Genomic DNA, 49,718 nt, shown 5'->3' with positions numbered 1-49,718 from the left:
CCCCGGGGGGGAACCCGCCATGCCCGCACCCGCACCGAACGGATCCGCAGCAGACGAGCGGCGGGAGCGCCGCGTCGACGAGGCGCTCGCCCGGCTCGACCTGGAGGGCAAGGTGCGCCTGCTCTCCGGTGCCACGGCGTGGGCGCTCGCCCCCGCCCCCGAGATCGGTCTGGGACGGCTGGTCATGTCCGACGGCCCGGTCGGCGTCCGCGGGGAGCGCTGGACGCCGGACGACCCGTCCGTCCAGCTGCCCAGCCCGACCGCGCTCGCCGCCACCTGGGACCCGGAACTGATCCGGCGCGCAGGCCGGCTGCTCGCCCAAGAGGCCCGCCGCAAGGGGGTGCACGTGCTCCTCGCCCCCACCGTCAACATGCACCGCAGCCCGCTCGGCGGCCGCCACTTCGAGTGCTATTCCGAGGACCCCCGCCTGACCGGGGTGATCGGCGCGGCCTACGTGCGCGGCGTTCAGGAAGGCGGCGTGGGGACCACCGTCAAGCACTTCGTCGCCAACGACGCCGAGACCGACCGCTTCACGGTCGACAACCGCGTCGGCGAGCGCGCGCTGCGCGAGATCTACCTGGCGCCCTTCGAGCACATCGTCGCCGAGGCCCGCCCCTGGGGTGTGATGGCCGCCTACAACAAGGTCAACGGCGCCACCATGACCGAGCACACGGAGCTCAACTCCGTCCTGCGCGACGAGTTCGGCTTCGACGGGTTCATCGTCTCGGACTGGACGGCCGCCCGGGACACGGTGCGCGATGCGCTCGCCGGTATGGACGCGGCGATGCCCGGCCCCCGCACCGTCTACGGTGAGCACCTGGTGGCCGCCGTCCGCGACGGCCGTGTGCCCGAATCCGCCGTAGACGCCATGGCGCGCCGCATGCTCACGCTCGCCGCGCGCGTGGGCCTGCTGGAGGGCGCCGACCCGGTCGTTCCGCGGTCCGAACTGCCCGAGCCTCTGGACGGCCGGTCCGTCGCCCGGGAGGTCGCCGCGCGCTCCTTCGTCCTTCTCCGCAATGAAGACCGCACCCTCCCGCTCGATGTCCGGGGCGGCGTCCGCAAGGTGGCACTGATCGGGCTCGCGGCCTCGGAGGCGCGCACGAGCGGGGGCGGAAGCGCAACCGTGTTCTCCGAGCGCACCATCACGCCCCTTGAAGGGCTGCGCGATGCCCTGCCCGACGGTGTGGAGCTCACCTACAGCGTGGGTGCCGACCCTCGCGAGCACCATCCGCCGATGCCCGGCCCCCTGACGGCCTCCTTCTACGATGCCGAGGACAGGTGTGTGGCGTCCGAAGCCCTCACCGACGGCACGGCGCGCTGGATCGGCGAGCTTCCGGAAGGCGCGGTCCCCGGGACCCTGGCGAAGGTCGTCGCCTCGGGGACCTTCACCCCGGGCACCTCAGGGGCGCACACCTTCGCCGTTGCGGGGGTCGGTCGGTTCGTCCTGAAGGTCGGTGGCGCCACGCTCTTTGACGGCACGATCGACCCCGAGGGCGGCGACCCCGCAACCGCCTTCCTCCACCCGCCCCGGAGGGAGGTCACCGTGGACCTCTCTGAAGGCGAGCAGGTCGAGGTCGAACTCTCCCATGCCACCACGGGCGCGCCGATGGGCGACTTCGCCTTCGTCGGGTTCAGCCTCGAACACGGCGACCCGATGGCGGACGGCGACACGCTGATCAACGAGGCGGTCGCCGCCGCGGCCGACGCCGACGTGGCGGTGGTCATCGCCGCCACCACCGAGGACGTGGAGTCCGAAGGGTTCGACCGCACCACGCTCGCGCTGCCCGGCCGCCAGGACGAGCTGGTGGCGCGCGTGGCCGAGGCCGCCCCGCGCACGGTCGCGGTGGTCAACGCGGGCTCGCCGGTGCTCATGCCCTGGCGCGACCGGGTCGACGCGGCGCTGCTCACCTGGTTCGGCGGGCAGGAGCTGGGGGCGGCCCTGGCCGACGTGCTGCTGGGGGAGCAGGAGCCCGGCGGTCGCCTGCCCACCACCTGGCCGGCCGAGGAGAAGGACGTGCCGGTCTGGGACGTCGCGCCGACCGACGGGATCCTGGACTACGACGAGGGCGTGTTCATCGGCTACCGCGCCTGGGAGCGCGCCGAGGCGGGCCCGGCGTTCTGGTTCGGCCACGGCCTGACCTACACCGACTGGTCCTACGACGGTGTCGAGGCCGAGCCCGATGCCGATCCCGAGGTCGCCCCCGAGGCCACGGGCGGCGGTGCCGGTCTGGCCCGGGTCCGTGTGAGCGTCACCAACACCGGGGAGCGCACCGGCCGCGAGGTCGTCCAGGTCTATCTGGCCCCGAAGGACCCCGGGGACCGCCCGGTCCGCTGGCTGGCCGGGTTCGCGACGGTCCAAGCGGGCCCGGGGGAGACCGCCGAGGCCCTGCTGGACATCCCCCGGCGCGCCGCGGAGACGTGGGACGAGCAGGCCCGCGCGTGGACCCTGGTCCCCGGCGCCTACGACGTCCTCGTCGGGCGCTCCTACGCGGACCTGAGGCTGTCGTCGGAAATCACGGTCGAAACGGTCGAAGGGAAGGGGAAGCGGTAACGCGGGGCCGGCCCGTGATCGCTGTTTCAGGACGGGCGGGGCGACCGGGACGACTGGGACTGGGACGACTGCGACGACGAGGACGACTCGCGGATGCGCAGCTCCGGCGTCCACAGGTTGAGGTCCTGTTCGGCCCTGTCCGCCCCCGCTATGAGGGAGACGAGGCGCTCAGCGGCCTCGGCGGGGGCGCATTCGGCCTTCAGAGCCACCGAGGTCAGCCGCGGCCTGAGCATCCCGCACAGGGGAAGGTCGTCGCCCCCTATCAGCCGGAGCCGGCCGGGCACGTCCACACCGGTGTCGATCAGCGCCGAGAGCAAGAGCCCCGCATGCTCGTCGTTGTAGCCGAACACCCCGTCGGGCAGGCCGTCCCGGAACCACTCCTGCACGATGCGGGAGGCGTCCTCGGGCGTCTCCCGCATCTCCGCGCGGCGCAGGGCCACTCCGGAGCCGGTCACGGCCGCCGCAACGCCCTCGGCACGCGCCTCGCCCATCTCCTTGAGGGCGGGCTCGGCAGGCACCACGGCCACGACGTCGCGGCACCCCTGCTCCGCCAGATGCCGACCGGCCACCGTTCCCATCCCCCGATGGTCCAGGACCAGCGTGGGAAGGTCGGGGTCGGCCTTCCCCCCGGAGGCCACCAGCACCGTCCCCGAGCGCCGCATCAGGTCCTTGGCCGCCCGCGTGAGGCGGTGTCCCTCGGCGATCACGGCCGCGGGGCGGAGCCGCGCCCACCGGCGGGCGGCGTTCACCCCTCGCGAGGCCCCGTCGCCGTGCAGGACCAGCGTGAAACCGCGGTCCTGCAGCTCGTCGGCCAGCCCGGCCAGGAAGCGCGCCGCCAGGGGGCCGAGCGTGACCGCCGGCATCGCATAGACGACCAGGTCGCTCCGGCCCGTGCGCAGCGAGCGCGCGCTTGCGTGCGGTACGTACCCCATCTCCTCGGCGGCCTCGGAGACCCGGCGGCGGGTGGCCTCGGGGATCCGCGCTCCCGGGGTGTCGTTGAGGACGTACGACACCGTGGCCGTGGACACCCCGGCGTGCCGGGCGATGTCGGTGATGGTCGGTGGTCGGGGGCGGGTCGCGCTCATCGCGTCCATTCTGCCGTGCCGAACCGCGCCCGGAGTGCGGACGGCCGTTCGACGGGCGCGCGGTCGGCTCGCGGTCGGCGTGCGGGGGCGAGCGAGAAGGGCATGCGGGGCGAACAACAATCCGCCGAACACCCGTTGACGCCCGGGCTGCGCTCGCCTAGGTTAAACGTGTAATCAGCGCACGACCTGGGGGGATGTGCCGATCCATCGCCGTGTCCGCCGTGCGAAGGAGACCCCCTGTGTCCCTGCCCAGCCCCTCCAGCACCCCGGCCCCCGCACGCCGCCCCTGGGGCCGCCGCGGCCTCTCCCGGTTCCTCGCCCTCTACGCCACCGCCAACCTGGCCCTGTACGCCATGTACCTCGGCGTGGTCGGCATCCTGCTGCCGGTCCAGGTGGAGGCCTTCGACCCGGCCGCCAAAGAGGTCAACCTCGCCGTGGTCACCGGGGTCAGCGCCGTCTTCGCCACCCTGTTCAACCCCATCGGGGGCATGCTCTCGGACCGCACCCGCACCCGCTGGGGGCGCCGCAACCCCTGGCTGATCGGGGGCTCCCTCGGCGCCGTGGCCTTCCTCGCCGTCATGGGGCTGTCCCCGGCGCTGTGGCTCCTGGCGGTGGGCTGGTGCGCCGCCCAGGCCATGGGCAACGTCTACCAGGCCGCCATCACCGCGACCGTCCCCGACCGGGTCCCGGCCGAGCGGCGCGGCAGCGCCTCGGCCGTCATGGGCATCGCCCAGTCGGTGGGCATGGTCGCCGGCAGCGTGGTCGCCGCCCGCTTCGTCGGCCGGCTCGAACTGGGCTACATCCTGCTGGGCGCGGCCATCGTGGTGGTCGCGGTGCTGTTCACCGCCCTGACCCACGACCCGCGCGGCGCCGAGCTCCCGCCCCGCGCGGCCGCCGGCCCCAACCCGCTGCTCGCCCAGGTCAGAGGCTTCGGCACCGCCCTGCGCAGTCCCGACTTCACCTGGGCGTTCACCAGCCGCGCGCTCATGATGATGGGCTTCTTCGCGATCCTGGGCTACCAGGTCTACATCCTGTCCGACTACATCGAGCTGCCCGGCGGTCTGGCCCCCACCGACGCGGTCCCCCTGCTCACCCTGGCCAACACCGCGCTGACCGTGGCCTGCACGGCGGTCATCGGCCCGCTGTCGGACCGGATGGGCCGGCGCAAGCCGTTCGTGCTCATCGCCGGCCTGATCGCGGCGGCGGGCACCCTGGTGCCGGTCTTCGTCCCCACCTTCGCGGGGATCCTCGTCTGGGCGACCATCGCCGGGGCCGCGTTCGGGGTCTTCATGGCCGCCGACCACGCCATCGTCACCCTGGTGCTGCCCGCCGGCTCCGACGCCGCCCGCGACCTGGGCGTGCTCAACATCGCCAACGCCGGCCCCCAGATCATCGCCCCGTTCGTGGCGGGCGGGATCGTCGTGCTCTTCGGCGGCTACCTGTACCTGTTCATCGTCGGCGCGGTCCTGTCCCTGCTCGGGGCGCTGGCCATCACCCGCGTCAAGACCGTCGCCTGACCGGCGGCGCCGCCCACCACCGGAAGGGGGCCACCACCATGCGGCTCAACGTGCACACCAGCGGCGGGGGCGACCGGACCGCGCTCCTCGTCCACGGCGCCATGTCCGACCACCGGACCTGGCACGCGGTCGAGGACGCGCTCCTGGCCCGCGGGTACCGCGTCGTCGCCCCCGACATGCGCGGGCACGGCCGGAGCCCGCGCGGTGCCTACACCCCCGAGCTGCTCGCCCGGGACCTGGCCGAGAACCTGCCCCAGGGTGCCGAGGTGGCGATCGGCCACTCGATGGGCGGGCTGGCACTGTCGCTGGCCGTGGAGCGCCTGGGGCCGCGGCGCGCCGTCTACTACGACCCGGGGTGGCTGTTCACCGCGGTCCGCGACGGCGACATCGCGGCGATGCGGAAGATGGTCGCCACCGCCGACGCCGAGGCGATCGCCGCGGCCAACCCCCGTTGGAGCCCGGACGACGTGAAGGCCGAGGCGGCGGGCTTCGCCCTCTTCGACCCCGACTTCTTCACCATGATCACCGACTGCGCGGGGCAGGACCTCCTCCCCGCCCGTCCGGTGGTGCCCTCGCTGGTGCAGCTGGCCGACCCCAGCTTCACCATCTCCCCTGAGGCGGCCGAGGAGCTGAAGGAACGGGGCTTCGAGGTGCGCGTGGTCGCGGGGACCGGGCACTGCAGTCACCGCGATGATTTCGACGCCTACATGGCGAGCCTCGACGGCTGGATCTGACCCCCTGAGAGCCGATTCCACCGGGCCGCCGTCGACACCGTCACCCGCACTCGTCGATGGCGGCCCGCCACGCCTGGGCGCTGCGCCACAGCCCCTCAGGGGCGGGCGTGGGGGCGAACAGCCACATCCCGCCGCGTTTGGAGGCGCCGCTCTCAGAGATCGACGGCCGCGGTTCGTAGGGAGGTCTGCCGGAGATCCGGTACCAGTGGTAGTCCAGCGGCTCCAGGAGGGCCGTGAGGCGGTGGCCGATACCGTGCCCGGGGCGCACCTCGCACAGCACCCAGGGGCGGAAGCGCCGCAGGACCTCCAGCCCGCCGGAGATGACGTCGGGCTCGGACGCGCACGCGGAGATCTTCACGACCGACGGCAGGACCCCGGCCTCCTCCCGCCAGTGCGACAGCGGCCGCACCGGCACGACCACCCTGCCTCTCGCATGGCCCGCGGCGGGCAGCAGCGAGTTGGACGCGTCGTCGGGGGAGAGGCGCAGCAGGCCGGTTCCGCTGTGGTTGCTCAGCGCCAGGTCCACGACCTCCACGCCCAGCCCGTTGTCGGCGGCGATGGCGCGCGCCGCGCGCGCGGCCCGCGGGGCGGGTTCGAAGGCGATCACCCTGCGCCGGGTGCGGGCCGCTGCCAGGGCCGCGTACACGCCCACGTTGGCGCCCACATCGAGCACGGCGCCTGGGCGGGCATGCTCCAGGACCGCGAGGAAGCAGGCCAGGGCCTCGGGCCGGTAGCCGGGCAACCCGCGCGCATGCAGGCGCCCGGGGGTCCACAGGTCGCCCGGCGCGCGCACCGACAGGGCGTCGGGGCCGGTGCGGGGTGCCCCGGCGCGTCGCGGCAGCCGCAGCTCGAACCGGCGCACCCGGGGCGGGACGTGCTCGGGATCGATGCCGCCGAGGCTGACCGGGAGCCGGATCCGGATCCTGCGGGTGGCGTGGCGCACCACGGGATGGCGTTGAACGAACGCTCGAACCTGTCCGGCAACCATGGTCGATCCCCCCAGTCGATGTGGTCGGCGCACAGCGCGCAGCCGAGACGCACCCCTGCCCAGGATGCGTGCGGCTGAACACGAACGTACTGCGCGGCGTTCCTGCGCGCAGGGCATTTCATCCGAAGATCGGTGTCCTGTAACCGAAAAGTCCCCCATCGCCGCCAGAGGGCGCGGCGGGACCCGGAGGGGGCGTTCCGGGTGGTCGAACGGCGAGTCCACGCTCCCGGCGCAACTAGACTCGGTGTCCGTGAGTCTGTCTATCGGGATCGTCGGGCTGCCCAACGTCGGCAAGTCCACCCTCTTCAACGCGCTGACCAAGAACGATGCTCTGGCCGCGAACTACCCGTTCGCGACCATCGAGCCCAACGTCGGTGTCGTGGGTGTGCCCGACCCACGGCTCGTCAAGCTCGCCGAGATCTTCGACTCCGCGAAGACGATCCCGGCCACGGTCGACTTCGTCGACATCGCCGGCATCGTGCGCGGGGCCTCGGAGGGGGAGGGGCTGGGCAACCAGTTCCTCGCCAACATCCGGGAGAGCGACGCCATCTGCCAGGTGATCCGTGCCTTCGACGACCCGGACGTCACCCATGTCGACGGCGGCATCGAACCCTCGCGGGACATCGAGACGATCAACACCGAGCTGATCCTCGCCGACATGCAGACGCTGGAGAAGGCGCTGCCGCGCTTGGAGAAGGACGCCAAGCGCAACGCCAAGGACAAGGGCGCCCAGGCGGCCCTGGAGGCGGCGCGTGCGGCGCAGGCGGTGCTCGACTCGGGCAAGGGCCTGTCGGTGGGCGCCGCCGAGGGCGGCGTGGACCTGGCGGCCATCCGCGAGCTGAACCTGCTGACGGTCAAGCCGTTCCTCTACGTGTTCAACCTCGACAGCGACGAGCTCGCCGACGAGACCCTGCGCGCCAAGCTCTCGGAGCTGGTCGCCCCGGCCGAGGCCATCTTCCTCGACGCCAAGATCGAGGCGGAGCTGGCCGAGCTCGACGACGACGAGGCCGCCGAACTGCTGGAGTCCATGGGCCAGTCCGAGGCCGGCCTCTCCCAGCTGGCGCGGGTGGGCTTCTCCACCCTCGGCCTGCAGACCTACCTGACCGCGGGCCCGAAGGAGGCCCGCGCCTGGACCATCAAGAAGGGCGCCACGGCCCCTGAGGCGGCCGGTGTCATCCACACCGACTTCCAGCGCGGCTTCATCAAGGCCGAGGTGGTCTCCTACGACGACCTCGTCGAGGCCGGCACCATGCAGGCCGCCCGCTCGGCCGGCAAGGTCCGCATGGAGGGCAAGGACTACGTGATGTCCGACGGAGACGTCGTGGAGTTCCGCTTCAACGTGTAGCCGGTTCCGCTTGAGCGCCGTTTGTCCGCTCAGGACGACGGCCGCCCGCTCGAAGGGGGCGCGCTGCTGGGATGCGTGCGCGCCCCCTTAATTCATGCCCTAGTCCCGGGGCCGGTCGGCGAATCGGGCCCGGGCCTCCTCGCCGGTCGGTGTGAAGAAGTTGACCAGGTTGCCGTCCGGGTCCCGGACGAGGAGCGAACGGTTCCCCCACGGCATGTCCGTCGGCTCCTTGACGATCACGTCGACGACGCTCCTCAGCGCCTCGTAGGTCCCGTCGACGTCATCGACCAGGAAGTCCAGGACGACGCTGCGGTTGGCATGCGCCTCGGCGACGTCGTCCCCGAGCAGCGGCACCGTCGCGGAGTCGGCGATCGCGAGGGCGCCGGACGGGGTGCGCAGTTCGGCGAACATCGGGTGCAGGCGCGCGGCGCTGATCCCCGTGGCCTTCTCATAGAACGTGACCAGCGTGTCCACGTCGTCGGTGATGATCCGGGTGGCTGCCAGCTGCATTGCTGATGCTCCATTTCTCCTCGTGGTGAGTGGGCCGGGGTGTGCGCGCGGCTCGCGGCCGCGGATCGGACCGGCGGATCGGACCGTACGCGCCCTACCGGGCGGAAACCGCCCGGTTTCAAAGAAAGGATGGTCGTCGTGGCTGATCCGACCGCGCGTACATTGCAGCTGCTGGAGTTGCTGCAGTCCTCATACCAGCGCACCGTCGCCGAGCTGGCCGAGCGCCTCGCCGTCGACGAACGGACGGTTCGCCGGGACGTGGCGCGACTGATCGAGGCCGGGGTGCACGTCGAGTCCCTGCGGGGCAGGTACGGCGGCTACCGGCTCGCGCCCGGCCGGCGCGTCCTTCCGGTCGTGTTCAGCGGTGAGGAAGCGGTGGCGGTCTTCCTCGGGCTCGCTCACGCGCAGGCGGCGTCAGGGGAGCCGGAGCTCGCCGTGCAGACCGCTCTGTCCAAGGTCAAGCGAGCGATGCGGCCCGATGATGCGGAGCGGATCGACGCCGTACTCGGGACGGTCACGCGCGGTGCACGGCACGGGGACGTCGTCCCCGACCCCGCCGTGATGCTCGCCCTCGCTGAGGCCGTGCGCCTTCGGAGCGTCGTGGACCTGCGGTATCGCAACCGTGAGGGCGTTCCGTCGCGGCGGAGGGTCCACCCCTACGGCTTGCTCGCGTACGCGGGCCGCTGGTACCTCGTCGCGCTCGACGCGGAGAAGTCGGAGGAGCGCGCGTTCCGTGTCGACCGGGTCCGTGCCGCTCGCCCGCTCTCGGAGACCTTCGATGCACCACGGCGCCCTGACGCGGCGGCCTGGCTCGTCGAGCACTTCGCCGATGCGGACTACCGCTGGCGGATCCTGCTTCGCATCCGAGCGACCGAGGAGCACATCCGCGCGCATCTCCCGCCCAGCGTCGCTCGGATCGAGCGACTTGACCGTACGGCGGAAGAGGCGGGCGAATCCGGCCCGCCCCTGCATCGGGCCGAGATCCATGCCGAGAGCCTCGACTGGATCCCCGCCGTCATTGCGGCCCTTGATTGCGAGGTGGTGATCGACCGCCCCGACGAGCTTCGCGACCGGGTGAAAGGCGCAGCGGCGAGGATGCTTCGTGCGGCATCCGTTGAAGAACGGTGACCGACCCGGGCATGAGTCGGAGAGCGCCCTGACCGTCGTGTTGTGCGGTCCTTGAGTGCGTGGCCCGCGCGCCCGTGGCGCTCACCTGGAGAGCGCGCCGAAGCCCGGCAGCGCGGCCGGACCGCTAACCGGCCCCCGTTGCGGGGCGGGGGGCGTCCGGGGTGAGTCCGCACTGCCGGGCGAGGGCCGTGGCCGGGGCGGTATCGTCCACGCCGCACGTGGCCAGGAACGCCTCAAGGGAAGCGGGGGTGAGAGCGCCGGTGGCCGCCGCCCCCAAGACCTCTGCGACCGACTCCGGCGACGGGGCGCCGATGCACCCGTACCGAAGCAGGCCTTCGGGCGTGCCCATGCTCCCCACGACGCACAGCCCGTCGTCGATGTCCCCGGGGTACTCGGTGCGCCCCCACGAGCCATCGATCCACCAGTAGAGGAACGACGGCTCCCAATGGCCCCCCTCAGTGCGGTCGAGAAGGTCGCGCAGCCGAGTGAGCGGGAGCCGGTCCGGTGCGCCGGCCAGCTTGTCGACCAGGCCTTGGTACTGCTGGCAGCGGTATCCGAGCGGCTCGTTTCCGGTGAGCACCGCCGTGTGCTCGTCGATCCAGGCCAGACGCCACCACGTCCCGTCCTCAGGGTCCATCATCACCCCCTCGGCATCCAGGACGAAGAGGGAGGGGCCGGCCCGTTCGGGGGCCGCCGCGGCGATCGCCGCCCCCAGGACCCCGTGGGCCCACAGCATCGGTGCCGAAGGCAGGTCCTCCGGCTGCGCGGGGTGGTGGATCGGGGCCGTCATGGCGCTCTCCTCATCGTTGGCCGTCCGGCCTCCGATGCCCCGGAGGGGGATCCGGTTCCACCCGTGTCTGCGGTGCCACGGCCCCGGGGCGCCAGTCGGGCGCGGCGCGGGCAAGACCGCCGAACGTCACATTCCTGTTGCCGAACAGGCACCTCGCCGTTTCCGGTCGGACCGCAATTACCCCATTGACCTCGGCATCCTTCGTGGTTCGATGTGATTCGACCAGGTACGGGGGTATTGGCGGTTCGACATGCCGGGTACATCGTGCGGTTGGTGAAGAAACACGGACGGGTAATGGCGACCGAGATCCTGAACAATGCATCACCATAGGTATGGGGTAGACAGGGCTCGGCAGGAGCCGGGGTGCCGCTGTGCCCGGGGACGGTCCGTGTCCGGTGGAGCGGAGTCCGCCGAAGGAGAGTTGGGGGAGGCGTGATGGCTCGCAGGTCGACCGCACGGAGCGGCGGTGCCCCCGAAGCCGCCGATGCGGCCGACGACGTGCGCGGGGGCGCGGGGCGCCTGAGGCGGCCCAGGGCCGGCTCGGGCGGCCGCTGGTGGGTCTGGGTCGGCCGCGCCGTCCTGTGGGCCTTCATCATCGTCGTGCTCTTCAACGGCGTCTGGCACCCCCTGCGGGAGGGCATCGCCACGCCTTCCTCCGAGGACGCCGAACCGCAGCCGGAGGAGCCCGAGTACCCCGAGGCCGCCGCCGCCGCCTTCGCCGCCCGCTTCGCCGAGCACTACCTGAACGCCGCCGATGACGGCGGCGAGACCGCGCGCGCCGAGGCGATCGCCGAGTTCGTCCCCGAAGGCGACGCCGACTCCTTCAACGTCCCCGCCGGATCGCTCTCCGGCTCCGAGATCCAGGTCGTCACCGTCACCCCGGAGGACGACGCCAACGCGGTCGTCACCCTCAGCGCCCGGGTCAACGGCGCTCCCATGAGCCTCGACGTCCCCGTCTACGCCGAAGACCCCTCCTCGCTCGTGGTCTCCGGCCCCCCGGCCCTGCTGGCCGCCCCCGACAAGGCCGAACTGCCCGAGGCGTCCGGAAGCGAGTCCGACCCCCGGGCCGAGGAAGAGCTGCAGCCGGTGCTGACCTCCTTCTTCGAGGCCTATGCCGAGACCCCGGAGCACCTGTCGCGCTACCTGGAGGACGGCGCGTCCGTGGCCCAGCTCCCGCAGGGATCCCTGGAGTTCGGGCAACTCGAGGACGTGGCGGTACCCGTCCGCTCCGAGGTGGGGGAGGATGATGTACGCCAGGCCACGGCGACCGTGGAGTGGCGGATCCCCGGAGCGGGCGACGAGTCCGCGTCCCTCACGCAGAGCTACCGGATCACCGTCGTCCGCTCGGACGGCGAGTGGTACGTGCGCGACATCCAGGGGGCTCCCCAGTCCTTCGGCCGCTGAGGCGGCACCACGGGGTTCCGAGACAAGGAGATCGAAGGCCATGCAGTTCAGACGTGAGGCACGGGAGGACGGCGACTGACATGCTCCCCCTGTTTTCCAGTGTCGTGCACGCGGTGTCGGACACGGCCGGGGCGATCGTGCTCGCGGCGGCCGACGCCCCGCCCGAGGACTCCCTGGACACCCAGGGCCTCGCGGAATGGCTCCGGGGATTCTTCGGGCCGCTGTTCCTGGTGATCGTGTCGGTCGTCGCGATCTTCTTCCTCTTCACGCGAGAGATTACCCGATTTGTCCAATTTGTTCTACTTGCGATCTTTATTGGGATCGTTTTCTACGTCCCCCAGATCATCGAGGTGACGGCGACCGCCCTTGCGCGCGCCGTGGGCGTTCCCGTCGAGTAGGAGGCCCAGCGGATGGACCTGCCCACGTACACCAACATCTGGCGCATCGAGAAGCGGCTGTACAAGCTGTACGACTTCCGGCTCCCGCAGCCGCTCTCGGTCGTCACACTCGGTGTGTTCCTGGGCGTCCTGGCCTTCTGGATCCTTCTGCTGCGCCTCGTCCAGATGCCGTGGGACACCCCCTGGCATGTGGTGTGGATCGTCCCGCCCGGAGTCATCACCTTCCTGGCCACGCGGCCGGTCATCGAGGGCAAGCGGCTGACCGAGCTGCTGCTGTCGCAGATCCGGTTCCTGGCCGAGGCGCGTGTGTACACGCGGCTGGCCCCCGAGCACGAGCCCGCCGAGGTCCGGGTCGAGGTGCGGGTGTGGCACCGCGACCCGGACCTCCCGCTGCCGAGCGTGAGCAAGGCCCGCTCTAAGAGCCTCGCCAAGCGCGAGTCCAAGAGGTCCACGAGCGCGGTGGCCGGCAAGGCCGCACCGGAGCCGCTGGGCCTGGCCCCCGCTTCTGAGGGCGCCGGGGTTCCCGCCCAAGGCGAACTCGTCTCCGAGTCGGTCGCTCTCCTTCCGGAAGGGGAGGAGACGGCGGGGCGGCCGAACGATAACGAGGAGAAGGCGGCCGCGGGATCCGTCCGTGCAAAGCGCGGGCCGGAGCCGCTCAAGCTCGGTCGCGGCAAGCCCGCCGCCGAACCCCCCGAGCCCGAAAGACAGCCCTTCGAGGAGCCTGAAGAGGCCGAAGAGACCTACGAGGAGGCTCGCGACGAGAGCGGAGCGTTCGCAGAAGCATCGGTCGACGCGGCGCCGAAGCCCGAAGCGCCCGCCGTTCCCGTCGCAGGCGATGCCGCCGAGCCGACCGTCGACAGCGGCGTAGGGCGCGTCGTTGAGCGCGTCGAGCGAATTGAGCCAGTCGAGCGAAGCATCTCCCAGGACGCCCCCGAGCCCGAGCCGCTCCCCGAGGAGCCGGAGCCCCTGCCGGTCGAGCGGGTGCGCGCCGAGGCCCCGAAGGCCGCGGCGCCCGAACCGCTCTTCGACAAGCCTGCCCGAGGGACGGCGGACGCTGCGAACGCAGTAGGGACTGGCAAGGCGAGGGAAGCCCGGTCGGCCCCGAGCGCCCCCAAGCGCGGCCTCGGCATCAAGGTCCTCAACTACTTCGGTTTCGCGCTCGACAAGGCCCAGCCCCGGACGCCTGAGGCCTCTGCAGGGGGCAAGGGGAGTGCGGCCTCCTCCGACGACACCGTCGGCGTCAACGGGGTCAACGGTGGGAACGGCACCGAAGGCTTCGACGGGGTCGACGGTTTCGACGAGTCGGTGTCGGTCACCCGCCCGACGTCCCTGGAGCGTGCGCAGAGCACCGACCGTGCACGCGAACGGGATCGACTTCGGCGGGAGAACGAGGAGTGGCTCAAGGCGTACCGCTCCTCCGACGAGGGCGCTTCGGCTTCGGAACTCGAAGACGACGCCGAGTCGGGCGTCGTAGAGGCCGCCTCGTTCGCTGAAGAGGACACTCGCAGGCCCGACCCTGAGGCCCGCCGTCGCGCCGAGGAGATGATGGCGGCCCCGGCCCCTGCGGAACCGCATGCGGGCTCTGACTCCCTTCTCGAGGCCGCCGACGATGGCGAGGGCGATCACGAGGTCGCCGAGGCCGTCGCGACGGCAGGGGAGCCTGAGCGGGACGAGAGCGCCCACCGCCGCCTGCGGGGCCGTATCCAGGGCAAGCAGGTGGAGCGCCGCTTGGCGCGGGAGCGGGAGCGCGTGGCGCCCCCGCCCGCCCGGGAACAGGGGCAGGCGACCGGCGCGCCGGCGACCCCGGAGGAGGCCGCCGAACAGGCGGTGGACACGAACGCCCGGCGCCCGCACGCCGCTCCGTGGGAGCTTCCCGAACACGGCGGCGCACAGCAGCGCACCGAACCCGTCGAGCACACCGAGAACGCCGAGCAAACTGAGCAAACAGAGCACGTCGATCGCGCTGCTCGGACCGAACGCGACGCTGCCGAGTCGGGAGATGCTCCCCGCAAGAGCGCGCAGGCAGAGCAGATCGAGGTCCTCGATCGCCACCTGGAGCGCCTGGAGGAGCAGGAGCGGTCCGCCGACCCCGTCCCGCCGCAGCCGGCGTTCGCCGAGTCCGAAGCGGCCGAGGGCCGTCGGCGCCGCCGCGAGGGCTGGTTCTCCGAAGACCTAGAGGCCTCCAGGGATACTCAGGACGCCACGGCTCGGGCGCAGGGCGCGGCCCTCGGCGCCGGCGTCGACGTCGGCACCGATGCCGAAGCCTGGACCGAGCCGGTCCCCGCTGAGCCCGCTCCGTCGAAGGACGCCAAGCCGGGCCTTCAGTTGGACCACGGCACGGGCGATCACGAGAGCTTCGCCGCGACGGCCGGTGCGTCCTCCGCTAAGGCGGGCCGCCCGGACGGCTCGGGCAGCTCTGACAGCCCCGACAGCTTCGACAGCGCTGACAGCTCGGACGACGCGCCCTGGGCGGACAAGGGCACGGAAACCGCGACGTCCAAGGAGCCGTCCAGCGCACACCCTCGAAGCCAGAGCGTCTCCCCCAAGCCTGCGACCGAGCTGGACCACGGGACCGGCGACCACGAGAGCTTCGCCGCCACCGTTGCGCCCGCCGGGACGGAGAACGAGGCGAAGGAGGCCGGGAAGGCGGAGAAGACCTCTCCGGCTGCCGAGGCGGACGTGAACGAGGCGGCCGCGTCGGCGCCCGTGACGGAGCAGGGCGGACCTGCCGCCCCTGCCGCGGCCTCCACCCCGGCTGCCGGCGCCGCCAAGCCGGCCACCGAGCTGGACCACGGCACAGGCGATCACGAAAGCTTCGCTGCCACGACCGCTTCAGGCGGGGCCAGCGAAGGCGTCGAGCGGTCCGCCGCCCCCGGCTCCGGTGGGGCCACCGAGAAGGCGGCGCGAGGCACAGGGGAAGCCGAGCCGGTTCGCGCGTCCCAGGAGGCCCGGCCCGAGCAGGCCGAGGAGCCCGCCCCGGCTCGGCCCGCCCCCGCCAAGCCGGTGTCGGAGCTGGACCACGGGACCGGTGACCATGAGAGCTTCGCCGCCACCGTTGCCCCTGCTGAAGAGACGTCCTCGCAGGAGCGTTCGGAAGAGGCTGCCGGTCGAGCAGCGGCGTCCGGTCAGAGCGCTTCTGTGAAGGACGGGTCCGGCTCGCAAGCGGCCGACCGCACCGCGTACAACGAAGTCGCCGCCGGGAAGCGCACTGCTGTTTCTGAGGAAACGGCCGACCCGGACGCCGCGTCGGACAGTGTTCCGTCTCAAAAGGACGGTGGCCGCCGCGCAGAGCAGCCTCTCGCTGAGGAGGCACCGCAGGGCGTCGCTGACCGTTCCGCCACCGGAAAGCCGGTCGGTCCTGCGCGCACGGACACGCCCGGTGACGCCGGCCGGGCCCGGCCGGAGACCCCGGAGACCGAGGCGTCGAGGACTCCGGCGCGAACCGAAGCCGAGACGCCCACGCCCGCACCGGTCAAGCCCGTCACCGAGCTGGACCACGGTACCGGCGAGCACGAGAGCTTCTCCGCCACCGTCCCCGGGGGAGAGGGCCACCGCGCCACCGAGGACGAGCTGAGCGCCGCGGAATCGGCCGCGCTGCGCACGCGCCAGGCCGGCGCCACCACCGGCCGCGCCGTGCCCTCTGAGCGTCCGGTGCGCCCGGTGCGGCGCACAGAGCAGCGGCCGGAGCGCCCGACACAGCCCGACCAGGCAGACCAGACCGACGAGCCCCTGGCCTCTGAGTCCCCGGAGCGGTCGAAGCGGCTGTCCCGGTCGATGAGGAGCAACCCGACGGACGCCCAGCGCGCGCTGCGCCGTCCACCGAAGCACTCCACCCCGCACGACCCCGCCGCGAACGGCACCGACAAGGCCGGGAAGAGCGACAAGCCCGAGAAAGCCGAGGGCGTCGGCGCGCCCGAGAAGGGCCCGGAGGAGGCCGCGAGCCCTAAGGCCGCCGAGGCTGCGCAGTCCGGGACCGGCAGCTCCGGCAACACGTCCGACAACACATCCGGCAAGACCACCGCCACCCGCAGCGCACTGTCCGAGCGCCCCTCGGAACAGCGGCCCGAAAACCAGCCCGCCGGCTCCGGCGCCGCGCCGTCCGACGACAACGGGGTCTTCAGTAAAGTCGCGGAGAACGCCCGGCGCCTCAACAGCCTCTTCGGCCAGGAGGGACGCCAGGGCGGGACGTCCTCCTCGCGGTCCGACGGCGAGGTCGTCGAGCTCACGCCCGACGGGTCCGGGGCCGCGAACGGTTCCGCCGGCTCCGGGGACGACCCCGAGGACAAGCCCGAGCTCCAGCTCGACCACGGCACCGGCGAGCAGCGGCGCCTGACCGCGGCGGACCGCGCCCGTGCCGCCGCAGAGGCGTCCGGGCCCGACACCGGCGCCACCCGCGGCTGGCGCCGGCTGGCCCGGGTCGTCACCGGCGGCTCCAACGCCCCCAAGCACGAACTGCCCGCGGGGGACGTCGCCCGCCTGCGCATGGACCTCGGCGGGCCGCGCAGCGTGGTCGTCCTCGGCTGCACCGGCGGCGCGGGGCAGACCATCACCGCGCTCATGCTCGGCCACACCCTGGCCTCCTACCGGGACGGGCGGATCGTCGCCGTCGACGTCAACCCGGGCGTCAACGGCATGTCCCGAAGAATCCGCAGCCGGACACCGGAGACGCTCACCTCCCTGCTCGCCAACGCCGAATCGGTCGACGGGTACACGGCCATGCGCCGCTACACCTCCCAGACCGACACCGGCCTGGAGGTGGTCTCCACCCTCGACGACCCCTACGTCCAGACGCTCGACGACCGCGACTACGCCGGTCTGACCGAGCTCCTGGCCTCCCACTACGAGGTGGCGCTCCTGGACCCGGCGGCCACGGGCGTCGCACGCGCGCTGCCCACCGCCGACGGTCTGGTCCTCGTGGCGCCGGCCAGCGCCGACGCCGCGCGCTCGGTCGCCATGACCTTCGAGTGGCTGGACGGCCACGGGTACGCCGCCCTGCGTTCCCGCTCGGTCGTGGTCATCAACGGCGTCAGCAAGCGCAGCCTCAGCGACGTCGACGAGGCCGAGCAGGTGGCCCGCGGGCGCTGCCGCGCCATCGTCCGCGTGCCCTGGGACGACCACGTGGCCCAGGGGAAGCTCGGGGACACCGGCAGCCTCCGCTCCAGCACCCGCCGCGCCCACTCCGCGCTCGGCGGCGTGCTCATGCACGCCATGTCCCCGGCGGGGCAGCAGCCGTCGAACCGCGCCCCTTCGGAGGCGCGCCGATGACCCGCCTCCCCGCAATCGCCGCCCCCCTCCTCGTTGATCTCGGGAAAAACGACCCTAAAACCGCGCTCGTAGGGTCTAATTTCCCGAGATCAACGAGGGGGTGGTTGGTAGGTGTAGGGGAGTCGGCGCTGCGGGGGATGATGCGACGGGGAGTCGCGTTCGGCCGCCTCTCGAGCGAGGCGCAAGCGTTCGGCCGTCTCGCGCTGTACGCGTGCCGCCTGTCGCGGGTGGTAGTCGCCTACCACGACTCCCTGTCGCCGCAGGCGCGCCTTCACATCGGCCATCGCCGAAGGCAGGACGGTGTCGCGGGTCTTCGAGGTCACGACGTAGAGCCGGACGCCTTGGTCCCGGATGAGCTGCCAGCGTTCAACGTCCTCATGCCTGCGGTCCTTGTGTACCTCGCCGTCGTATTCGATGGCGACGAGTGTCTCCCCCCGGTCGAACACATAGCACAGGTCGAGCCGTGCGCGCCGTCTCCTGCCCGTGCCGATGCCGATCTCGTACTGCAGCTCCGGCACGGGGAGCCCGGCTCCGACCAGATCCATCAGCAGGCGCGACTCTTCGGGCGATTCCGCCTCTGGGTGAGCGAACTCGGCGACGGCGGCCGCCCTCCTGACGCCACGCCAGCGGTAGAAACGTTCGCGGGCGACATAGGACCGAAACTGCACGGGGGTGAACAGGGGACCATGGGCCTGTGCCTGGTCCCGCCCGACCGAGAGCAGGGCGTTCAGTGCCGCCACGTTCTCGCGCAGGTCTCCGGAGCTGGGCGTCCTCCGGGCGGGGGCGGTCGACCGCGTCAGGTCGAAGGCGGTCCGCAATGGAGCGGTGACCGGGATGCCGAACATCCTGGTCACGTCCTCTGTGAGCAGTTCGGCGTGGGTGACCTTGACAGGAAGGTTGCGGATCCGGATCGGGTGTACCTCGATGTCGCGCGGGACGATGACGGGTACGGGATCGGTGTCGCGCCGATAGTCGGCGCCGTGCAGCAGTGCGGCTGCGGATCCTCCGACCACAGCGCCGGAAGGCAGCACAAGCGTGAGCGCGTGCAGCAGCGTGTGGAGGGAATCCGGTCGAGTGGACACGTGGGTGTAAACACCGCTTCCCAGCCACATCCAGGATGTGCCGCGAAGCTGACGTGGGGTGAGGAGCCCTCGGCCGACTGCTTCCCGACCGAGGAACGGGCCGTTGAGCAGCGACGGAGGTACGTCCGGGTGTCTGGGCATGAGGACACTGTCCGCCGTCCACACTCCGAACGGGCGCTTTCCACAGCCCTCTGCCCACCCCTCCGTGTTGATCTCGGGAAAAGTGACCCTACAAGCACGGATTTAGGGGCGTTTTTCCCGAGATCAACACGGGAGGAAGCACGCGCAACGACCACCACCCGGGAGGGGCACCGATGAACGGCAGCAGGGGCGGCAGCCGCCTCGCGGTCCGCTACTTCGACGACCGCGTCCTGCTCAGCGACTCCGAGGCATGGGCGTACTTCAGGCTGCCGACCGTCTCCTACGAGTTCTCCACCCCGGAGGAGCGCGAGGCGCTCGCCAACAACATCACCATCGCGCTGGCGGCCATCCGGATGGACGACGCGGAGGTCCACCTGCGCATCGCCCACCGCACCTACCCGGCGGCCCAGTGGGCGACCCGCCTGGACGACACCTCCGACTCGGGGCCGGGCTGGTACGACTACCTCGACGAGATGTACCGGCACGTGTGGGCCAAGGACTTCTGGACCAAGGAGGTCTACCTGGGCGTGCGCCTGGGCATGCGGGGCGGCGTCCGCGGCCAGTTCACCCAGGGGGTGTTCGCCCAGCTGCTCGGCGCCTACCAGCGCTCGGAGCAGGCGCTGGGCATCGAGGACGCGGCCATCGACGCCAAGGAGATCGCGCGCTGGACCGACCAGTCCGAGCGCCTCGGCCGCGCGCTGGCGGCCAGCTCCCTGCACGCCAAGCACGCCACCGCCAACCAGATCGCCTGGCTCCTCAGGCACGCGGTCACCGGCACGGTAGAGGAGCCCCGGCCCTCGGCCGCGGGGCGGCGCACGTGGGGGCGCGGCGAGATCGAGCAGCTGGTGGAGGGCGTCATCCACAACGGGCGCTCCATGCTGCGCCTGGAGCAGCCCATGGGCGACACCTATGTCGCCTACCTGTCCTTCTCCCGTTTCCCCGACCTGATGCCTTTCCCGGAGGGCGAACCGTGGATGCACTATTCGGACGCCCTCCCGTTCCCGGTGGAGATCAGCGCCCGGATGAAGCTGATCCCGCCCGCCAAGGCGAGCAAGGACGTCAGCCGCAAGCTCGCCCACGCGCGCGACATGGACGCCCACATCCGCGAGGCGGGGGCGGACATGCCGATCGCCCTGGCCGAGCAGATCGACGCCGCCCGGATGCTGGNCAAGGGGGGGCCTGCCGTTCGTCTACGGGTGGCACCGGCTGATGGTGTCGGCGCCGACCGAGGAGCTGCTGGCGCAGCGGGTCGAGGCGGTCGTCGAGCACTACCGGGACATCGGCATCGACATCGTGAACTCCACCGGCGACCAGCTGTCGCTGTTCAACGAGTCGCTGCCGGGCGACCGGATCCGGCTCAGCGCCTACGCCCAGCGGCAGCCGCTGCGCACCATCGCCGGCGGGATGCCGACCGCCACCGTCGACCTGGGGGACCGGCGCGACCCGAGCCAGGGCGGCGGCGGGTGGACCGGGCCCTACATCGGGGAGACCCTCGGGCGCGCGCGCTCCATCGTGCACTTCGACCCGTTGGTGGCGGCGGCCCGCAACCGGCCCACCGCCATCGCCATCACCGGTGAGCCCGGCGGCGGCAAGACGACGCTGGCGCTACTGCTCATCTACCAGCTGGCGCTGCGCGGCGTTACGGTCGCGGCCATCGACCCCAAGGGCGACGCCGAGTCGCTGGTGCGGCTGCTCCAGCGGCGGGGGCGCAAGGCCCGCATCATGTCCCTGGAGTCGGCGCAGCCCGGCCTGCTCGACCCGTTCGCGTTCGGGGACGACCTGCCGTCCAAGAAGACCATGGCCACGGAGACGCTGCGGCTCCTGCTGCCCCGCATGAGCGAGGAGCGCGAGTCGGCGATGATCCAGGCCGTGGCGGCGGTCGCCAACCAGCCCGAGCCCAGCCTGGCCAAGGTCGTGCAGTACCTGGACAGGTCCCACGACCCGGCGTCGCGGAACCTGGGGGCGGTGCTGCAGTCCATGTCGGAGATGCGCCTGGCGAACCTGTGCTTCTCTCCCCAAGGCGACGCACAGGTGGACTCCGAGGGGTGGACGACGGTCTTCACCCTGGGAGGCCTGACGCTCCCGGACTCGACCATCCAGCGCGAGGACTACTCCTACGAACAGCGACTCAGCGTCGCCCTGCTGTACCTGGTGAGCCAGTTCGCCCGTGAGCTGATGAACGGGCTGGACCGGCACCTCCCCAAGGCGATCTTCCTGGACGAGGCGTGGGCGGTGACCTCCACCCCGGAGGGCGCGAAGCTGGTGCCCGAAGTGAGCCGCATGGGCCGCTCGCGCAACACGGCGCTCATCCTCGTCAGCCAGAACGCCGGCGACCTCCTCAATGAACAGGTGACCAACTGTCTGTCCAGTGTGTTCGCGTTCCGCTCCAGTGAGCGGTTCGAGGTGGAGAGCGTCATGTCGCTCCTAGGGGTGGAAACCGAGGAGGACCATATGGCGATGCTCAGGAACCTCGGCAACGGCGAATGCATCTTCCGCGATCTGGACGGACGGGCGGGGCGGATCTCCGTCGATCTGGTGTCGGAGGAGCTGCTGAGGTGGCTCGACACCAACCCGACACGGCATCACCCGGATGAGGAGGACACCGAGGTCTTCGAGGGTGCGGAGGCCTTGGTGAGCACCGGCAGGGGCAACGGGCAGGAACGGTGATCATGCGGCTGGGGCGCGGACGAGTGGGTGCGGGACGGCGCAAGCGGCGAGCTGCGGTGGCGGGCCCGGAGGCGAGCCTGTCACCGATGGCGGGCGAGGGCGGAGCCGAGCCGCCTCCGGAGAGGGCGACGGGGCAGGGGGCGCAGAGACCGCAGAGGCCGGGGCTCCGCCGGTCGCTGTCGATGGCGCTCTTGGTGATGGCGTTCCTGCTGGTGCCATTGGGGTCGGCACAGGCGAACCCGCTATGCCCAGGAGAGCCGGCGCCGCAGCCGGAGACTGCGGGGAGTGGTTCGGACGGCCTTCTCGTACCGCCGCAGTCCCAGTCGTCGATCGTCGGCTCCGAGGACGGGCTGCCGCCGGACGCGAGCATCTATGGCCAGTACGGGACGGCGGGCCAGCAGTGGCACGTCATCCGCGAGTCCTGCGTCGACAAGATGTCGTCCAGTGCGACCGCGACGCTCACCAACTCGGCGTGGGACCTGTCGAAGACCATCAACCAGTCCACGATCACCGTCTACCAGGCGGCGACCTCGGACGGTCTGCTGAATGACTTCAACTCGATGGTCGAGAGCGTCATCACCCAGCTCCGCGAGGGGATCTGGCGGCCCCTGCTTCCGACCGTCATCATTCTCGGCGCGATCTGGCTCGGTTGGTACGGGCTCATCCGCAAGCGCGTGACGCTGACGATCGAGAGCACGATCTGGATGGTCCTTGCGACCGCGCTGGGCATCTGGATCCTGGTGCAGCCCGGACAGATCCTGAACATGGCCAGTGGGTTGGTGAACTCGGGGACCCAACTGGTGAACTCGGCTGTTTCAAGGGTGTCCGTCAGTACCGGGACGACCTCCTGCCCTGCCGGGGCGGAGCCGGTACAGCAGGCCGGATGGGAATCGGACAGCGACTTCGCGGTCCGTCAGAACGCGAACATGCTGTGGAGCAGCCTGGTCTGTCAGCCCTGGGTGGCAGGGACCTTCGGAAACGGCGATGTGGCGGAGAGCGCTACGTCCCGTTACGCCGTCGACCTCCTAGAGGCACAGGGCATCAACAGGATCGAACAACAGCAGATTGCCGACGGAGAGGTCGACGCAGCCGAGCTCATCGCAGATAAGCAAGAGCAGTACGAGGATATTGCCTCCGAGATCGAGGAAACCTACCCTGGCGTGCATCCGCTGTTCGCGGGTGACCAGCAAGGGGACCGACTCGGCGTGGCGGTACTCGCGCTCTTCGCTGCGGTGTTCGCCGGTGGACTGATCCTTGCGGGCTCGGTGGCTCTCATCGTCCTGAAGATCGGGTTCCTGCTGTTGCTCCTGTTGGCTCCGGTGTTTCTGTTGATCGGAGTCCATCCAGGCTACGGCCGGACCGTTCTTCTGAGGTGGCTGGAGATGCTCTTCGGCCTCCTCCTCAAGCAGATCTTCATAGTGATGCTGATCGCGCTGCTCGTGATGTGCTACGGCATCATCATGGGATCCGGACTCGGGTGGGGTCTGCAGATGATCCTGCTGGCGCTCTTCACCCTGGCCCTCTTCATCTATCGCAAGCCGTTCGCCCACCTGTTCGCATCGGTGAATGCGAACACCTTCACATCGCGCATGGTCAATGACGCCATGCAGAGCCGCACGTTGAGCCAGAGCGCGAACGTCCTTCCGCCGGTCGCCTACATGCGAGCGCAGAAGTGGGGACTCAGGCGTGCTCCCCAGTTGGCCGGCGCCGCAGGTGCGGTGCCTGCCGGAGCCGCAGGGGGCGGGGACCAGCAGGACGCCGGGCGTGCGGCCGCACAAGGAGCTCCCGACCAGTCCGAATCCGAAGGCGGTGCTGTGCGCGGTGAGGGGCGGAGGGTGCGCGGCTCCGCCGGCTACGGCCATGCTCATGGCAAGTCGGGGCCGCCGCCGCTCAAGCTCGGCTCCACCGGCGGAAAGGAGGCTCCCGGTACGGCATCCTCTGCTCCTCCCCCGAAGTCCGCCGACCAGGCCCCCAGCCTGGGCGGGGCCGCAGCGCACAGTGGGGGAGCTGGCCCGAGTCCCGGAGGCCAAGGAGGCGGATCCGGTTCGATCCCGCCGCGCCCCGCCGGCGGCTACCGCGGCACCGGGGACACGGGGTGGGCGTCCGTGTTCGGTACCGGGAGTGGAAGCGGCCAGCGCTCAGGCGCAGGCGGTGACTCCCGGGCGGCCGAGGCACCGTCGAGGAACGACCCGTCGCCGACGAGCGGCGCGGGGATCTTCCAGGGACGGGAGGCCACTCCTCCGCAGGGCAATGTGAGCAAGGGGTCTCGTTGGGGCGGCCCCCGGTCGCGGCGGGAGCGGCCTGCACCTCCGCGGCAACCGGCACCGCCCGCCGCGAGTGGCTCAAAGGAGGGGGGGAACTGGTTCAAGTCCGGTGACAAGGACAAGGACCGCCCGATCAGCCCCTTCTGGACGGGGACCGGCGCCCAGCGGCGCCCCGACAAGGATGTGCCCTTCTGGTTGAAGGACGGCGACTGATGAGCCGGCAGGGCCGAAAAGCACCCCTACCGAACGGTGAGCAGAGAAAGCATCAGCCATGCCCCGGACACTGAGCGATCGTCAGCAACGGTTCGTCTTCGGTGCGCTCGTGGTCGTCCTCGTCGCCTTCGGCATCTATCTGAGCGTCGGGGGTTTCGGGGGCGACGAAGACCAGGCGCAGGGTGGCCAGGAACAGCGGGCGGGCGGTAGTGATACCGACCGTGCCGATCCGGGCGGGCCTGCGACGGCCATGCCCAGCCCTATCCCGACCACCGCTGTAGAGGACATGCAGGTGCTCGACTGGCTGCCCTTCGAGGAGGAAGAACTCAAGGCGGCTGCGGCGACGGCGCAGGGGTTCGCCGAGGCGTACGGGACCATCGACTACTCCGCACCTCGTGAAGATTACTTCGCGTCGTTGGAGGAACTCGCCGCCTCCGAATACGCGGAATCGCTCGCCCAGAGTTCAGGAGCCGGAGCGCTCTGGGAGGAGAAGGCAGAGCAGGAGACCGTGGCGCAGGGCCGGGCCGATGTCCGGTCGATCCGGAGCTTCAGTGATGGGTCGATCGTGTTCGTGGTGAGGGCGCAGTCCATCGTCCAGAACGACGACGGGGCGGACGAGGATCTCGGCGACTACGCCGTGACCGTGCAGAAGGATGGCGGGCAGTGGGTGGTCTACGACTTTCAGCCTGCCGACGCGGGAAACCTGGGCGGGGGATGACCTCGCCCGGAACGATCTTGTCGTATGAGCTGACCCCCTATCGGCAGGTGCCCGAATGATCTCCCTCTACATCTATCCGTCACGGAAGGACGCCGGTTCCTGCGCAACGCGGCTGGCGATCGGCGCCGGACTCCTGATCACCGGAGTCCTCGTAGTGGTCATCGTCGTGCTCCCGCTCGCAGTCCTACAACCGGCGGGGTACATAGCGATGAGCGGCCTTCAGTGCTCTTCCGACCCCGCAGCGCAGCAGGCTCAGAGCAGCGGATATGCGGAGGACTCCATCCCGCAGAACTACCTGGAGCTGTACAAGGAGTGGGGAGACGAGAAGGGGGTCCCCTGGAACATCCTCGCCGGTGTGGGACAGGTGGAGAGCAAGCACGGGCGCTGGGACGGCCCGGGGATCACCGAAGGGCACAACGACTGGGGTGCTGCGGGGCCGATGCAGTTCGGAGCCCTGGACGGGTCCGCAGCCGGTAATAGCTGGGGCGGCGAGCCGATCATGGACGTCGAGGATCGGCCGGAGGAGGGGTACGGCCAGGACGGCAACGACGACGGCATCGTCAACGTGTACGACCCCGAGGACGCGATTCCGGCGGCCGCCGATTACCTGATCGCACACGGGATCAAGCAGGACGTCCGTTCGGCGATCTTCGCCTACAACCACGCCGACTGGTACGTGGACGACGTTCTGGAATGGGCTGAGCAGTACGCGGACGGCGACTTCAACCCCAGTGGCTCGATCGCGACAGCGGTTGAGTGCACGGTGAACGCCCAAGGGGCCCCGATCGGTGAGGCGCCGGACGAGTATTCTCAGGCCGTCGTCGATTGGGCCCTGGCGCAGCGTGGCAAGCCGTACGTGTACGGGGCGACCGGTCCGGACACGTTCGACTGCTCCGGGTTGACGATGAAGGCCTATGCGAGCATCGGCGCCTCGATCCCGAGGATCTCCCAGAACCAGTGGACGTTCGGGCCGGAGATTCAGCAGGGTGAGGAACAGCCGGGGGACCTGGTGTTCTTCGATGTGAGCACTCCGGGGGAACCTGATGGTCCGGGGCATGTCGGAATGGTCATCGGTGACGGTCTGATGGTGGAGGCATGGTGCACCGACTGCGGCCCGGTCGCGACGCGTGAGTATGATGACCCGAGCCGTGCGGACATCATCGGCTTCACCAGGCCGTTGGAGCACCCGGACGTGAAGGCGCAGTTGGAGCAGCAGAACCCCTAGGTGAGGTTCAGAGAGAGCATGGCCGAGGAGACAGCGAACAGCCGCTCGCAGAAGAAGGGGCTGCACGGTTGGAAGGCGTTCCTCGTCGTCTTCGTTTCGGGAACCGCGGCCGCTTTCATCGTGATGGGCGTGATCGTCGGTGTTCTCCGCCTTTTTGTCTCCACGGTCACTGGAGGGGAAGAGGAGACGCCGCCGGTCGCCGGAGGAGGGGCGGTCAGTGACGAGACAGGTGAGCCGGTCGCGGATCTAGAGCCCGGTGAGTTGGACCTCTGCGTCAAGTCGATCCCCACGATCTCCGGGCTCAGTGTTGAGCGTACCGACACGGACGACGATTTCGTGGATACTGCCCAAGATGGTGATGGGGGTAGGCGTACCGTCTCGGACAACTGTCAGTGGATGCTGAACCCTGACTTCAATTCGATTGAACGGTGGGACTTCTCTTTCTCTTACAATGCCATCATCGATGGTGAGGGTGGCGACTCTCCGGATGACGTGGCCTCCGGGGACCTTAGGGAGCAGAGAAGCGGGCTTGAAGAAGGTCTGGAAGAGATCGAGGTGGCGGAGCCCGCTGACTACTCGGATGAGTCGTACCACGTCTATGGTTCTCCCAGCCCAGGAGAGACCGCGTACAGGGCATTGGTGAGGACTCGTGGCGCGGTGTACGAGATCCAGCTCACGGCGAAGAACAATGGGGAAGAACTGGTCCCGCGGAAGGCCTTCGAGCATGAGGTCGATAAAATCGTGAGCCGTCTCGATATCGACCTTGGGCTCTGGATTCCGGAATACTGACTATTTGAGGGACTCAGTGAAAGCGATCCAGGCGTGTTTCGGGAAGCACAGGATCGTCGCTGAGGGGGCCTTGGAGTCTCGGACTCGGATGAGTTCGGTCGGTTGATCGCTGGGTCTCCAAGGGCCTGTGACTTCGACGCACTCTTGTCCTTCGGGGCTGCTGTAGGAGCTCTTGTGCCATTCGGGTGTGAAGTAAGTGTGCACCTCATCCCCCTCTGAGATCGTCCACGATCCGGGCCAAGTGACCATTCGTCTCCTCGGGCGTCAAGGCGAGCGATGACAGGCCATCGAACTTCGCTTCGTAACGCCCGATCTCTTCTGGTTCCTCCATGAATATACCGTCTCGCGAAATATCGATGAAGACGACGGTGGACTGTTGGGCAGCGACGAAGTCGAGGATCGCGAATTGACCGGTCACACCAGGGTGACCTCCGGCGCTGTCGGGGATGATGCGTACTTCCGCCGTACCCTGCTCGTTGAAGAGCATGAGGTGGAGGAGCTGCTCGCGCATCGTGAGCGCACCACCGACGAGCTTGCGCAGGGCCGCTTCGTCGATGATGGCCTGGACGACGGGACCGTCTGAACGCTCCAGCAGCTCCTGTCTTGCCATGCGCGCTTCCACGCGGCGTTTGATCTCGGATGGTTCCGAGAACCCACCGGCGCGGATCAGAGCGCGTGCGTACGCCGGCGTCTGCAGCAGTCCGGGGATGACGAGGGCGCCGAAGAAGCGGATGGCGGATGCCTGTGATTCGAGGCTCACGTAGGAGCCTGGGCCCAGGACGTCGTGGTACCGGACCCACCAGCCCTGCTCCTTGGCCTGCTTGGACATGGCGATGAGAGCGGCGATCCGACCTCCGTCGGTGAGTCCGTACAACGCGCACAAACTTCGGATATCCGCCTCTTTCAGGCGCTTCCACTGGCTGCGCTCGATGCGGTTCACCTTCGACCGGTCCCAGTTCAGCGACCGGGCCACGTCGAGAGTGTCGAGGCCGGCCGCCTCCCGGAGCCGCCTCAACTCGTTCGACAAGCGGCGGTGCCGCACCGTCGGGCCGTGCTCTTCGATCACACCCACCTCCAGTCGCTGCCGTGACGTGATCATACGGGGGCAGGGCGCTGTGAAAATCTACCTCTGAGTTGGCAGAACCGCTTGCAAAATACCTCGGAGGTAAATCACACTCACAGTGAGAGGTCGACCAACCACGGAGCGGTCGACCCTGCACCTCAGGTGGTGACCTCATGCCCGTTTCCGTCTACACCGGCTCGCCCCTCCACCCGCTCTTCGCTCTGGCCAAGGAGATCGAAGCCCGCGGCCTCGGGGCGGCCGTCGACACCTCCGTCTCCGTCGTCGATGCCTACATCCTCGACCCCGACGGCGGCGACTCCGCACGCATCCGCAACTGCCCCTTCGGCTTCCAGCGGGCCGTCCTCCGCCCGGACGCCGTCTCAGCCCGCCCCTGGTGGTGGCTCCTCTGGCCCGGTCAGCGCTTCGAGCGCGAGATCGCCGAGCCCGAGATGACCCGCCTCCTCCCGGTCGAGGAGTACGCCGACCTCGCCCGGCGGATCGAGTCCATCCTGGCGGCTTCCCCGGACCGGCCCACACGAGCCGCGAAGTAGCCGCCCCCGAGACGCGCTCCGCCCGGAAGGAGGGGGCCGGGCGGAGCGCCCCCAGAGTCGCACGAACCCCCAGGGCCCACGCCCCTCGGTGACGACACCTCTCCCCGCCGGGACCTGTTCCCTCCCGGAAATGGGGACGACCGCCGTCACGCGCGGGTCCCTCCCCGACCGCCCAGCTCGGAGACCCCCATGAGCAACAGCCACCCGGCGATACCCGCCGGCTCCAGCCCACTCGCACAACGGACTTCCACCAGCCCGACAACGCCGACCGCCAGCCGCGTCCGCCTGGTCCTCTCCCGGGACCACGGCCGGCGCTTCAACCGTGCCCCAGCGCCCACCCGACAGGACGGGGCGAGCCCCACACTGCCGCGCCCACCATCGACGCCTCCGGCCACCACGCCCCGCCCGGCGTCTACCGGAGACGGGCCGCCGCTCCTCCGCTCCCCGCACGCCCGCGCGAGCCATGACATCCCGGAGGCCGACCTCCCGCCCTGGCTCCTGGAAACGACCCGTCAGCTCAACCCGGCGGCCCGAGCCGCGACGCCGACCACCGGCGACGTCCGCACGACCCACGCCGACCGGCGAGCCCGCAGGATCGACACCGGCGCACTGGACCTGCGTGACCTCCCGCCCACAGGGCCGGCGACCCATCTGGAGGCCACCCCCAGACGGCCCCGCCACAGAACACGCCGCCTCCAGCTCCTCCCGCCAGGCCGAACCCACGGCGAATGGATGCTCTTCACAGCAGGCGAGGCCCTTCCCTACTCCTGCACGGTCACCGTCGTCGTCCTCCTGGCCCACCTGCTCGGCCTCTTCGGCTGAGCACCCCTTTGAGCCTGAATAGGGCGACCTCGTTCTCCGTCTCCGTTCGCCCTGCTACACACGCTGCTACACAGGGGGAGGCGACGGCAGAGCTGATCCGCGTCTGCGTCATGTGGCCCTGCTGTCCTCCCGGCAGGGGCGACCGGGCCCTGAATTGGGCCGTCGTGTGCATCGGTAACGCGGCCGGCGGCCCGATCAGAGGATCATAGTGATCATCTACTCTCGACGTGTGGACCCGAAATTACTCCTTGATGGCGAGGAAATGGAGGGCTGAGGCAGCGTAATATACGGGTAAACTTGAATCCGTCAGGCGAGGTGGCTTCCCGCCAATGGACCCGATTCTGTAAATGATTATGGGATATTGTGAAATCGGTAGTGGGAGCTAAGAAGTTCTTTGTCTAATGAGCAAGGCGACGCCTGTTGCCCCGATCAGCGACGCGGGGAAAATCGCAATCACTGCCCATGCGATTCTCTCGCCTCGTTTGACTTCGCAGTACGAGTGGACTGAATTTGGGTTGTCGGAATAGCCGAGGTTCTCGTCCCAGAGTTCAAGGTTCCTTCCTCCTGTACCAGACCACGCCGCAGCAGAGCATGAGACTGCCGGTTCACCGGTCTCTCTGTTTTTTAATGGCTCTGGCGGAGAGACCAGAAAGAACAGCGAGATCCCCCATATGCAAACTGCAGCAAGAATCATCACGAAGGGGAGCTTGCTTTGATTCAAAAGTATGCCCTTTCGGGTGAAGTATTATGTTTCTAATGAGATTAATCAGCTTGAGTACTGTTCCTTGTACTCATCGGCGGTTCGGGCTCGTTCCATCTCGATCTCCTTGTAGGCGTCGTCGTACTCCTGGAAATAGTCGTCGGCAAGTTCTCCATGTCCGGAATCTTCCAGGTTGCCATTTGCTTTCCCTACCATGTCGTCCCGGATTGCTGCCGGAAAATCCTTCGCCGATGAAGCAGGCCCGCCGTCAGGGCCGGGAAATCTGATCCCGAGGTGGTCCATCGTCTGTAGTTGGATGTTGAGGCGAACTGATTCCCTTGATTTAACACTGTAGTCTTCGTATGATTGGACCTCTTCATTGAATATTGGCTGCGAAGGATCGCCGTTCCAGAGACCTTTGATGAATTTGTTTCCTTTGTCTGAAATTTCGCCACCGACGAGTGGCAGCTTGCTGGCATACTGGTCGACCACTTGGCCGACAGTCATATCGTAGAGCTTATTTGCACCTCCCTCGTTCATGTCCTTTGCGCGCTTCGCGGCTTCACTTTCCATGTTGTATCTGTCCAACCCATCGTGGAAGAGCGCGGTATCAAACATGCCTCTGAACCTTCCCGTATTCACCGCAACAGCCTCAGGGCGTGCGTTGCCAGAAAGATAGGAATCGAGAGCAAGCGTCTCGTTCGCGTTGATACTCGCGTACATGTCTGCGGCTGCCTCATCACTGCTGGCGACCAGCTGCAGAAACTTAATTCTGTCTTTCAATGGCATGCTCAATGTGTCATCATTAATTCCCTCCACTCCTTCAAGAAATGCATATTCACCGCCGGGGCGCCCGAAATCGTACATGTGCACCTGGACGACATCGCCCATAGCAAGTGAAATTTCTGGGTTTACGCGTCCGATTGACTTCTCCCCCTTTTCTCCGTTTGTGAACTTGGAGAACGCATCATCATCAGTGGTCGCCTCCACTAGACCCAAGGTCGCCTTTCCGGCCATCTTTTGCAGCTCAACGTCATCTGAAGTCGCAGCATCGGGAATCCAATTTATCAACTTGGCTGCAGCCCTTCCGTCATCGGCCCAGTTTGTATCGAAGAGTCCTTCCAAAACATCTGACGGGGTCTTTCCATCGTAATTGGGATGGCCGTATTCACCTGTCAAAATCGAGTAGTTGGCATCATCATTCCGAGTGGTTACACCCAAGATCTCCTGTAGGAGGCCAGGGGCAAGGGATTTAGGAGCGGAGGTGTCGTACCTGAGGACCATGCTCTCGTCGAGTGTACTAAGGAGGTGGCCATCCTTAAGCTCTAGGGCAATTGCTGTTGTAAGTCCGGCAGAGAACTCACGCCCGCCCTCGATCTGCTCATCAGTTCCGTGGATCAGGGAGTTGAGTTTAAAGAGGTCCCTCTCCCAACCTAGATGGTTGTATTCCTTGGACTTTGGCCCATCAACCACGTTGACGACAGACTCTGGAAGGTAGTCCAACCCACCTCCCAGTTCTTCGTGCGAAAGAGTGAGCAGTCCACCTCCAATCGTCGAAAGCATTTTGTTCACTTCTTCGTTCGTGAACTCTCCTGAAGAAACAATATCTTCAGTGATCCCAAGAAGCCCGTCTTCCAGATGTGAATCGAGCTCTGAATAGAAGCTCTTGAGATATTCGAGTTCCTCTTCGCGAAGGTTGCCTCCGTTGGCCCGATGCTCGACGCCAACCGTATTCAAATATGTGAGGCCAGCGATGATTTCTTCAGGGACTTCGTCTCCATTCTGGATCGCTTCAGCTGCTTTCTTGCCATCTTTCTTCCCAAGCGATCCGTCAAACGCGATTGGTACAGGTTGGCCGGTCCCTAGGATGTTGTAGGCTGACCAACCGATCATTCCATCCTCGACTAGTTTTTTGACGACGATGTCTTTGGCTCCGCTTTCGATGTCACCATTGATCTCTGCAGTTCTATCCTCAAGAACGTCGAGGGCCTTCTCAGCTCGTCGCTCTAGATCTCTGAGCTTCTCCTGACGTCTGTCATAGTAATCAAGGAGATTGGGGGATAGGTCTCCGGTATTCCGGACTGCGCCGTCGGATCCGGTTTCAGTTTTTATTTCACTGGGAGGAGGAGGGAAGCTGTCCCACTCTTCTTGGAGCTCGTCTAGGGTCTTACGGAATTCTCGAACATGGCCAATAAATGCCGAAGTGCAACCCGCGCCAACCACGCAGTTCATTGCTGCCTGTTGCCACAAGTCCTCATCATATGAGGCTTGTGATTTGATACTGTCTTGGATCATTTCAGTGAAATTGTTGGCCCCTTGCGTCAGCGCCTGTTTTATGTCTCCACCATGTCCGGTCATCTCTCCGATCAGCGCAAAAAATCTTTTGACATCTCCCTCGAGCGAGCCGATTTTGATGGATTTGTCGTCCCAGTCGTCACGATTGAAGCCCACTATGACTCTCCTATTGTCTATTGTTTTTCAGATGCTGATGTGCCTAATAAGTCGGAGCCCATGGCCCGTGTCCAGGGGGCACGTCATTTCCGGGAACATTGACGGCTGAACGTTCAAATTCGCTCATGCTTTCACGGTCCGTTGCTTCTGTCGACTCAGCTCCGGAGACCATGTTGCCGCCCATCTGAGTTCCATGTTCTTGGACGTCGTCCATGCTTGATTTGCATTCTTGGCCAAATGCGTCAAAGCCGGTCAACTTCAATTTTCCAGTCCCTGAATCCTCTTCTACGTCGAGGCACACATCAAGGAAGCGCCCGGATATACCAGAGAAATTCTCGGCGATTGATATTGTTTTTGTGCCATACCCTTTTGCCTCTCCCGGGTTCGCGCCTGCTTCATTTGTATTGGTCATGAATCCTCGTACGGCGTAGAAGTGAATAAAAGGTTAAAGTTGGGACTGATGAACGGCCATGGCTTGCATGCAGGAGCTGACCTGCTTCGGTCCTTGAAGTTACACCCTGTGGGTAGGTGCTCACCCTGACAGGGCCTAGTAGCGGCGGAGCCGGATATGACCGGAGTCGGACATGTGGACCTTGAGCAGCGAATCTCGGCCCCTACATGGGCCCAGTTCGGCCCCATGTAGGGGCTGGGTCACACCGCCTTGAGCGTGCCCTGGAAGCGCTCGACTGTGCCGTCTAAGGCCCGGGATGACCACGAGAGAGGCAGAGGGGGGAAACAGCCGCTCCCTGACCATAGGGGAACCGCCCCACACCGCATAGTTCTGCCCACGATGTGCGGTGCTTCGTCACGTGTCACATGAATCCGGCCGGGTCCGTCAAGGGAGTGGATCCGAGCGGGGCACGCCGGAGTCATTGCGTGGTCGCCCCACCGGTTCCTGCCTTACGGTGCGTCGACCGACACGTCGGCTGACGAACGGGACGACCCTGAGGAGCGAACCATGTCCTTTCCCGCACATGACTACCCCGAGGTCCTCTACGTCGGCGAGGAGAGAGAGGCCAGCGCGACCTTCCGTCCGGCGAGTACCCCGCCCGATCTGACCACTCCCGGGGCGGGCACTTCCACTACCTCTCCACGCGGTTGAGCAGCGACGGGTTGTTCGGCCTGTATCAGAGCCGGCTGGGGGGCAGCGGTCGGTGGGACCAGCCCGCACTTTCACAAGACGATGTCGGAGGCGTTCTACGTCCTCTCCGGTGAGATCCATGTCTTCGACGGCGAGCGCTGGATGGACGCGGGCAAGGGCGACTACCTCTACATACCGCCCGGCGGTGCGCGCTCCTTCGGCAACATCTCCGGCGTACCGGTGGAGTTCCTGATGCTCTTCGCTCCTGGAGCGGCACGGCAGGGCTACTTTGAGGGCCCCGGTGAACTGGGAAAGATGACCGACGAGGAGAGGAAGGAGTTCCTGATCGCGCATGACAGCTGGTTCCCCGACATGACCAAGGGGCCCGCCACGGACTCCTGGGAGGAGCGGGCCGCTCTGAGGAAGTCGTTCAAGACTTGGTGACCTGACGAGCGGCGCAGACTCGTGGTTCGGTTCAGCGACTTCCGCAGCAGGAGGACCACGGGTCCGTCGGGCGCATGCGCCCTCACCGCCCGGAGCGCGTAGACCGTCGGAGCGCAAGCCAGCCGGCCGCGATTACGGCCAGGATCATGACCGTGTTGTGGGCGTACTTCGGCACCGCTGCGACGTCGCCGAGGAGCGGGAAGTAGGTGAACGCCAGCGCTCCACGGCCCAGGAGGAAGGCGAATGCCACGGTCGCGCTGTGGCGGAGCGACCATCCCCAGGTCCTTGCCGCGACCAGGATGGCGATCCCGAACCCTCCGGTGACGGCCGCGCTCATGAGCACTCCACCCCAGCTCTCCGTGGCGAAAGAGGGGATCAAGCCCGCGAGGAGCGCGACTGCGAACACCGGCCAGAGGGGCAGTCGGCCCGTGGTCCCTGTGGTCACGTGCGCCTTGGAGGTTCGCCGCCGGCCGAGCAGCGTGGCGGCCACGATGAATGCGGCGACGATCCCGGCTGAGACCAAGAGCTGCGCCGGTGTGCCAGAGCGTGACTCCGGATCGGACAGGATCATCGCGGCGGCCCCTCCGTAGGCCAGTACGGCGACCACCGTCCCGATCGGCCCGAGCCACGGCTTCCGCGCGCGCTGCGGGACCCACGCCTCGGCGAGGGCGACCGGGGCCGCGAAGCTATAGATCATGTGGCCGGTGACGAAGTTGTAGGCGTTGGACGCGCTGATGCCCAGAGCCGGGATGAGTGTGCCCTGCCGCATCTCCTCCCAGCCCTCGTATCCCTGGTAATCGACGCTGAAGATCGACTGGTCGATCAGACAGGCCTGGGCCGTGCCCAAGGCCGCGAACACCAGGAGCAGGCTGGGCCAGCCCCACCCGAGCCTGCGCACGAGATCACGGGCCACCAGCGCCGGAGCGCCGTAGAGCGCACCGAAGAAGACCAGCGCGAATGCGACGGCGCCTGGATCCCCGGTGTTGTCGCTGTAGGCGGTGAGGAGTTCCGCACCGATCCCGCACATGCCGAGCAGGCCGACGATCTGGGCGGGGCGGGTCCAGTCCCGGCTCGGGTGGTCACTGTCCGGCCGACGCGTGATCAGCTGCCGGACTCCCGCGAAGGCGGCAACGCCCAGTGCGGCGAACTGGACGACGCGGATCCCGACCGCGATCGCGGTGCGTGCGCCGTCCGGCTCCGTGCTGAGTGCCGTGATCGCAGCCGCGACGGCGATGGCGACCGCCAGGAGCGCGATTCCCGCGCCGATCCGGCTCGGCAGCACCCGTGCGGCCACGGCGGCTGCCAGCAGCACCGGCGCCGTCAGCGGGAGGCTGATCGGACCGTCGGGCGGCGGACCGACGACGACCAGCATTCCGCTCGCAAGCGCGGCGATCACCAGGCATGCGGGCAGCAGCCAGGCGGTTCGTCCTCCAGCAGTGAGACTCATGAGCGCTAGTTTGACACATCAATGTCGCAAAAAATGACGCGCAGGTCCTGCTTCGTGGTCACGGCGACCTACAATCGCCCCATGCCCCGGACCAACACCGACCCGTCCCCGACTGCGCGCCGGACCCGCAGACTGATCGTCGAGGCCGCGATCGAGACGCTCGCGGGGAACCCCGCGGCCACACTCGCGGAGATCGCCGACGCCGGCGACGTCAGCCGGTCCACCCTGCACCGGCACTTCACCGACCGGGGCGACCTGCTGGCCGCGATCGACGAAGAATGCCGGATCCGGTTCGCGCACGCGGTCGAGGCGGCACGACTCGGCGAAGGAGACGCGCTGAACTCGCTGGACCGCCTGGCGCAGGAGTACCTGGGACTCGGGTCGGTACTCGGGCTGGTGTTCGCCGACAACGCGCCCGTCGACCCCGACGTCTGGGAGGACAGCGAAGAGCGCGATCAGACTCTGAGCGCGGTGATCCAACGCGGGCAGCAGGGCCATGAAATCGACCCCGAGGTCTCCCCGACCTGGGTGATCACCACGTTCTGGGTGATGCTCTTCGGAGCCTGGCTGGCGCAGAAGAGCGGGATGAGCCGTAGGGACGTCAGCGTCCAGCTGTCCCGCACGTTCCGCAAGGCAGTGGGGCCGGGCGATCCGGCCGCTCGACGGGAGCCTGAGGGACGCGGATAGACGCGTTCACGGAGGGGTCCTGCTGGGCTGATGCCTGGAACCGAGGGAGGGAGTCTCGCGAGGGAACAGCAAGCGGTCGGTCGGCGTCGAACGGGTCCACGAGGTTCTTCACTTCTCACCCATCAGTCAGGAGTTCCGGCTGCTGTCGTAGATCGCCGTACGCGATCGGATGTGTGGGTTTCGGGGGAGTGATGAGGTCTCACGCGTCCGATCTCCGTTTTCTCCGGAGGCCACTCGGTGCGCTGGCGGTCGCCGTTCGGTATTGAAGAGTATGGCGACCGGCATGTTGACGTAGTCTCTCCTTCGGGGAAACGGTAAGGCGTGGCGAAATGAATACATTGAAGGGTGAGTCTGTCCTGGATGAAGACAATAAGGCTTAAGCGGCATCTTTGTGCCGCATTTGCGATCGCGGGTACTGTAATAATTATTTACTTGGTGGCGTTCCCTCCCTTTGGGTTTCAGCCGACTCATGCAGAGTTTGGGGTGTCTGAGTCCAAAATAACGTGCTCATCTCCGATGGCGGCCGGTCCGGGATTGCATTAAAGTCGGGTCTGGGATATCGACGACGGAGTTTCCGGGGACGGGGCATACGCGAATAATGTGTGTGACGCTCGCCGTGTTCAACGACTCTCCTTGGCATTGCTAATTTCGATCCCGACTATATTTTCCGGTGTCCTGGCCTTGACTCGTTACAGGGAAGTCCAAGGCTTTGGTGTGTGAGTTGTCGACGAAAGTTCAAAAAAAGTGGTTTGTGGTTGGTGGTGTTGCGATCTCTGTGGCCGTTTCGGTGATGGCCGTAAATGCCTGGTACATACGCGAGGATTCACCGGTAGTGCACCCTGGCAGCGATTCAACCGTCATCGGCAATGCAGGTCAGTATACGGCCGCCAGTCTGGCTGATGTTCTGGAATCTGTTTCGGCGGAGAAGGGTGGAGAACCCGAAAGTTTTCTCGTTTCGTCCGGTAGTCTGATCGCTTTCTTTCCGGATCATGTATCTGCACATACGTTGGCGACCGGGCGGAAAAAATGGTCGGTTGATCTTCCTGGAGGATCTGTCGGAGCGGCACTTTCACCTCCTGCGGAAGGCTCATCGGATGGGGGTGATCAGAGGCTGATTATTTCGTACAGACAGTCCTCTTTGTTTAGTGAGGAAAATCGTTATATGGTCCTGGACGCTGAGTCCGGTAAGTTGTCTGAGGACAGTCCGACCCCTGCCGGAGTGAGGAGGGTGATTGGTGCGACAAAGGGTAGTGTCGTGTTTCTCGGTGAATCCGATGGTCAAGTGACCGGTCGCTCGCTATCGAGCGCAAGCGAAACCTGGGAAGCATCTCTTCCTTCTGAGTGCACATACAAGGATTATGAATCGGAAACCTGGAAGCCCGTTTCTGACACGGACACCATTGTTTTGCCTTATGAGTGTGGAGGCGTAGATGGATTGGCTGCATTCAATGAGGAAGGGGGTGAGGAGTGGAAATACCAAGTCGAAGATCTGGACGATTTAGATGTTCGCCAGGTTGATCAGAACGACGTTGCGCGATCGGAATCCGATCCGATCTCAACCGTAATTGATGAAGGGGGAGGAGTGTTTCTTGACATTCAAAGTGGACAGAGTTTCACTCCCTCTCCTTGGGGAGGAGTTGCACACTTGGAAAAGATGGTTGAATCTCCGGTGGGTGAGGTCGAATCCAATGCTGAAACTATCATAATTGGCAGTCGGCGGGAGATAGATTTTAGAGGGACATTGGAATCTGCGAATCGTTTGCTCGAAATGGGGGATGTCCAGGAGAGTGACTTCGATCCTGGGTTGCTCATGTCAATTGATGGAGATAGCAGGCTCGCACTTGCGCCAGGTGAAGTTGAACGCGAAAAGAAGGTTCCTGCTGCGAGCTATGTTGACGATGTAATTGATTCATTGAAGGTAAAGAGTCAGAACCTCTGAAGCCTGCCTGTCTTGGTAGTTTTGCTGGTCTTCCGTTCAGGGCGAGTATTGCACTAATTATGAATATTGCTGAAATGAAGCATCTCTCACGGGTGTAGAGATTTGGCGGGGGTTGTTTGTGTACTGTTCCTCTTTGCTTTCCGTGAGGTTGAGGTGTGGAATCAGGGATGGCGAGTTGCCAGGACGCAGAACTCGTTGCCCTCGGGGTCGGTGAGGACGGTCCAGGTTTCCTTGTTCTGGCCCACGTCGGTGTTCCGGGCGCCGAGGGCCAGTAGGCGGGTGACTTCCTCTTCCTGGGATCTGTCGGTGGGGTTGACGTCGATGTGCAGTCTGTTCTTGACGGTCTTGCCCTCGGGGACGGCGGCGAAGGTCAGTGCCGGCGGGATCGGGCCGGGGCGGTCCTTGAGACTGGGCTGTGTGCTGGGGCCGATGGTGACGACTCCGTCCTCTTCGTCCAATACCTCGTAGTCGAGCACCGCGCACCAGAAGCGGGCCAGGCTCCCGGGGTCGGCGCAGTCGATCGCTAGTTCCGTGAACTTGCTGGCCATGGTGGGGCCTCCCAGGTGTAGAGACGGTCGGAACGCGGGATCAGTGTTCCGGGCAGGTGCTCCGGTACTCCAACGGTTTTCGGAGTGGGTGGCGCCGGGGCCAGGGGCGGAGTGAGGGATGGACGCGCATCCGCGGCGCGTGGCACACTGCCGACGAAAATTCAGGACAAGCAATGTCAGCGCCCGGTGGTCGGTGGAGCGCGCTGGCCTGCTCGCTCGGTGCGGGCTCGGCCAGTGACCCCCGGACGCGGGATCGCGGTCGTGTGCGTGCCGAGCCGTACACGGAAGGACCGTCATGTCCACTGACCAGTTCGGGCTCGCCGAGGACACCTACGTCCCCCACCCCGACCGTGATACGACCCTGCTCCTCGACGCCTTCTACGCGGCCCTGAGGGAGCGCACCCGCCCCCGGGACCTCACCTCCGCCATGCGGGCGCGCCAAGTGTCGCTCGAAGAGGCGAACCGCTCCCTGATCGTCGATGCGCCGGCCCGGCAGAACCTGCGCTTGGCGACGGCACTGGTGGCCGCCTATGAGGTGCTCCGGCCCGGGGTCGGCAGGGAGGCGGCCGTCGAAGCGGTCGGCGCCGCCCTCAACGAACCGTTCGGTGACGCCGTCAGGGAAGGCACCAGGGCGCGCCTGGACGAGGCTGAGGACGCGTTCCTGTCCATCGTCGAGATGAGCAAGGCACGCGAAGAGCACGCCTTTGGGAAGGGCTTCGTCTTCGACCGCACGGTCGACGATGACGAGCGCTACCACGTGGAGGTCCGCCGCTGCTTCTTCCATGACGTGATGGCGGCCAACGGGACACCGGAGCTCACCCCGATCCTGTGCGCCTTCGACGCCAACTGGATCGACGCCATCGACCCGGACGAGCACGGGTTCCGCTTCGAACGTCCCACCACCATCGGCACGGGAGGGACGCACTGCCCCTTCCACTTCGAACGGACCGCACGGTAGGGCGCCGCCGGGTCGGTGCGTATCGGCTTGTTGAGGGCCGGGGGAGGAACCGTGGGGTGTCGCCCTGCCGAATGTGCGGCTGAGGGGTGGTGCCCCATCCTTGCTCAACCCATGAGGGGCTCCCAGATGTGGGTTGGCGGGTCCTGCCGCGCGCGGGCCGTCGGGGAGACGGTGCCGAACGTGCCTCACCCCTCTGGCTCAGCGTCCAGACTGGAGGGGTGCGTGTACTGGAAGCCTTCTGGGCCGATCGCAGTGTTTGGGTATGGGGCCTCGACTCCAGGCTCCCCGCGACGACCAGGTCCCGGAAGTAGGAGCGTCCCCACCCCTACGCCATGGGCCCGCGGGCGCTCGCCGAAGAAGTGGTCCCCCTGCTGGACCGGCCACCGGAGGAGCGCGAGGCCCTGATCGAGGGCGTGGCGTCCGAGAACGGTGGATTCGCCGTCGAGCCCGGTGCCCTTCTCCCCGGTACCGCGGTGCTGCGGCTGCCCGGTGGCCCGAGCCACCCCTTCACGCCCCCGTCGCTGGGGGTGCGGCCCGACGCCCCCAAGGTCGCGGCCTCTCGCGCGGGGCTGCGCGACTGGGAGGCGCCCGCACTCGCCCTGCATCCCGGCGACGCCGCGTCCCTCCTGCGCACCTTTCGCACCTCGCCCTCGGGCGCGGGGAGCGTCTCCCTGCCCCATTTGGAGGTGCTGCTGCGCGCGGCCGAGTCCTTCGCCGCCGCGCGCCGGGTCGTGCCGCAGTGGGTGGAGGAGGCCGATGAGGACATGGGCACCACCTCCTTCGCTCCCCGGGCTCGGTGGCGCCCCGTGCTCGACCCGCAGGCACTCTCCTGGCTGCGTTCCTACGCCGGGGCGGTCCCTCCGCTGCTGCGTGCCCACCACGCCCCAGAGGACGATGACCCCTGGGAGGCGGGTTCGGCCGTGGTCGTCGACGCGTTGGGAGCGCTGTCCGCCTTCACCGACCAGGCGGTGCGCGAGCGCCTGCACGGCCGGGAGTTCCGCCTGCCGGCCGGTCCGCGGCTGTACGCGGACTGGGTGAGAGGACTGCTCCTCGATGACGGGGCGGTCCCCGGATACGTCTGGGGGCGGGAGCAGAGCCTCTTGAGCGAGCGGCTGTCGGAGTGGTTCGGCGCCGTTCACCGACAGGCGGGGGCGGTGCGGCCGGCCCTGCGGCTGGTCGAGCCCGATGCCCTCCCGACGGACGGGGACGGCGAGGCAGCAGAGGGCGCGGAGCCCGGCGGCGAGCCGGAGCTGCTCATCGCCGATGAGGACGCCTCGTGGAGGCTGGAGGTCTGGGTCCAGTCGGTCGATGAACCCTCCCTGATGCTCACCTTGGAGGATGCGCGCGCCGGTGAGGGCGCCGACTGGCTGCCCCGCGACCATGCTCCGGCCCTTGAGGCCGCGCTGGTGCGGGCGGCGGACCTGTACCCGCGCCTGGAGCGGGACGACGTCCGGGAACGCGGAGTCTGCACGCTCGACACGGCACAGGCCTGCGAGTTCCTCACCCGGTTCGCCCCGTCCTTGGGAGAGGCCGGTATCGGTCTGCTGCTGCCCCCGTGGGCGGGCACCCGGGAGACGGCGGCCGTGCTGCGCCTCGATGAGCCCCATGAAGGGGCGATCGACGGCGACCCGCTCCTGCTCCTGGGGTGGCACGGGGTCTCGCCTTCGCTGCTCATGGAGGAGCTGGAGTCGGCCCTCGGCGGTCGCGTCCGCCCACGAGGGGAGCTCGAGGTCGAGCTGGTGCCGCTGCCGGAGCGGACCGCGGAGTTCTGGGCCCCGTCGGAACCGCTGCCCTTCCCCGCTCCGGTTCGCCCGTTCACCCCGCTCGCCCACTCGGGATCGCCCATCCCCGTGTTGGCGGAGGCCTTGGAGCCGATTTATGAGGCGATGGGCGAGACGGTTCCCGGGGACGAGGACCGTGCCGTTGGCCCCGGGGGCGGCCGCTCAGGGGAGAGTGAGGCCGGTGTCGGGGAGTGACCGACGCCCCTCTGGGCGCGGTTCCACGGCGGGGGTGTCCGCGACGTGGCGGCGGTCGGTACGGGATCGGTGCCGGCCCGGCGCCGAGCTGCCTGTTTCGAGAGTGGTCGAAGGGCATTGCCGGGCGGGCACAGGGGCGACGACCATGGGATCGCTTCCGGCCCGATGCGTCGCTGGATGGCGCTGAGGTCACTGCCGTTCGTCACCCTGGCGGTCCGTTCCCGCCAGGGCGGCGATCCCCCGTTCCCCGGTCGCGCCCTCAGCCCATGAAGGACTCCGGCCCGAACCGGCCCCAGGCCACGAAGGCCGACACCGCGAGGTAGAAGGCGTTGCCCACGATGCTCACCGGCTCGCGGCGGCGTGCGTGCACGACGATCGCCCCGATCATCACCAGGGCCAGGCCGACTGCGGCCAACGGAACGAAGACCGTCCCGAACCCCACCAGCGGAGGCACGACGAGTCCCACGGCGGCCAGGACTTCGAGTGCGCCGATCGTCTTGATCGCGGACGGGCTCCAGTTCTCGGCCCACCTTCCGAAACTGAGCGCAGTGATCTTCTCCTTGGGGACGACGACTTTGGCCGCGCCTCCGATCGCGAACGCGAGGGACAGGAAGCCGGCGGCGATCCACAGTGCGAGGTCCATGTCATCTCCTTGAGGGCGGATGAGGTCCTTCACCGTGATGACGGAGGGCCGGCGGTGTGTGTGACAGCTTCGCCGTTCCGCCGTCGCCAGGGCGCGTCACACGGCATTGGGGTGCCGCGTCTAGAGGAGGAGACGGCCGCCAGGCGAGAGGAGCACGCAATGGTCGATCCCCGACCGGACCCCGCGACGGAGTCCTTCGTCCGCCACCGCAACCTGCTTTTCACCGTCGCCTACGAGATGCTCGGCTCTGCGGCGGACGCGGAGGACGTGCTTCAGGAGACCTGGATGCGGTGGTCCGGCGTCGACCTGGGGGAGGTGAGGGATCACCGCGCATACCTGGTCACCATCACCACGAGGCAGGCGCTGACGCGCCTGCGCATTCTCGGCCGCCGCAAGGAGACCTACGTCGGCCAGTGGCTGCCCGAGCCCCTTCTGACGGCGCCCGACGTTGCCGAGGACGTGGAACTGGCGGACAGCATCTCGACGGCGATGCTGCTGGTCCTGGAGACCCTCGGCCCGACCGAGCGCGCGGTGTTCGTGCTCCGCGAGGTTTTCGACGTAGGGTACGCCGAGATCGCCGAGGCGGTGGGCAAGTCCCAGGCCGCGGTGCGGCAGATCGCCCATCGGGCGAGGGTGCACGTGGCCGAGCGGCGCCCGCGCGGTATCGCTTCCCCCGAGGAGACCAGGAGCGTGACCGCGGCCTTCCAACGGGCGGTCGAGACGGGCGACCTCCAAGGACTGCTCGACATCCTTGCCCCGGATGTCGTCGTCCTGGCCGACGGGGGCGGAGTGAAGCAGGCGGTCCCCAAGCCGGTCGTCGGCGCCGATCGGGTCGCACGCCTCTTCAAGGCCGGCCTGAACCGGCTGTGGGCCGAGGTGTCCGTGGAGACGTCCTGCGTCAACGGGCGGACGGCACTGCTGCTCCGCGTGGACGGAGAGGTCGACAGCGTCGTGACACTGCGGATTGAGGACGGCCTGATCACCGGCATCTACACCGTGCGCAACCCGGAGAAGCTGTCCCACATGGAGCGGGAGTTCACGGTTCAGCGCTGAGGGCGCCCGCTCTCGTGGAGGACGCCGCCGTCGCGGTCGAGGACGTACATCGCGTCGACGTTCGGCGATTCCTCAAGGTGTGCGGCGACGTCGGGGATGTTCGCGTAGAACTCGTCGTGGAGTTCCGGGGGCACCCAGCGTGCGTAGCCTTCCCGGTCCCGCTGGCGCTGGTAGCGGTGCAGGATCCCCAGGCGGCTGTTCGCCTCATGCGTCGACACGAAGGCGACGCTCACATGGTATCCGTGCCGCTTGAACCCTTCGACCCAGGAATCGGCCCACTCCCTCCGCCCCAGAGGGTGACTGGCGATGACGTCGTACTTGACCTCACCGGCCCTCAGGTGCTCCAGGCACCTGTCGTGGAAGTCCTCGGGCAGCTGATGCGCTGCGGTCGTGTGGCCGAGATGGGGGTCCTGGCGGACGATCTCCTGGAAGCGCGGATGGAAGAGCGCGTTGTCGTCGCCGTCGTAGACGGCGGTGTGGTCGGGGAAGGCGCGGCGTGCGATGTCCTGGGTGAGGGTCTTGCCGGAGCCGGGCTGCCCGCCCAGGATCAGGGCGCGGGGCGGTGAGCCGTCCGGGCGCTGGGGGCCGCTGGGCGGGGTCAGATCGCGGATGCGCAGGTCCAGTGCCCGGGCCATTTCAGCCGGTTCAACGGGGGAGGGGCCCGTCGGAGCGGCGTTCTCTTCGCTGGGCGCGTGGCGGCGTTTCAAGGCGTCGCAGATCCCCGTGTAGTCCTGCACGGTTCCGATCAGCTCGTCCCTGCTGAGGAACGGGATCCGGCGTCTGGCAGCCAGGTGGGGGAGCGGGTCTGCGGCGAGAGCGTTCGCGAGTGTGAAGCCCTGGGAGATCATGGCGCGGGCATCTTCGCGGAGCTGCCAGTCGGGGAGCTCGACCAGTGGGTGGCCCCAGATGTCCAGATCAGCGCTCATACGCATTCGCTCCCGCGTCGGAATTGGTGGGTGAGGACGCGCTCAGCGTGGCGAGGGGTGACAGGGGTGTCAATGCTCAGGCCACAGGTGGCCCATGGGTCAGGTGGTCGGGTCCCAGAGGCCTTCGGCCTGTCCGCGGGACAGGTGGTCGGTGTAGATGCCGACCTTCCAGGAGATGAGGGAGCGGCACTCTTCGAGTGCCTGGATGCGGGCCTCGACGCGGCGTTGGTGGGTGTCGAGGAGGTGGAGGCGTTCGGCCTCGTTGCCGGGGCCGGCGCGGACCAGTTCGGCGAAGCGTGCGAGGTCGGCCAGGGGCATCCCGGACTCGCGGAGCTTGACGCAGATCCGCAGCCACTCGACGTCGGCGTCGGTGTAGCGGCGCCGTCCGCCCGCGGTGCGGTGGACGGGGCCGACCAGCAGGCCCTCGCGCTCGTAGAAGCGCAGCGCGTGCACGCTGAGGCCGGTCCGCTCGGCCACCTCGCCGATGCCTAGGGAGCCCGCCCGGGGCCCGGTCGTCGCCATGCCCGCCACATTAGGGCTTGATCTAGAGTTCGCTCTAGTTCCTAGGGTCGCCGGCATGACCACTGGACAGCAGCGGCCGCTCGGGTCGCCCTTCTCCGCCGACAGCACCTGCGAGGACGTCCTGGCGGGCCTGGACCTCACCGGGACCACCGCCGTCGTCACCGGTGGCTCCTCGGGGCTCGGGCTCGCGACCGCGCGGGCCCTCGCCGCGGCCGGGGCGCGCGTCATCGTCCCCGCACGCCGCGAGGGCGCCGCCCGGGAAGCTCTCGCGGGCCTGGGGTCCTGCGAGGTCGTCCCGATGGACCTGACCGACCTGGCGAGCGTGCGGTCGGCCGCCGTGAGGATCGGCGAGGCCGTAGAGCGCGTCGACCTCCTCATGGCCGTCGCCGGCGTCATGGCCACCCCCGAGCGGCGCGTCGGCCCCGGCTGGGAGGGCCAGTTCGCCGCCAACCACCTCGGCCACTTCGCGTTGGCCTGCGAGCTCTACCCGCTCCTGGCCGAGGGCGGCGCGCGCGTCGTCGTCAACAGTTCGGCCGGGCACACCCTGACCGGGATCCGCTGGCACGACCCGCACTTCCGCACCGGCTACGACAAATGGTTGTCCTATGGGCAGTCCAAGACCGCGAACTCCCTGTTCGCCGTCGGACTCGATGCCTTGGGACGCGACGACGGCGTGCGCGCCTTCGCCCTGCATCCCGGAAAGATCATCACCGGACTCCAGCGCGAGATGTCCGTCCGGGAGCAGATCGAACGGGGATGGATCGATGAGCGGGGGGAGGTGGTCGGAGACGGTTTCAAGACGCCGTCCCAGGGGGCCGCCACGGGGCTTTGGGCGGCGACGTCGCCGATGCTCAAGGGGCTCGGGGGCCTCTATCTGGAGGACTGCGACATCGCGCGGGTCTCAGAGCCTGAGGAACCCATGGACGACGGCGGGGTGCGGGAGTACGCCATCGCCCCTGAGGCCGCCGCGCGCCTGTGGGAGGTGTCGTGCGCGGCGACCGGGGCGCTCCCCGTTCCCTAAGCGCCGGTGGCCTCGCTGCCGTAGCGGTAGTCGGAGACCAGGATCTTGCCGGTGTCGCGCAGCTCGGCGACGTCGCCCTTGTCGTTCCAGATGGCGCGCCCGCTGCCGAAGGACAGCCCGCCCCATTCGGGGCGGACCTCGTTGGTGTAGACCCGGAACCGCCTGCCGGGACCCACGATGTACTGGGGGAGCGTGAGCTCCTGGCCTGCGTCGCCGGCCGAGACCGTCCAGCCTTCGACGTTCACGGCGAGCGCACTGGAGTTGAGGATCTCGACGTACTCGTCGGACTGCGTGCGCGCCACCTCACCCTTGTACTGCACCGTGGTGATGCGCAGCTCGGGGCGGTCGGCCCGGAGCGCCACCGCCATCAGCCCGGCCGTGGTGTCCCGGCCCTCCGGGCAGGGGAAGTGCGGTGTCCACGGTGCCACTTCGGAGGCGTCCTTGTGCTCCGGCACGCACCTGGAGAGGAAGAAGCGGTAGGGGAGCCCCTCGACCTGTACCTCGTCCTCGATCATGTCCCACACGGTGACGACGTCGTCGACCGGGCCGTTCAGGTCGGGGGTGTCCTGTCGGGAGAACCCCCACCGGAAGGTCTGGGCCGACGCCCCCTCGAACGCGATCGTCATTTCCAAGGGCAGGGTGAAGCCCATGGTGTGCTCGCTGAGACGGTTCTCGTGGGTGAAGGTCGAGAGGAGGAACTCGGAGCCGTCCAGAGGGACCTCGCCCCTGCGGCCGTGGAACTGCAGTGCGCTCTGAGGGCCGGACGGGTCCGGAGCCCCCCAGGCGATTCGATCCGTTCCGAACCCTTGGAAGTCGATGGTCCGGTAGTTCATCGATGGATCCTGCCAGGTCCCTGAGATCGCGGCGATCGGCATCGGCAGTCCCTTCCCAGCGCGCATGGCCTGTGAGGCCGGCAGGGGCGGTCTGCGATCCGGCCACAGGCCCGACTGTGAGGGAGGGGCGGAGCACTGGCAACGGCCGGTGGCGGGCCTGCTCCGGCCACGGAAGGAGACCAACGGCCCACGACATGCGTGCGGTGATCTGCTCCGCTGCGCGGCGGCCTGTGGAGCGGTCAGTGGAATTCGGGTCGCCGCTTGGCGGTGAAGGCGGCGACGCCCTCGGCGAAGTCGGCGCTGGCATAGCCGGCGTCGTAGAGCCCCCGCACCTCGTCGTCCTCCTCGTCGGCGCCGTCCTGGATGCGTTCCAGGATGGTCTTGGCGGCGCGGAGCGTCACCTGGGAGCGTTCGGCGATGGTGCCGGCCAGCTCGGCGACGCGGGCGTCGAGGTCGTCGGCCACCTCGTTCACCAGCCCGATGCGCAGGGCCTGCCCGGCGTCGAGCTGCTCCCCGGTGAAAAGGATCTGCTTGGCCCACGCCGGCCCCACCAGGTCCGCGAGGCGCTTGGTGGGGCGGTGGGTGTAGACCACCCCGAGTTTGGCCGGGGTGACGGCCATCCGGGCGTCGTGTGCGGCGATGCGCATGTCGCAGGCGACGGCCAGCTCGCACCCGCCCCCGATGCAGAAGCCCCGCACCGCGGCGATCGTTGGCTTGGGGAAGGAGGCCACGGCGGCCTCGGCCGCGTCGGTGACCGCGTTGAAGCGGCGGCCGTCGGCGGGGCTTCGGACGGCGCCGAGTTCGCCGATGTCGGCTCCGGCCGAGAAGTGCCTCCCGCCGCGGAGCACCAGGACCCGGACGCCGTCGTCGTCGGCCGCCTTGTGGAGCAGTTCCGGGATCAGCGACCACATCTCGACGGTCATGGCGTTGCGCTTGGCGGGGCGGTCGATGGTCAGGAAGGCCACCGGGCCGTCAACGTCGAGGCGCACGTTCTCACTCATCGGGACGCTTTCATGATCGCGGACTGCGGTCCCGTCAGTATGCCGTCGTGCCCTCCCCACGGAGAGCCCAGGGCCGGGTCAGACGGTCTCCCGCCGGGCGGCCTGCTCCTTGAGGGCGTCGACCAGGGTCCGGACGTGCGGAAGGTCATGGCGGGCGCGTGTGACGACGCCGAAGAGGCGGGTCGGCGCCGGCGGCGCGATCGGGACGGTGCGCACCCCCGGGACCGGCGGAGTGAGGGCGATGGAGGGGACCAGCGAGATCCCCGTGCCGGCGGCCACCAGGGAGCGGGCGAAGAAGTAGTCGGTGGTGGTGCCGCGGACCTCGGGGGCGAACCCCGCCTGCTCGGCGAAGCGGCGCAGGTAGGCCTCGGTCTTCAGACACCCCAGCACCCAGGGCTCGCCCGCCAGTTCGGCCAGGTCGACCTCCTCGCGGGCGGCCAGCGGGTGGTCCTCGCGCAGCACGGCGTGCAGCGGGTCCTCCAGCAGTCCCTCCCAGGCCAGCCCCGAGTCCGGCCCCAGGCGCCCGGGCAGCGGACCGTCGAAGCGGTAGGCCAGCGCGAGGTCCGCCGTGCCCTGGCGGACCAGCGGCAGGCTGCTCTCCGGCTCGGCCTCCCTGATGTGCACCTCGGTTTCGGGGTGGGCCGCCGTGAGGCGCGCCAGCGCGTCCGGCAGCAGGAGCCGTCCCCCGCTGGTGAACGTGGCCACGGTGAGCCGGGTGCGGCCGCCGGCGAGCCGGTCGACCTGGCGCCGGGCGTGTTCGAGCTCGGCGGCCACCGATTCGGCGGCGCCCACCATGACCCGCCCCGCGCGGGTGAGCGTGGCCCCGCGGGTGCTGCGCGCCACCACCCGGGCGCCCAGGCTCCGCTCCAGGGCGGCGACGTGCTGGGAGACCGCCGAGGGGGTGAGCCGCAGGGCGTCGGCCGCCCGGTTGAAGCTGCCGTGCTCGGCCACCGCCCGCAGCACGCGGAGCCGCTGGACGTCGATCAACAGTTCTCCTTAATACCCGTGCAGTGACTGGACACTTCTGCTGATGACAGTAGGCGGCCACGATGAACGCGTGCAAAACATCTGTGTCATCGGTGGAAGCCGCTACTTCGGCAGGCTCATGGTGGAACGACTGCGGGACGCCGGGCACCGCGTCACCCTGGTGAACCGGGGGTCGGGCCCGGCCCCGGCCGGCGTCGAGCACGTCGTCGCCGACCGGAACGACGGGGCCGGGCTCGCCGCCGCGCTCGGCGGCCGCACCTTCGACGCGGTCGTCGACCAGGTCTGCTACACGCCCGTGCAGGCCGCGATCGCGGCGCGGGTCTTCGGCGGCCGGACCCCGCGGTACGTCATGGCCTCCACGATCGAGGTCTACAACCCGGCCGGGGGCGCGCCGGACGCGGGGCCGGTCGGCGGACTCGTGCGGGAGGGCGCCGTCGACCCGGCGGCCTGGCCGGTCCACCCGGACCGGCCCTGGCACGACGCGGCCTACCTGGAGCCGAACTACGGCGAGGGCAAGCGGCAGACGGAGGCCGTCCTCACCCGCTCCGGCGCGTTCGACTTCGCGTCCGTGCGCTGCGCCCACGTCCTGGGCGGCGGCGCGCGGGAGTTCACCGGCCGCCTGGCGCACTACGTCGAGCGCATCGCCCGGGGCGAGGAGGTCGCCGTGCACGCCGGGGCGCTGCCGTCGGTGTTCATCGACTACCGGGAGATGGCCGACGTGATGGTGTGGGCGGCGACGGACGCGGGCGTCACGGGCCCGGTCAACGCCTGCTCCGACGGGCTGCTGGACGCCCGGGACCTGGCCGGGGCGATCGCCGGGCAGCTCGGTCGCGAGCCGGTGTACCGGGTCGTGCCCGCAGGGCAGGAGGCGTCCCCGTTCTCCTTCGACCGCCATTACGCGATGAGCAACGCGCGCGCGAGGGAGCTGGGGTTCGCCTTCTCCCACGCCGACGAATGGCTGAACCGCGCCGTCGCCGAGGCCCTCGACGCGTTCGCGGCTTCCACCGCCTGAGCCCGACGGAGGATCACCATCCATGCGGTACCGCAGCATCGGAGGCCGGATCGTCAGTGCCGTCGGCCTTGGGGCCATGCCGTTGTCCATCGAGAACCGTCCGGACGAGCGGCGTGCCCTCGCCACGGTCCACGCGGCCTTGGACGCCGGAATCACCCTCATCGACACCGCCGACAGCTACTACTGGCACGCTGGCGAGACCGGCCACAATGAGCTGCTCGTGGCGCGTGCCCTCGCGC

At 68.4% G+C, this 49,718-nt stretch carries 39 protein-coding genes and 1 pseudogene; 23 read left to right on the top strand and 17 right to left on the bottom strand.

All coding sequences use genetic code 11. The annotated features are described in order from the left end of the window. The first annotated feature begins 19 nt into the window (after positions 1-19). Positions 20-2,551, top strand: a complete 2,532-nt coding sequence (locus D450_RS0118745; protein ID WP_017540193.1) for a beta-glucosidase family protein — start codon at positions 20-22, stop codon at positions 2,549-2,551. A 26-nt stretch (positions 2,552-2,577) separates the two neighbouring features. Here D450_RS0118745 and D450_RS0118740 read toward each other — a convergent pair whose 3' ends face one another. Further along, positions 2,578-3,636, bottom strand: a complete 1,059-nt coding sequence (locus D450_RS0118740) for a LacI family DNA-binding transcriptional regulator (RefSeq protein ID WP_017540192.1) — start codon at positions 3,634-3,636, stop codon at positions 2,578-2,580. A 239-nt stretch (positions 3,637-3,875) separates the two neighbouring features. On the opposite strand from D450_RS0118740, the gene D450_RS0118735 reads away from it, so the two are divergent. Beyond that, the gene (locus D450_RS0118735; RefSeq protein ID WP_017540191.1) at positions 3,876-5,153 is read left to right on the top strand and encodes an MFS transporter; all 1,278 of its coding nucleotides are present in this window, start codon (positions 3,876-3,878) and stop codon (positions 5,151-5,153) included. 38 nt (positions 5,154-5,191) lie between these two features. Continuing rightward, positions 5,192-5,887: an alpha/beta fold hydrolase gene (locus tag D450_RS0118730; RefSeq protein WP_017540190.1), complete on the top strand. Its 696-nt coding sequence runs from the start codon at positions 5,192-5,194 to the stop codon at positions 5,885-5,887. Positions 5,888-5,927: 40 nt separating this feature from the next. On the opposite strand, the gene D450_RS0118725 is transcribed toward D450_RS0118730, so the two are convergent. Next, entirely contained in the window at positions 5,928-6,833 is a 906-nt protein-coding gene (locus tag D450_RS0118725) for an FkbM family methyltransferase (RefSeq protein ID WP_017540189.1), read from the bottom strand. A gap of 292 nt (positions 6,834-7,125) precedes the next feature. On the opposite strand from D450_RS0118725, the gene ychF reads away from it, so the two are divergent. Next, complete coding sequence (gene ychF, locus D450_RS0118720; protein ID WP_026128642.1) at positions 7,126-8,220, top strand: redox-regulated ATPase YchF; 1,095 nt, start codon at positions 7,126-7,128, stop codon at positions 8,218-8,220. 99 nt (positions 8,221-8,319) lie between these two features. On the opposite strand, the gene D450_RS0118715 is transcribed toward ychF, so the two are convergent. Beyond that, a complete protein-coding gene (locus D450_RS0118715) occupies positions 8,320-8,730 on the bottom strand; it encodes a VOC family protein (protein WP_017540187.1) in 411 nt (136 codons plus the stop codon). A 129-nt stretch (positions 8,731-8,859) separates the two neighbouring features. Between D450_RS0118715 and D450_RS0118710 the strand changes: the two genes are divergently transcribed. Beyond that, positions 8,860-9,858 carry a helix-turn-helix transcriptional regulator gene (locus D450_RS0118710; RefSeq protein WP_017540186.1) on the top strand — a complete coding sequence of 333 codons (999 nt, stop codon included), beginning with the start codon at positions 8,860-8,862 and terminating at the stop codon, positions 9,856-9,858. A 124-nt stretch (positions 9,859-9,982) separates the two neighbouring features. On the opposite strand, the gene D450_RS0118705 is transcribed toward D450_RS0118710, so the two are convergent. Further along, positions 9,983-10,648 carry a hypothetical protein gene (locus D450_RS0118705; RefSeq protein ID WP_017540185.1) on the bottom strand — a complete coding sequence of 222 codons (666 nt, stop codon included), beginning with the start codon at positions 10,646-10,648 and terminating at the stop codon, positions 9,983-9,985. A 435-nt stretch (positions 10,649-11,083) separates the two neighbouring features. Between D450_RS0118705 and D450_RS0118700 the strand changes: the two genes are divergently transcribed. The 3 genes from D450_RS0118700 to D450_RS0118690 all read left to right on the top strand — a co-directional run bounded on the left by D450_RS0118700 (position 11,084) and on the right by D450_RS0118690 (position 17,715). Then, positions 11,084-12,052, top strand: coding sequence for a conjugal transfer protein (locus D450_RS0118700; RefSeq protein WP_017540184.1), 969 nt, complete (start codon positions 11,084-11,086; stop codon positions 12,050-12,052). 80 nt (positions 12,053-12,132) lie between these two features. After that, positions 12,133-12,450, top strand: a complete 318-nt coding sequence (locus D450_RS0118695) for a hypothetical protein (RefSeq protein ID WP_026124181.1) — start codon at positions 12,133-12,135, stop codon at positions 12,448-12,450. 12 nt (positions 12,451-12,462) lie between these two features. Then, a complete protein-coding gene (locus D450_RS0118690) occupies positions 12,463-17,715 on the top strand; it encodes a conjugal transfer protein (protein WP_026128641.1) in 5,253 nt (1,750 codons plus the stop codon). 89 nt (positions 17,716-17,804) lie between these two features. Here the strand turns inward: D450_RS0118690 and D450_RS0118685 are convergent, their stop codons facing one another. Then, the gene (locus D450_RS0118685; protein ID WP_241483211.1) at positions 17,805-18,827 is read right to left on the bottom strand and encodes a type IV toxin-antitoxin system AbiEi family antitoxin; all 1,023 of its coding nucleotides are present in this window, start codon (positions 18,825-18,827) and stop codon (positions 17,805-17,807) included. Positions 18,828-19,111: 284 nt separating this feature from the next. On the opposite strand from D450_RS0118685, the pseudogene D450_RS30565 reads away from it, so the two are divergent. From D450_RS30565 to D450_RS0118660, 5 genes and pseudogenes are all read left to right on the top strand, one after another. Beyond that, positions 19,112-21,605: pseudogene (locus D450_RS30565) on the top strand (ATP-binding protein). A 197-nt stretch (positions 21,606-21,802) separates the two neighbouring features. Further along, positions 21,803-24,082, top strand: coding sequence for a type IV secretion system protein (locus tag D450_RS0118675; RefSeq protein ID WP_241483210.1), 2,280 nt, complete (start codon positions 21,803-21,805; stop codon positions 24,080-24,082). A gap of 58 nt (positions 24,083-24,140) precedes the next feature. After that, positions 24,141-24,800 (top strand): hypothetical protein, encoded by a 660-nt coding sequence (locus D450_RS0118670; protein ID WP_017540176.1) that lies wholly within the window; start codon positions 24,141-24,143, stop codon positions 24,798-24,800. A gap of 55 nt (positions 24,801-24,855) precedes the next feature. Continuing rightward, on the top strand, positions 24,856-26,025 hold the full coding sequence (locus D450_RS0118665) for a C40 family peptidase (protein ID WP_017540175.1): 1,170 nt from the start codon (positions 24,856-24,858) through the stop codon (positions 26,023-26,025). Beyond that, positions 26,026-26,814, top strand: coding sequence for a hypothetical protein (locus D450_RS0118660; RefSeq protein WP_017540174.1), 789 nt, complete (start codon positions 26,026-26,028; stop codon positions 26,812-26,814). On the opposite strand, the gene D450_RS32620 is transcribed toward D450_RS0118660, so the two are convergent. Continuing rightward, complete coding sequence (locus tag D450_RS32620; protein ID WP_083932699.1) at positions 26,815-27,063, bottom strand: DUF397 domain-containing protein; 249 nt, start codon at positions 27,061-27,063, stop codon at positions 26,815-26,817. It lies immediately after the preceding gene. Next, positions 27,020-27,880, bottom strand: a complete 861-nt coding sequence (locus tag D450_RS0118655) for a helix-turn-helix domain-containing protein (protein WP_241483209.1) — start codon at positions 27,878-27,880, stop codon at positions 27,020-27,022. The genes D450_RS32620 and D450_RS0118655 overlap by 44 nt, the downstream gene beginning before the upstream one ends. A 170-nt stretch (positions 27,881-28,050) precedes the next feature. On the opposite strand from D450_RS0118655, the gene D450_RS0118650 reads away from it, so the two are divergent. Then, on the top strand, positions 28,051-28,428 hold the full coding sequence (locus tag D450_RS0118650) for a hypothetical protein (protein ID WP_017540172.1): 378 nt from the start codon (positions 28,051-28,053) through the stop codon (positions 28,426-28,428). 1,588 nt (positions 28,429-30,016) lie between these two features. On the opposite strand, the gene D450_RS33430 is transcribed toward D450_RS0118650, so the two are convergent. Both D450_RS33430 and D450_RS33425 read right to left on the bottom strand, forming a co-directional pair. Further along, positions 30,017-32,401 (bottom strand): TPR repeat region-containing protein, encoded by a 2,385-nt coding sequence (locus D450_RS33430; protein WP_152520867.1) that lies wholly within the window; start codon positions 32,399-32,401, stop codon positions 30,017-30,019. Between the two features lie 43 nt (positions 32,402-32,444). Next, on the bottom strand, positions 32,445-32,813 hold the full coding sequence (locus tag D450_RS33425) for a hypothetical protein (protein WP_152520866.1): 369 nt from the start codon (positions 32,811-32,813) through the stop codon (positions 32,445-32,447). 714 nt (positions 32,814-33,527) lie between these two features. On the opposite strand from D450_RS33425, the gene D450_RS34295 reads away from it, so the two are divergent. Then, positions 33,528-33,926, top strand: a complete 399-nt coding sequence (locus tag D450_RS34295) for a cupin domain-containing protein (RefSeq protein ID WP_275041901.1) — start codon at positions 33,528-33,530, stop codon at positions 33,924-33,926. Between the two features lie 82 nt (positions 33,927-34,008). Here D450_RS34295 and D450_RS0118630 read toward each other — a convergent pair whose 3' ends face one another. Further along, a complete protein-coding gene (locus D450_RS0118630) occupies positions 34,009-35,373 on the bottom strand; it encodes a hypothetical protein (protein WP_241483208.1) in 1,365 nt (454 codons plus the stop codon). Positions 35,374-35,454: 81 nt separating this feature from the next. Between D450_RS0118630 and D450_RS0118625 the strand changes: the two genes are divergently transcribed. Together D450_RS0118625 and D450_RS32615 are read left to right on the top strand one after the other, a co-directional pair. After that, positions 35,455-36,060, top strand: coding sequence for a TetR/AcrR family transcriptional regulator (locus D450_RS0118625; RefSeq protein WP_169541697.1), 606 nt, complete (start codon positions 35,455-35,457; stop codon positions 36,058-36,060). Between the two features lie 721 nt (positions 36,061-36,781). Next, positions 36,782-37,999 carry a PQQ-binding-like beta-propeller repeat protein gene (locus D450_RS32615; RefSeq protein ID WP_152520865.1) on the top strand — a complete coding sequence of 406 codons (1,218 nt, stop codon included), beginning with the start codon at positions 36,782-36,784 and terminating at the stop codon, positions 37,997-37,999. 161 nt (positions 38,000-38,160) lie between these two features. On the opposite strand, the gene D450_RS0118620 is transcribed toward D450_RS32615, so the two are convergent. Continuing rightward, positions 38,161-38,547 carry a VOC family protein gene (locus tag D450_RS0118620; RefSeq protein ID WP_017540166.1) on the bottom strand — a complete coding sequence of 129 codons (387 nt, stop codon included), beginning with the start codon at positions 38,545-38,547 and terminating at the stop codon, positions 38,161-38,163. A gap of 295 nt (positions 38,548-38,842) precedes the next feature. On the opposite strand from D450_RS0118620, the gene D450_RS0118615 reads away from it, so the two are divergent. Both D450_RS0118615 and D450_RS0118610 read left to right on the top strand, forming a co-directional pair. Next, positions 38,843-39,505, top strand: coding sequence for an L-2-amino-thiazoline-4-carboxylic acid hydrolase (locus D450_RS0118615; RefSeq protein WP_017540165.1), 663 nt, complete (start codon positions 38,843-38,845; stop codon positions 39,503-39,505). A 332-nt stretch (positions 39,506-39,837) separates the two neighbouring features. Beyond that, on the top strand, positions 39,838-41,481 hold the full coding sequence (locus D450_RS0118610; RefSeq protein WP_026128639.1) for a hypothetical protein: 1,644 nt from the start codon (positions 39,838-39,840) through the stop codon (positions 41,479-41,481). 259 nt (positions 41,482-41,740) lie between these two features. Here the strand turns inward: D450_RS0118610 and D450_RS0118605 are convergent, their stop codons facing one another. Beyond that, positions 41,741-42,124, bottom strand: coding sequence for a DoxX family protein (locus D450_RS0118605; RefSeq protein WP_017540164.1), 384 nt, complete (start codon positions 42,122-42,124; stop codon positions 41,741-41,743). Between the two features lie 159 nt (positions 42,125-42,283). On the opposite strand from D450_RS0118605, the gene D450_RS0118600 reads away from it, so the two are divergent. Then, positions 42,284-43,177, top strand: coding sequence for an RNA polymerase sigma-70 factor (locus D450_RS0118600; RefSeq protein WP_017540163.1), 894 nt, complete (start codon positions 42,284-42,286; stop codon positions 43,175-43,177). Here D450_RS0118600 and D450_RS0118595 read toward each other — a convergent pair. Continuing rightward, entirely contained in the window at positions 43,168-44,103 is a 936-nt protein-coding gene (locus D450_RS0118595) for a zeta toxin family protein (protein ID WP_017540162.1), read from the bottom strand. The genes D450_RS0118600 and D450_RS0118595 overlap by 10 nt on opposite strands. A 99-nt stretch (positions 44,104-44,202) precedes the next feature. Continuing rightward, positions 44,203-44,634 (bottom strand): MerR family transcriptional regulator, encoded by a 432-nt coding sequence (locus D450_RS0118590; protein ID WP_017540161.1) that lies wholly within the window; start codon positions 44,632-44,634, stop codon positions 44,203-44,205. 46 nt (positions 44,635-44,680) lie between these two features. Here D450_RS0118590 and D450_RS0118585 point away from each other — a divergent pair, with 46 nt between their 5' ends. Continuing rightward, complete coding sequence (locus D450_RS0118585; RefSeq protein ID WP_017540160.1) at positions 44,681-45,646, top strand: oxidoreductase; 966 nt, start codon at positions 44,681-44,683, stop codon at positions 45,644-45,646. On the opposite strand, the gene D450_RS0118580 is transcribed toward D450_RS0118585, so the two are convergent. The 3 genes from D450_RS0118580 to D450_RS0118570 form a co-directional block, all read right to left on the bottom strand. Next, positions 45,643-46,521, bottom strand: a complete 879-nt coding sequence (locus tag D450_RS0118580) for a lamin tail domain-containing protein (RefSeq protein WP_193789679.1) — start codon at positions 46,519-46,521, stop codon at positions 45,643-45,645. The genes D450_RS0118585 and D450_RS0118580 overlap by 4 nt on opposite strands. Before the next feature lie 197 nt (positions 46,522-46,718). Then, a complete protein-coding gene (locus D450_RS0118575; protein WP_017540158.1) occupies positions 46,719-47,480 on the bottom strand; it encodes an enoyl-CoA hydratase/isomerase family protein in 762 nt (253 codons plus the stop codon). 78 nt (positions 47,481-47,558) lie between these two features. Then, on the bottom strand, positions 47,559-48,467 hold the full coding sequence (locus D450_RS0118570) for a LysR family transcriptional regulator (protein WP_017540157.1): 909 nt from the start codon (positions 48,465-48,467) through the stop codon (positions 47,559-47,561). A gap of 70 nt (positions 48,468-48,537) precedes the next feature. Between D450_RS0118570 and D450_RS0118565 the strand changes: the two genes are divergently transcribed. Both D450_RS0118565 and D450_RS30555 read left to right on the top strand, forming a co-directional pair. Then, on the top strand, positions 48,538-49,479 hold the full coding sequence (locus D450_RS0118565; RefSeq protein ID WP_026128637.1) for a Rossmann-fold NAD(P)-binding domain-containing protein: 942 nt from the start codon (positions 48,538-48,540) through the stop codon (positions 49,477-49,479). 22 nt (positions 49,480-49,501) lie between these two features. Next, a partial coding sequence (locus D450_RS30555) for an aldo/keto reductase (protein WP_039820647.1) occupies positions 49,502-49,718 on the top strand: 217 nt, incomplete at its 3' end.

The organism is Nocardiopsis halophila DSM 44494 (assembly GCF_000341245.1).
Lineage (GTDB): Bacteria > Actinomycetota > Actinomycetes > Streptosporangiales > Streptosporangiaceae > Nocardiopsis_A > Nocardiopsis_A halophila.
The sequence above is the reverse complement of the archived record's forward strand: the minus strand, read 5'-3'. Positions and strand labels throughout refer to the sequence as shown.

Bases quoted from the DNA above. Each gene is read 5' to 3' on its own strand.
- D450_RS0118745 (WP_017540193.1), top strand. From the start codon at position 20: ATGCCCGCACCCGCACCGAACGGATCCGCAGCAGACGAGCGGCGGGAG.
- D450_RS0118740 (WP_017540192.1), bottom strand. From the start codon at position 3,636: ATGAGCGCGACCCGCCCCCGACCACCGACCATCACCGACATCGCCCGG.
- D450_RS0118730 (WP_017540190.1), top strand. From the start codon at position 5,192: ATGCGGCTCAACGTGCACACCAGCGGCGGGGGCGACCGGACCGCGCTC.
- D450_RS0118715 (WP_017540187.1), bottom strand. From the start codon at position 8,730: ATGCAGCTGGCAGCCACCCGGATCATCACCGACGACGTGGACACGCTG.
- D450_RS0118710 (WP_017540186.1), top strand. From the start codon at position 8,860: ATGGTCGTCGTGGCTGATCCGACCGCGCGTACATTGCAGCTGCTGGAG.
- D450_RS0118705 (WP_017540185.1), bottom strand. From the start codon at position 10,648: ATGACGGCCCCGATCCACCACCCCGCGCAGCCGGAGGACCTGCCTTCG.
- D450_RS0118700 (WP_017540184.1), top strand. From the start codon at position 11,084: ATGGCTCGCAGGTCGACCGCACGGAGCGGCGGTGCCCCCGAAGCCGCC.
- D450_RS0118695 (WP_026124181.1), top strand. From the start codon at position 12,133: ATGCTCCCCCTGTTTTCCAGTGTCGTGCACGCGGTGTCGGACACGGCC.
- D450_RS0118690 (WP_026128641.1), top strand. From the start codon at position 12,463: ATGGACCTGCCCACGTACACCAACATCTGGCGCATCGAGAAGCGGCTG.
- D450_RS0118685 (WP_241483211.1), bottom strand. From the start codon at position 18,827: ATGTGGCTGGGAAGCGGTGTTTACACCCACGTGTCCACTCGACCGGAT.
- D450_RS0118675 (WP_241483210.1), top strand. From the start codon at position 21,803: ATGGCGTTCCTGCTGGTGCCATTGGGGTCGGCACAGGCGAACCCGCTA.
- D450_RS0118670 (WP_017540176.1), top strand. From the start codon at position 24,141: ATGCCCCGGACACTGAGCGATCGTCAGCAACGGTTCGTCTTCGGTGCG.
- D450_RS0118665 (WP_017540175.1), top strand. From the start codon at position 24,856: ATGATCTCCCTCTACATCTATCCGTCACGGAAGGACGCCGGTTCCTGC.
- D450_RS32620 (WP_083932699.1), bottom strand. From the start codon at position 27,063: ATGGTCACTTGGCCCGGATCGTGGACGATCTCAGAGGGGGATGAGGTG.
- D450_RS0118650 (WP_017540172.1), top strand. From the start codon at position 28,051: ATGCCCGTTTCCGTCTACACCGGCTCGCCCCTCCACCCGCTCTTCGCT.
- D450_RS33425 (WP_152520866.1), bottom strand. From the start codon at position 32,813: ATGACCAATACAAATGAAGCAGGCGCGAACCCGGGAGAGGCAAAAGGG.
- D450_RS0118630 (WP_241483208.1), bottom strand. From the start codon at position 35,373: ATGAGTCTCACTGCTGGAGGACGAACCGCCTGGCTGCTGCCCGCATGC.
- D450_RS0118625 (WP_169541697.1), top strand. From the start codon at position 35,455: ATGCCCCGGACCAACACCGACCCGTCCCCGACTGCGCGCCGGACCCGC.
- D450_RS0118620 (WP_017540166.1), bottom strand. From the start codon at position 38,547: ATGGCCAGCAAGTTCACGGAACTAGCGATCGACTGCGCCGACCCCGGG.
- D450_RS0118615 (WP_017540165.1), top strand. From the start codon at position 38,843: ATGTCCACTGACCAGTTCGGGCTCGCCGAGGACACCTACGTCCCCCAC.
- D450_RS0118610 (WP_026128639.1), top strand. From the start codon at position 39,838: ATGGGCCCGCGGGCGCTCGCCGAAGAAGTGGTCCCCCTGCTGGACCGG.
- D450_RS0118605 (WP_017540164.1), bottom strand. From the start codon at position 42,124: ATGGACCTCGCACTGTGGATCGCCGCCGGCTTCCTGTCCCTCGCGTTC.
- D450_RS0118600 (WP_017540163.1), top strand. From the start codon at position 42,284: ATGGTCGATCCCCGACCGGACCCCGCGACGGAGTCCTTCGTCCGCCAC.
- D450_RS0118595 (WP_017540162.1), bottom strand. From the start codon at position 44,103: ATGAGCGCTGATCTGGACATCTGGGGCCACCCACTGGTCGAGCTCCCC.
- D450_RS0118585 (WP_017540160.1), top strand. From the start codon at position 44,681: ATGACCACTGGACAGCAGCGGCCGCTCGGGTCGCCCTTCTCCGCCGAC.
- D450_RS0118580 (WP_193789679.1), bottom strand. From the start codon at position 46,521: ATGCCGATCGCCGCGATCTCAGGGACCTGGCAGGATCCATCGATGAAC.
- D450_RS0118575 (WP_017540158.1), bottom strand. From the start codon at position 47,480: ATGAGTGAGAACGTGCGCCTCGACGTTGACGGCCCGGTGGCCTTCCTG.